This window comes from Patulibacter medicamentivorans, assembly GCF_000240225.1.
Taxonomy (GTDB): Bacteria; Actinomycetota; Thermoleophilia; order Solirubrobacterales; family Solirubrobacteraceae; genus Patulibacter; species Patulibacter medicamentivorans.
This window is the reverse complement of the sequence record NZ_AGUD01000297.1, coordinates 1-44241: the sequence shown is the minus strand read 5'-3', so window position 1 is coordinate 44241 and position 44241 is coordinate 1. Positions and strand designations below refer to the sequence as shown.

At 74.0% G+C, this 44241-nt stretch carries 37 protein-coding genes and 1 tRNA gene; 9 read left to right on the top strand and 29 right to left on the bottom strand.

Annotated elements, in window-relative coordinates:
* The 4 genes from PAI11_RS20930 to PAI11_RS20915 form a co-directional block, all read right to left on the bottom strand.
* A partial coding sequence (locus tag PAI11_RS20930; protein WP_040601231.1) for an AAA family ATPase occupies window positions 1-884 on the bottom strand: 884 nt, incomplete at its 3' end.
* A gap of 172 nt (window positions 885-1056) precedes the next feature.
* Complete coding sequence (locus PAI11_RS20925; RefSeq protein WP_007578455.1) at window positions 1057-1578, bottom strand: hypothetical protein; 522 nt, start codon at window positions 1576-1578, stop codon at window positions 1057-1059.
* A 67-nt stretch (window positions 1579-1645) separates the two neighbouring features.
* Window positions 1646-4012, bottom strand: a complete 2367-nt coding sequence (locus PAI11_RS20920; protein WP_138974461.1) for a penicillin acylase family protein — start codon at window positions 4010-4012, stop codon at window positions 1646-1648.
* 89 nt (window positions 4013-4101) lie between these two features.
* Window positions 4102-4821 (bottom strand): hypothetical protein, encoded by a 720-nt coding sequence (locus PAI11_RS20915; protein ID WP_007578451.1) that lies wholly within the window; start codon window positions 4819-4821, stop codon window positions 4102-4104.
* Between the two features lie 166 nt (window positions 4822-4987).
* Between PAI11_RS20915 and PAI11_RS20910 the strand changes: the two genes are divergently transcribed.
* Window positions 4988-8137: an ATP-binding protein gene (locus PAI11_RS20910; RefSeq protein WP_007578450.1), complete on the top strand. Its 3150-nt coding sequence runs from the start codon at window positions 4988-4990 to the stop codon at window positions 8135-8137.
* A gap of 23 nt (window positions 8138-8160) precedes the next feature.
* Here the strand turns inward: PAI11_RS20910 and PAI11_RS20905 are convergent, their stop codons facing one another.
* The 3 genes from PAI11_RS20905 to PAI11_RS24920 form a co-directional block, all read right to left on the bottom strand.
* On the bottom strand, window positions 8161-9018 hold the full coding sequence (locus PAI11_RS20905) for an ABC transporter permease (protein WP_007578448.1): 858 nt from the start codon (window positions 9016-9018) through the stop codon (window positions 8161-8163).
* Window positions 9015-10019: a daunorubicin resistance protein DrrA family ABC transporter ATP-binding protein gene (locus PAI11_RS20900; RefSeq protein ID WP_007578446.1), complete on the bottom strand. Its 1005-nt coding sequence runs from the start codon at window positions 10017-10019 to the stop codon at window positions 9015-9017. Before PAI11_RS20900 ends, PAI11_RS20905 begins: the two co-directional genes overlap by 4 nt.
* A gap of 138 nt (window positions 10020-10157) precedes the next feature.
* The gene (locus tag PAI11_RS24920) at window positions 10158-10994 is read right to left on the bottom strand and encodes a cupin domain-containing protein (RefSeq protein WP_007578444.1); all 837 of its coding nucleotides are present in this window, start codon (window positions 10992-10994) and stop codon (window positions 10158-10160) included.
* Between the two features lie 193 nt (window positions 10995-11187).
* Between PAI11_RS24920 and PAI11_RS20885 the strand changes: the two genes are divergently transcribed.
* Window positions 11188-11466, top strand: coding sequence for a type II toxin-antitoxin system TacA family antitoxin (locus tag PAI11_RS20885; RefSeq protein WP_007578442.1), 279 nt, complete (start codon window positions 11188-11190; stop codon window positions 11464-11466).
* Window positions 11459-12154, top strand: coding sequence for a GNAT family N-acetyltransferase (locus PAI11_RS25640; RefSeq protein WP_086000380.1), 696 nt, complete (start codon window positions 11459-11461; stop codon window positions 12152-12154). Before PAI11_RS20885 ends, PAI11_RS25640 begins: the two co-directional genes overlap by 8 nt.
* Here PAI11_RS25640 and PAI11_RS20875 read toward each other — a convergent pair.
* The 6 genes from PAI11_RS20875 to PAI11_RS24910 form a co-directional block, all read right to left on the bottom strand.
* Window positions 12058-13398, bottom strand: coding sequence for a hypothetical protein (locus PAI11_RS20875; RefSeq protein ID WP_040601228.1), 1341 nt, complete (start codon window positions 13396-13398; stop codon window positions 12058-12060). The two genes, PAI11_RS25640 and PAI11_RS20875, sit on opposite strands and share 97 nt — an antisense overlap.
* Before the next feature lie 263 nt (window positions 13399-13661).
* The gene (locus PAI11_RS20870; RefSeq protein ID WP_007578438.1) at window positions 13662-16712 is read right to left on the bottom strand and encodes a hypothetical protein; all 3051 of its coding nucleotides are present in this window, start codon (window positions 16710-16712) and stop codon (window positions 13662-13664) included.
* Entirely contained in the window at window positions 16709-17323 is a 615-nt protein-coding gene (locus PAI11_RS20865) for a hypothetical protein (RefSeq protein WP_040601227.1), read from the bottom strand. The genes PAI11_RS20870 and PAI11_RS20865 overlap by 4 nt, the downstream gene beginning before the upstream one ends.
* Window positions 17324-20245 (bottom strand): Ig-like domain-containing protein, encoded by a 2922-nt coding sequence (locus PAI11_RS24915; protein WP_050897342.1) that lies wholly within the window; start codon window positions 20243-20245, stop codon window positions 17324-17326.
* Window positions 20246-20389: 144 nt separating this feature from the next.
* Window positions 20390-20463, bottom strand: a tRNA-Met gene (locus PAI11_RS20855).
* Window positions 20464-20583: 120 nt separating this feature from the next.
* Window positions 20584-21324 (bottom strand): TetR/AcrR family transcriptional regulator, encoded by a 741-nt coding sequence (locus PAI11_RS24910; RefSeq protein WP_007578430.1) that lies wholly within the window; start codon window positions 21322-21324, stop codon window positions 20584-20586.
* Between the two features lie 281 nt (window positions 21325-21605).
* On the opposite strand from PAI11_RS24910, the gene PAI11_RS20845 reads away from it, so the two are divergent.
* Entirely contained in the window at window positions 21606-22532 is a 927-nt protein-coding gene (locus tag PAI11_RS20845) for a Ppx/GppA phosphatase family protein (protein WP_007578428.1), read from the top strand.
* A gap of 51 nt (window positions 22533-22583) precedes the next feature.
* On the opposite strand, the gene PAI11_RS20840 is transcribed toward PAI11_RS20845, so the two are convergent.
* From PAI11_RS20840 to PAI11_RS20830, 3 genes are read right to left on the bottom strand one after another with little or no spacing between them, the layout of a single operon-like run.
* Window positions 22584-24281, bottom strand: a complete 1698-nt coding sequence (locus tag PAI11_RS20840) for an acetolactate synthase (protein WP_007578426.1) — start codon at window positions 24279-24281, stop codon at window positions 22584-22586.
* A 58-nt stretch (window positions 24282-24339) separates the two neighbouring features.
* Complete coding sequence (locus tag PAI11_RS20835) at window positions 24340-25941, bottom strand: adenylate/guanylate cyclase domain-containing protein (RefSeq protein ID WP_007578423.1); 1602 nt, start codon at window positions 25939-25941, stop codon at window positions 24340-24342.
* Window positions 25942-25993: 52 nt separating this feature from the next.
* Window positions 25994-26272 (bottom strand): DUF167 domain-containing protein, encoded by a 279-nt coding sequence (locus PAI11_RS20830; protein WP_007578421.1) that lies wholly within the window; start codon window positions 26270-26272, stop codon window positions 25994-25996.
* Between the two features lie 166 nt (window positions 26273-26438).
* Between PAI11_RS20830 and PAI11_RS24905 the strand changes: the two genes are divergently transcribed.
* Window positions 26439-28046 carry an RNA polymerase sigma factor gene (locus PAI11_RS24905; RefSeq protein WP_007578418.1) on the top strand — a complete coding sequence of 536 codons (1608 nt, stop codon included), beginning with the start codon at window positions 26439-26441 and terminating at the stop codon, window positions 28044-28046.
* A 31-nt stretch (window positions 28047-28077) separates the two neighbouring features.
* Here the strand turns inward: PAI11_RS24905 and PAI11_RS20820 are convergent, their stop codons facing one another.
* The 6 genes from PAI11_RS20820 to PAI11_RS20795 form a co-directional block, all read right to left on the bottom strand.
* Window positions 28078-28800, bottom strand: coding sequence for a hypothetical protein (locus PAI11_RS20820; RefSeq protein ID WP_007578416.1), 723 nt, complete (start codon window positions 28798-28800; stop codon window positions 28078-28080).
* A 68-nt stretch (window positions 28801-28868) separates the two neighbouring features.
* Entirely contained in the window at window positions 28869-29150 is a 282-nt protein-coding gene (locus tag PAI11_RS20815) for an Lrp/AsnC family transcriptional regulator (protein WP_007578414.1), read from the bottom strand.
* Window positions 29151-29184: 34 nt separating this feature from the next.
* A complete protein-coding gene (locus tag PAI11_RS20810; protein WP_007578412.1) occupies window positions 29185-29862 on the bottom strand; it encodes a metal-dependent hydrolase in 678 nt (225 codons plus the stop codon).
* Window positions 29859-30224 carry a hypothetical protein gene (locus PAI11_RS20805; RefSeq protein WP_138974459.1) on the bottom strand — a complete coding sequence of 122 codons (366 nt, stop codon included), beginning with the start codon at window positions 30222-30224 and terminating at the stop codon, window positions 29859-29861. Before PAI11_RS20805 ends, PAI11_RS20810 begins: the two co-directional genes overlap by 4 nt.
* 183 nt (window positions 30225-30407) lie before the next feature.
* On the bottom strand, window positions 30408-31277 hold the full coding sequence (locus tag PAI11_RS20800; RefSeq protein WP_040601226.1) for a rhomboid family intramembrane serine protease: 870 nt from the start codon (window positions 31275-31277) through the stop codon (window positions 30408-30410).
* Between the two features lie 111 nt (window positions 31278-31388).
* The gene (locus PAI11_RS20795; protein WP_007578407.1) at window positions 31389-32471 is read right to left on the bottom strand and encodes a class I fructose-bisphosphate aldolase; all 1083 of its coding nucleotides are present in this window, start codon (window positions 32469-32471) and stop codon (window positions 31389-31391) included.
* 289 nt (window positions 32472-32760) lie between these two features.
* On the opposite strand from PAI11_RS20795, the gene PAI11_RS24900 reads away from it, so the two are divergent.
* From PAI11_RS24900 to PAI11_RS20780, 3 genes are all read left to right on the top strand, one after another.
* Complete coding sequence (locus PAI11_RS24900) at window positions 32761-33357, top strand: thermonuclease family protein (RefSeq protein ID WP_007578405.1); 597 nt, start codon at window positions 32761-32763, stop codon at window positions 33355-33357.
* A gap of 31 nt (window positions 33358-33388) precedes the next feature.
* Window positions 33389-33643 carry a hypothetical protein gene (locus PAI11_RS20785; protein ID WP_007578404.1) on the top strand — a complete coding sequence of 85 codons (255 nt, stop codon included), beginning with the start codon at window positions 33389-33391 and terminating at the stop codon, window positions 33641-33643.
* A 208-nt stretch (window positions 33644-33851) separates the two neighbouring features.
* Window positions 33852-34472 (top strand): hypothetical protein, encoded by a 621-nt coding sequence (locus PAI11_RS20780; protein WP_007578402.1) that lies wholly within the window; start codon window positions 33852-33854, stop codon window positions 34470-34472.
* A gap of 70 nt (window positions 34473-34542) precedes the next feature.
* On the opposite strand, the gene PAI11_RS20775 is transcribed toward PAI11_RS20780, so the two are convergent.
* From PAI11_RS20775 to eno, 4 genes are all read right to left on the bottom strand, one after another.
* Window positions 34543-34869, bottom strand: a complete 327-nt coding sequence (locus tag PAI11_RS20775; protein WP_007578400.1) for a hypothetical protein — start codon at window positions 34867-34869, stop codon at window positions 34543-34545.
* 180 nt (window positions 34870-35049) lie between these two features.
* Window positions 35050-35292: an FtsB family cell division protein gene (locus tag PAI11_RS27585; RefSeq protein WP_007578397.1), complete on the bottom strand. Its 243-nt coding sequence runs from the start codon at window positions 35290-35292 to the stop codon at window positions 35050-35052.
* A 323-nt stretch (window positions 35293-35615) separates the two neighbouring features.
* Entirely contained in the window at window positions 35616-36332 is a 717-nt protein-coding gene (locus PAI11_RS20765) for a DUF1707 SHOCT-like domain-containing protein (RefSeq protein ID WP_007578396.1), read from the bottom strand.
* A 77-nt stretch (window positions 36333-36409) separates the two neighbouring features.
* Window positions 36410-37696 carry a phosphopyruvate hydratase gene (eno, locus tag PAI11_RS20760; protein WP_007578395.1) on the bottom strand — a complete coding sequence of 429 codons (1287 nt, stop codon included), beginning with the start codon at window positions 37694-37696 and terminating at the stop codon, window positions 36410-36412.
* Between the two features lie 215 nt (window positions 37697-37911).
* On the opposite strand from eno, the gene PAI11_RS20755 reads away from it, so the two are divergent.
* Window positions 37912-38277, top strand: coding sequence for a peptidoglycan-binding domain-containing protein (locus PAI11_RS20755; protein ID WP_040601224.1), 366 nt, complete (start codon window positions 37912-37914; stop codon window positions 38275-38277).
* 2 nt (window positions 38278-38279) lie between these two features.
* Here PAI11_RS20755 and mazG read toward each other — a convergent pair whose 3' ends face one another.
* The 3 genes from mazG to mfd form a co-directional block, all read right to left on the bottom strand.
* The gene (mazG, locus tag PAI11_RS20750; RefSeq protein WP_007578393.1) at window positions 38280-39089 is read right to left on the bottom strand and encodes a nucleoside triphosphate pyrophosphohydrolase; all 810 of its coding nucleotides are present in this window, start codon (window positions 39087-39089) and stop codon (window positions 38280-38282) included.
* 58 nt (window positions 39090-39147) lie between these two features.
* Window positions 39148-40338 carry a peptidyl-prolyl cis-trans isomerase gene (locus PAI11_RS20745; RefSeq protein ID WP_007578392.1) on the bottom strand — a complete coding sequence of 397 codons (1191 nt, stop codon included), beginning with the start codon at window positions 40336-40338 and terminating at the stop codon, window positions 39148-39150.
* Window positions 40339-40448: 110 nt separating this feature from the next.
* A complete protein-coding gene (gene mfd, locus PAI11_RS20740) occupies window positions 40449-43940 on the bottom strand; it encodes a transcription-repair coupling factor (protein WP_007578391.1) in 3492 nt (1163 codons plus the stop codon).
* Between the last annotated feature and the right edge of the window lie 301 nt (window positions 43941-44241).

The following is a 44241-nucleotide window of genomic DNA, read 5'->3' as shown; positions in this document are numbered from 1 at the left end:
GTCGCCAGCGCAGCGGCCAGCGCCCGCGGGTGCTCGCCGCCGCCGGCCGCGACCAGCAGCAGCGCCCGGCGAGCGGACTCGGGCAGGGCCGCGATCCGCCGCTGGTAGCCCCGGGTCAGCCGCTCGCCGGTCGGCAGCGCCGCCGGCAGGCTCGTCCGCCCCCGCCGCTGGTCGTCGGTCAGCTGCACCGGCGCCTCGGTGAGCGCCAGCGGGTTGCCGCCGAGCACGTCGACCAGGGCCTCCGCCACGGGCGCGCTGACCCCCTGGCGGCGTGCCAGCAGCAGCGCGTCGCCGCGGCCCAGCTCGTCGAGCGTCAGGGTCGGGACGTCGGGCCACGGCTCGGCCGGCTCGCCGCGCAGCGAGCGGACGACGAGCACCGCCGCCCCGATCCGATCCGCCCGCCGGGCGACAAACGCGACCGCGCCGCGCGACGACGGGTCGAGCCACTGGACGTCGTCGACCGCGACGACCAGCGGCTCGCGTTCGGCGGCGAGCCGCAGCAGCGCGACGGTGGCGTGCAGGACCTGCACCCGGTCGTGGCCACCGGGGTCGGCGGCGGCGAGCGCTCCGCGGATCGCGTCCCGTTGCGGCGCGGGCAGCTCCTCGGCCAGCTCCAGCACCGGCTCCAGCAGGTCGGCGAGCGCGGCGAACGGCAGGTCGACCTCGCGCTCGACTCCGATCGCCAGCAGCGCTCGGACGCCGTCGTCGGAGGCGTCGCGCAGCAGCGCGGTCTTGCCGACCCCTGGTGGGCCCTCGATCAGCAGGCTGCCGCCCCGTCCCTGCCGGACGCCCTCGATCAGCTCGGCCAGCCGCCGCTGCTCCCGTCGGCGACCGATCAGCCCGTCGGCGGGCGCAGGGACCCCCTCGGCGACGGGACGCGGCATGGCGGCGAGGGTACCGATGACGGCGTCCTCGGCTGTGTGAGCCTCCACGGATGGTCGGCGGCGCCGGCGGGCCGACGGCGGACGAACGGCCGACTCGCTGCGGCCGACGGTCGCGCGCGGTCATGGGTGGCGTTGCGGTCGCTGAGCGACCGCAACCTCGCACCGCCCGTCATCAGGGCGTCGAGGTCGTGCCGCCGGACGCCTGGCTCTCCAGCTGGTCGACCCGCGTCGTCAGGTCGTCCAGCTTGCTGCTCAGGTCGTCGAGCTGGGTCGTCTGGTCGCTGGTCGTCGTGCCGCTGCCGCCGCCGTCGCCCGAGGAGGACGCCGCCGCCTCGTCGACCTTGGTCTTGAGCGTCTCGACCTGGGCGCGCAGCTTCTTCAGGTCGCCGTCGGTGGCGCGGGCGTCGACCCGCTGCTCCAGGTCCTGGACCCGCTGGAGCAGCGTCCCGCTGGCGTCGCCGGAGGACGGCGCCGGCGTGCTGTCGCCGCCGTCCAGCAGCGCCCAGAAGGCGATCCCCAGCGCCGCGACCGCGACCACCGCCAGGATCGCGAGCGAGGTGCCGAGGGTCCGCACCCGCTCGCCGAGGATCGCGACCTGCTGCTCCTCGTCGGGGCCCGACCCCCGCGGCGGGATCGGCGACCGCGGCCGCGGGTCCTGGGGCAGGCGGCGCGTCGGCGGGTCGTCGAAGCTCATGCCGGGACGCTATCCGCTGGCCCGGCCGCGGCGGCCATTTTCGAACCCGGCCGTCCCGAGCCGGCCCCTACGGCTCCAGCTCGATCAGCTGCTCCCACGTGCCGCGGTCGAAGAACGGCTGGCGCGGGGCCTGCGCCGCGCCCTGGGCCGGCACCGCGATGTCGCGCCGCGGCTCGCGCCAGCGGGCCGGATCGTCGCTGCCGAAGCGGGCCTTCAGCGCGTCGAAGGCCGCGGCGGCCGCACGCCGGTAGCCGTCCGCGTCGAGCGTCCGCAGCGCGTAGGCCTGGCGGTCGGTGGCGTCGAACTGGTGGGTGCTCGACGGCTTCGCGGCGAAGCCCTCGACGGGCCCGAGCGGCGCGGTCGCGATCCGGTCGGCCTGCTGCTTGAACGCGTCCCAGGTCGCGACGCCCGGGTCGACGGTGCCGGCGGCGTCGGTGCGGGTGTAGTCGCCGTTCCAGGCGCGCAGGACCGCGAGCACCCGAGCCGCCTTGCCGCTCGCGCCCGCGGCGGCCAGCCGCAGCCGGCGGCCGGCGAGCGGACGCTGCTGGGCGACGCTGCCCTCCTGGCGGATCGTCCGCTCGGCGCCCTCCCAGGTCGGGGCCTTGGCCAGCGAGCGGACCAGCCACATCAGCCAGCCGACGCGGTGGAACTGGCCGCCGAGCCGCTCGTCGGCGGTGCTGTCGCCGGTCGTCCAGCCCTGCGAGGGAACGTTGTTCCAGTTCGCCAGCCAGCCCTGCGCGGGGTTGATCACGCGCGGCAGGCTGGCGCGGTCGATCAGCCCCGGCCATTCCGCCTCGCCGGTGCCCGGCAGCGGCAGCCGCTGGTCGTAGTCGGCCGGGCGCTGCTGGAACAGGCCGGGGTGCCAGTAGCCGATGTTGCCCTTCGAGTCGGCCGCCATCAGGTTCTCGTTCCAGGTCAGCTGGCGGCTGGCGCGGTCGACGTCCTGGATGTCCTTGGCGCGGTTGACCTGCTCCATCGCCGGCAGCGTCTCGGTCTCGCGCTTCCAGATCGCGTAGCGGCGGGCGTAGGCGACGTTGCCCTCGCGCTCCTGGACCGGACCGTGGACCGTGCGGCAGATCCGCTGCGTCGTGCTGCCGAGCTCGGGGACCCGACCGTCGAGCAGCGCGCTGACGCCCTCCTTGTACCGGAAGGTCTCGTCGCGGCAGTCCATCTGCCGGATCTGGCCCTTGTACCAGTACTTCTCGGGCTGGCCGGGGACCAGCTTCTCGGCGTACAGGTCGTCCTCGTCGCTGAGGCCGCTGGTGATCCCCCAGGCGACGTTCTCGTTGTGGCCGGTGCCGATGATCGGCAGCCCCGGGGCCGTGACCCCGCGGACGTCGATCCCGGGCGCGTGGACCTCGAGCTCGACGAACAGCTCGGGCGCGGAGAAGCCCAGCTGAGGACCGTTGAAGAGCAGCGCCCCGCCGCCGGGCTTGCGAACGGTGAACATCGACGAGCCGCCGACGCGACCGATCCGCCCGGCCGCCAGGTCGTTCTTCGCCGCGGCCCCGGCGACGGCGGCGCGCGACGCGGCCGGCAGCTTCGACGCCAGCTCCAGCGAGCGGTCGAGGGCGGCCCGCTCCTGGGCGGGCGTCAACTCGGGGCCCTGCGGGAAGCGCCCCTCGCTCTTGGGGATCGTCGACAGCTGGCCGCGCAACCGCAGCGGCACCAGCGCCTCGAGCGCGGCGCGCCCGCTCTTCTGGGCGACGCGCAGGTTGCGCAGCTCGGAGCCGTCGCCGCTGGGGATCGTGCGGCCGAGGAAGATCCCGATCGCGACGCTGTCGTCCAGCGTCCACGGCTCGACCGGGGTCAGGGTCGCGACGTACTCCGCCGGCAGGTCGAGCACCCCGACCGGGTCCAGCAGGTCCAGGTTGACGTGCCGGATCCAGCGGTTGACGCCGTCGCGGTAGGCCTCCAGCCGCGCGCGCGACTCGGCCGGCATCCGCGCCAGCATCTGGGCCCGCTCGTCGGCGGTGTAGTAGTCGCGACGCGAGATCAGGTCGTCCTCGAGCGCGTCCTTGCCCGTCAGCTCGGCCAGCCGGCCCTTGGTCGCGTGACGGAACGCCTCGAGCTGGAAGAGCCGGTCCTGCGCGACCGCGTAGCCGGCGCCCCACCAGGCGTTCAGGTCGCTGTCGCCGGTGATCGACGGCACCCCGTAGGCGTCGCGGACGATCGTCACGCCCTGCTTCGGCTGCTCGGTCGTGCCGCCGGGCTGGTCGAGCATGAACGGCTTGCGCTGGAAGTTCACGAACAGCGGCTGCTGGTCGTACAGGTGCGGCGACCCGCTTCCCGACAGCAGCCCGGTCAACGACACGTAGCCGCTCTGGCCTGGCGGCAGCACCCCCTCGGCCCGACTCACCCGCGCGTCGGCGCCGGGCACGAGCAGCCCGAACGTCGCCACGGTCGCGGCCAACCCCACGATCCCCCTCAGCACGGTCGCAGCCTAGTCGGGATCGGGTGGGTGGCGGGAACGATTTGGACGGCACCGGCGCCGACGCGAACGCCGGTCGCCGCCCCGATCGCTCAGGTCCGCTGCGAGCCCGACACCGTGAGGGTCCCGATCATCCGCGGGCTGGCGGACGGCGAGTAGCGCTTGCTGTGGTCCAGCTGCACCCGCCACTCGCCGGTCGGGATCTTCGCCTTGCGCTTCTTGCCCTTGACCCTGATCGACTTGAACTTCAGCGGGATCGCCGCGGCCCGGGCAACGAGCTCGCCGCAGACGCCGCGGGCGACGCCGAACGCGTAGGTCCCGCGCAGCTTGCCGCGGTGCACGAAGTGGCCGTAGACGGTACGGCCGTCCTGGAAGCCCGACATCGTCCAGGTGCGCTTGGCGGTCGTCGGCCGGTCGCGCCCGGAGACCGTGAACGTGCCGGTCGAGGTCCGGAACGCCCCCGCAGCCGTGATCCCGGCGTCGACCGCGTCGGTCGCCTGGAACGGCAGCTCGCGCGAACCGGGAGCGTCGAGCTGGGGCACCGGGGACGGGAACGAGACGGTGCCGTTACCGCTGGCGTCCGTCGACACGATCTCGTAGATCGTCCCGCCGTAGGAGTTGGTGCTCGCCAGCACCACCGAGGCATTGGGCGAGAACCCGGTCAGCGTGGCGGTGACCATCTGCGTCTGCAACTGGCAGGCGCGGTCGAAGGTCAGCGACGCGGCATCGGCGGCGGCCGGGGCGACGGCGGCCAGCGCCGCGGCGGATGCGAGCACGCCGACGGTGCGGCGCGCGGAGGTCGTGTACGACATGGGAAGGCTCCTGTGGATCAAGCCGTGGATCCCACCGCAGGGCACCCCGGCCCACAATCGGGAACCGACCCTGGACCGAGCGGCGGAGGAGCCGAAGCGGTTCGTCCGCGACCCTGACCGCGCCAGGCCGCGAGACCGCCGGCGCCCCGCACCTACACTGACCCACGTGCCCGCCAGCCTGACCCTCCTCGACGGCGTGCGCTTCGACGGCGCCGAGGTCGTCGGCGACCGGTCGCGGGCCCTGCTGGCCGCGCTGGCCGCGGGTCGCGGGCGGGCGGTCCGGGCCGAGCGGCTGGTCGACCTGATCTGGGGCGAGGAGCCGCTGGCCAACGCCAGCAAGGGCCTGCAGGTCGTCGTCTCGCGCACGCGCACCGCCTGCGGTCCCGAGGCGATCGTGCGCGAGGGCGACGGCTACCGGCTGGGCGTGGACCCGGCCCGGGTCGACAGCTCGCGGCTCGCGGCCCTGGTCGCCGACGCCGGCCGGGCGATCGCGGACGACCCGGTCGCGGCCGCCGAGCTGGCCCGCCAGGCGCTGGCGCTGGCCAACGGCCTGGCGACCATCGGCGACGACGAGCGGGGACCGCTGGCGGACCTGCGGCGGGACGCCGTCGGCGACGTCGATCGCGCGCGGCTGCTGCTGGCCCAGGCATCGAGCCGGACCGGCGCCCACGGCGACGCGCTGCCGGCGCTCGAGGCCGCCCACGCCGCGCACCCCGACGACGAGTCGCTGCTGGCCGACCTGCTGCGCAGCGAGGCGGTCGTGCGCGGGCCGGGCGCGGCGCTGGAGCGGTTCGAGCGCTACCGCCGCGACGTCCGCGACCGGCTCGGCGCGAGCCCCGGCGAGGCGCTGCAGCGCGTCCACCGCGACCTGCTGGCGCTCGATCGCCCGGTCCGCAGCGGCGTCCGCTACGACGCGACCGCGCTGCTCGGCCGCGACCAGGACGTCGAGCGGCTGCGGGCGCTGCTGTCGAGCGCGCGGGTGGTCTCGATCCTCGGGCCCGGCGGGCTCGGCAAGACGCGGCTGGCGCACGTCCTGGCCCGCGACGCGACCGAGCCGGCGGTCCACGTCGTCGAGCTGGTCGGCGTGACCGCGCCCGAGGACCTGGTCGGCGAGGTCGGCTCGGTGCTCGGCGTCCGCGACTCGGTCAGCAGCCGCAGGACGCTGACGCCCGAGCAGCGGGCCGACGTCCGCGCCCGCGTCGCCCAGCGCCTGGGGCAGGCGCCGAGCCTGCTGATCCTCGACAACTGCGAGCACCTGGTGGCCGCGGTCGCCGAGCTGGTCGCGTTCCTCGTCTCGACCACCGCCGACCTGCGCGTCCTGACCACCACCCGCGCCCCGCTGGCGATCGGCGCCGAGCGGGTCTATCAGCTGGGCGAGCTGCAGCCGACCGACGCCGTCGAGCTGTTCCGCCAGCGCGCGGTCGCCGCCCGGCCCGCGGTCAAGCTCGACGACCAGGTCGTGCGGCGGATCGTCGTCCGGCTCGACGGCCTGCCGCTGGCGATCGAGCTGGCGGCGGCCAAGGTCCGGGTGATGGCCGTCGAGGAGATCGACCGCCGGCTCGAGGATCGCTTCGCGCTCCTGCGCGGGGGCGACCGCAGCGCTCCCGACCGCCACCGGACCCTGCTGGCGGTGATCGACTGGTCGTGGAACCTGCTGGGCGAGTCCGAGCGGCGCGCGCTGCGACGGCTGGCGCTGTTCCACGACGGCTTCACCCTCGACGCCGCCGGCGAGGTGCTCGGCGACGGGGCATTCGACGCGGTCCAGAACCTGGTCGACCAGTCGCTGCTGAGCGTCCACGAGTCCGCCGCCGGGGTCCGCTACCGGATGCTCGAGACGGTCCGCGAGTTCGGGCGGATGCAGCTGCGCGCGGTCGGCGAGCAGGACGAGGCACGCGCGGCGCAGCGCCGCTGGGCGACCGGCTACGCCTGGCGCAACGGCGATCGGCTGGCCGGCGCCGACCAGTTCGCCGCGATCGACGCGCTCGCGGCCGAGGAGAGCAACCTGGCCGACGAGCTGCGGGACGCCGTGGCCGATCGCGACGTCGAAGCGGCCATCCAGCTGCTGGCGGTGCTCGGCTTCTTCTGGTCGATCCGCGGCAACCACGGGCGGCTGATCGCGCTCACCGAGGCGATCGCCGACGTCGTCCGCGACTGGTCGCCTCCGGAGCACCTGCTGGACCAGACCCGGGCCGCGATGGCGGTGACGTTGAGCAACTCGATGATCGCGTCGACCGACCACACCGGCCCGCTGCGCGCGCTGCTCCAGCGGATCGGGGCGGAGGACGGCAACCGGCGGCTGGCGGCGACGGCGCGGGTGATGCTGGCCTACGACCCGGCCGACGCCCGCGAGTTCCCGGCGCGGCTCGAGGCGCTCGCGCGCGATCCCGATCGCCACGTCGCGCAGTTCGCGCTCCAGTGGCTGAGCCACACGCGCGAGAACGCCGGCGACCCGACCGCGGCGGTCGACGCCGCGGCGCAGGCGCTGGCCCTGGCCCGCGACGAGGACGGCCCGTGGGTGGCGGCGATCCTGCGCACCCAGCTGGCGCAGCTGACGATGCCGCTGGGCGACCGCGAGGCCGCGACCGGCTACGCGCGCGCGGCACTGCCGGTGCTGCAGCGGCTCGGAGCCCGCGACGACGAGATCCAGCTGCGGTCGCTGCTGGCGCTGACGGCGATCGCCGAGGGCCGCCCGGCCGACGCCGAGGCCGAGATCGACCTGATCGACGGGATCGAGGATCTCGAGACGACCTTCGGCGGCGGCATCGTGACCCTGATCGGCAGGGCGGAGCTGCTGCTGGCGCAGGGCGACCGCGCGGCCGGCCTGCGGGCCTACCAGGACGCGGCCGCCCGGATGCGGCAGATGCCGTTCCCGGGGGTGGCGACGACCGGCCTCGAGCCGTGGACGCTGTTCGGCGAGGCGACGGCGCTGGCCGCGATCGCACAGCACGGCGGGCCGGAGGACGACGAGGCCGGGCGGACGCTGTTCCGCAGCTGCCGCGGCGGGACGGTGCTGGCGCTGAACCCGGACGACCCGCACCTGGACTATCCGGTGGCGGGGATGCTGCTGTTCGCGCTCGGCAGCTGGGGGCTGCTGCGCGACGCGATCGCGGTCGACGACGCGGTCACGCTGCTGGTGCTGGCCGAGCGGTTCGCCTACAACCGCATGATCCCGACGATGGCCTGGGAGCGGATCGCCCCGCGGGCCGAGGAGCGCGCGCCGGGCCGGATCGACGCGGCGCGAGCGGCGCTCGGGGAGCGGCGCGCCCCCGAGCTGCTCGTCGAGGCGCGGGGCCTGGTCGAGCGGCTCGGGGGCTGATGGGCCGGCGGCCCGACCCGGCGCTACAGGTGCCGCTTGTAGCTGCGGACCGACAGCGGCGCGAAGATCGCGATCACGACCAGGCCGGCGAGCAGGGTCCAGCCGACCTCGCCGCTGATCGTCGCGTGGTTGGCCAGGTCTCGGGTGGCGGAGACCAGGTGCGAGACCGGGTTGACGTTGACGAAGCTCTCCAGCCAGCCCGGCAGCGTGTCGACGGGGACGAAGGCGTTGGACAGGAACGTCAGCGGGAAGAGGATCAGCATCGACATCCCCTGGACGCTCTGGGCGCTGCGGGCGAGGGTGCCGATGAAGGTGAAGATCCAGGCCATCGACCAGCCGACGAAGATCGCCAGCAGGATCGCCGCGAGCACGCCGAGCACGCCGCCGTCGGGGCTGTAGCCCATCAGCATGCCGGTGCCGAAGGTCAGCGACGCGGCGATCAGGTAGCGGACCATGTCAGCGACCATCGGGCCGGCGAGCGGCGCGATCCGCGCGATCGGCAGCGACTTGAAGCGGTCGAAGACCCCCTTGTCCATGTCCTCGCGCAGCTGCACGCCGGTCGCCATGCAGGTCGTCAGGACGGTCTGGGCGACGATCCCGGGGATCATCATCGGCAGGTAGCTGGCCACGTCGCCGGAGATCGCGCCGCCGAAGACGTAGGCGAACATCGCGGTGAACAGCAGCGGCTGGATCGTGACGTCGAAGAACTGCTCGGGGTTGCGGCGCATCTTCTTGAGCGCGCGCCAGGCCATCGACAGCGTCTGGCTGATCGTCTCGGCCAGGCTGTTTCGGGCGCGTGCGCGAGCGACTGCCGCGGCGGGGTCGACCGCCGGCAGCGGCGTCGCGGACGGCGGGTTGAGGGTGTTGAGGATCGTGCTCATCGGGCCACCTCCAGGGCGGGCTCGTCGGTGGGGCTGGTGGTGGGGTCCTGGTCCTGGTTGGTGTCGTGGCCGGTGATGGCCAGGAAGACCTCGTCCAGGGTCGGCTTGGCGACGCTGACCGAGGTGATCCCGACACCGGCCTGGCGCAGGCCGATCAGCACGTCGGCCGCGCGGTCGGCGATGTCCAGGGCGACGTTCATCCGGCCGGACTCGGGGGTCAGGACGGGGTCCTCGCCGAGGACGCGGCGGACGACGTCGCGGGCCAGGTCCTGGTCGGCGCCGGCCGCCAGCTGGAGCTGCAGGGTCGAGTCGCCGACCGAGGACTTCAGCTCGTCGGGCGTGCCCTCGGCGACCTTGCGTCCGCGATCGATGACCGCGACCCGGTCGGCCAGCTGATCGGCCTCGTCCAGGTACTGGGTGGTCAGCAGGACGGTGCAGCCGTCGGCGACGAGCTCGCGGATCGTGTCCCACATCTGCCCGCGGGTGCGGGGGTCGAGGCCGGTGGTCGGCTCGTCGAGGAAGATCAGCGGCGGCCGGGTGATCAGGGACGCGGCCAGGTCGAGCCGGCGACGCATGCCGCCGGAGAACTGCGAGATCGGCTTGTCGGCGGCCTCCTCGAGGGCGAACTGCCCGAGCAGGCGCCTGGCCGTCGCCTTGGCGTCGGCCGAGCGGAGCCCCTGCAGGCGCCCGAACAGCCACAGGTTCTCGGTCGCGGTGAGGTTCTCGTCGACCGAGGCGTACTGCCCGGTGACGCCGAGCAGCTGCCGGATCCGGTGCGGCTCGCGGTGGACGTCGACCCCGAAGATCTCGGCCTTGCCGGCATCGATGCTCAGCAGCGTGGCGAGCATCTTGAGCATCGTGGTCTTGCCGGCTCCGTTGGGACCGAGGACCCCGAAGATCTCGCCCTGCTCCACGTGCAGGTCGATCCGGTCGACGGCGTGGAAGTCGCCGAAGGTCTTGACGAGGCCGGTTGCTTGGACGGCGGCGGGCGTCGCGGTCATGTTGGTGCTCCTTCGCGGCGGGGACGGGTACCGGGAAGAAGCTAGGTGCCGCTGGTTTCAGGGCGGTATCGGGTGGGTTTCGCAGGGCCCGCGGCCGTGGCGGCGGGGCCCGGCGCCGCGGCGCCGGGCCCCGGCCGGCTAGGGCTGCTCGACGACGTTGAAGAACGACTTCTGGACCCGCGGCTGGCGCACCTGCCAGAGGATCGACGAGGCCCGCCGGATCAGGTACGAGTCCCCGACGCCGAGCCGCCGCCGCGCCCCGGTCTGGTCGCTGAGCGTGACCGACCGGCTGAGGACGGTCGCATGCTCGGTGAAGGGGAACGCGATCTGGATGTCGCCCCGCGTGGCCTGGAAGACGCCGGCGGTGAACGGCCCGCTCACGTCGTCGACCCGGGCGGCGATCCGCGGGTCGCCCGAGAGCACGGTGCCGCCCAGGTCGGCGGGGTCCCCGAGGTCGGTCAGCTGCGACTGCGGCAGCTCGTCGTGGGCGTCGTAGACCCGCATCGGGCCGGGCCGGTCAGCCGCCTCGACGCGGTTGAAGAAGCTCTTCTGGACCCGCGCGCCGCGGACGTCCCAGAGGATCGTGCTGCCCTGGCGGATCAGGTAGCTGTCGCCCGGCCGCAGGGTGCGCCGCTGGCCGCTCTCGTCGGTCAGGGTGACCGAGCCGACGGTGATCGTCGCGTGCTCGGTGAACGGGAAGTGGATCCGGATCCTGCCCCGGGTCGCCTGGAAGACGCCGGCCGTGACCCCGTCGCGCTGGTGGTCGACGCGCGCCGCGATCCGCGGGTCGCCCGAGAGCACCGTGCCGCCCAGGTCCTCCGGGTCGCCCAGATCGACCAGCTGCGACTGCGGGACCGACCGCCCCGCCTCGTAGACCACCATCCGGCCCGGTTCCAGCTCCACCGCCGACGCGATCGTCGGCGTCGCGAGCACGGCCACCCCGACCGCCACCAGCGTGATCCGTCGTCCACCCATTGCCTGTCCCCCATAGGTCGATTCCAAGGCGACGCGCAATGTCCCACCGGGACGGCCGCGGAACAGTGCCGGATGAGTGCCGGTCTGGTGCCAGGCGGATCGTCCGACGACTGCCGCCCGGGCCCGTGGGCGGTTCGGGTGAGGCCCGGCCTCGCCCTTGACCCCAACGACCACGTACTGCCATAGTGAGTACATGGCGACGATCAAGGACGATCGGCTGCAGATTCGCGTCGATCCACAGCGCAAGCGGCTGCTGGAGCGCGCGGCCGACGCGGCGCACCTGAACCTCTCCGCCTTCGTGCTCCAGGCCGCATCCCAGCACGCCGAGCAGGTCCTCGCCCAGCGTCCGATCATCGACCTGGCGCCGGAGGCCGCGCGGGCGTTCGACGACGCACTCGCTCACCCGGCGCAGGTGAACGAGCGGCTGGCCTCAGCACTCGGGCGTCCTCGCCGGTTCCGTTGGGTTGACTGACCTCCGCCGCCCCGAGCCGTTGGATCCGTCGCGACACGATCGCGGCGGCTTCGACTCCGGCGAGCTGGCCCTCGACGACTGGCTGCGTCGCTACGCCGGGCAGAACCGTCGCGGCGACACCGCCGCGACCTGGGTCATCGCCACTCCGGAGGACCGCGTCGTCGCGTACGCCAGCCTCGCGATGACTGCCATCGACCGCAGCGCCGCGCCGGACCTGGTGGCGAAGCGCGCCCCGGACCCGGTCCCCGCCCTCCTGCTCGGTCGCCTCGCGGTCGATCGCCGCTCCAGCGGGCTCGGCGTTGGCACCGCCCTCGTCGCGCACGTCCTGGCCACTGCGGTCGAGCTCAACGCCAAGGCCGCCTGCCGCGCGATCGTCGTGGATGCCCTCCACGAGCGTGCACGCGCTTGGTGGGAGCGCCTCGGCTTCCACCCCTTCGACCCCGACGAGCCGACCGGCACAGAGCTGTACCTCCTCACCTCCGAGATCGAGGCGACGCTCGAGGCGCTGGGGCACGAGGTTCCGAGGGGAGCGGCGCGGCCGACGCCACGCGACGACCGACCTTTCGCGCGCGACCCCGCGTCACCGCCACCTCAGCGCAGCGTGCGCTTGACCGTGACGGTGCGGCCCCCGGCCTTGACGGCGATCGCCAGGACCTTGCGCCGCAGCGACGACAGCCGCTTGCGATAGGCCTTGGTCGCCTTCAGCTTGACCTCCACCGTGCCCGCGCGCTTGGCCGTCGCCTTGCCGGTGGCGACGGTCTTCTTGCCCACCTTCGCGGTCGCCGTGACCTTGCCGGCCTTCGCGACGGTCACCTTCAGCGAGACGCCCGCCTTGAGCGCCGCGGCCCTGAGCGTCTTGGAGAGCGAGACCTTCGGCGCCGCCGCGGCGCCGCCCGAGGAGCCGCCGCCCGGCGTCCCGCCGCCCGATCCCGGCCCCGGTCCCGCCGCTGGCGTCGCGGCGGTCGACGGGCCGAGCGACGGCATCGTCCCGCTGGCCGAGATGACGACCGGCGGCGAGGAGAGGTTGCAGGTGGAGGCGGCCGCGGACGGGAACCAGACCGGGGTCCCGGCGACGACGACGCCGCGATCGTCGTGCCAGGCCATCCGCGTGCCGTCCTGGGAGATCGACACGTACGACGGCTCGCCCTGCGCCGGCAGGTAGCAGTCCGAGCCGTCGCTCGGCGGCGGCGCGCCGAGGCTGGCGAACGGCACCATCGCGACCTTGCGGCCGTTCGTGCCCGAGCCGTTCGGCCAGGTCTCGACCGCCGCCAGCTTGCCGTTGGCGGCGACGTCGACGCGCGAGACGCTCTCCCCCGCCCCGGCGCCCGTGAACCAGGGATGGAAGTCGTTGCTGTGCGGCACCGACGAGCCGTCGTCCTGGAGCAGGACCGTCGTGCTGTCGTTCGCGACCACGCGCCGGCCGACGAGCGTGCCGGCCCGCGCGTCCGTGATGTCGAACGGCGCCACGTACCAGCCGGACGACCCCTCGGCGTAGGTGCCGAACTCGTACTGGGTGCTGAGGCCGAAGCCGGTCCAATTCGCGTAGCCGTAGACGACCGTCTTGCCGTCGGGCGTCAGGTCGAGCGTGACCGGAAAGGCGTAGCTGGTGCGGCCGCTGGGCGCGGTCAGCGCGCCCTCGCCGCGAAGCGTCCCATCCGGTCCCCACAGCCGCGTCGCGTTGATCGTCCCCATCTTGCCGCTCTCCCGCCGGACGCCGAGGACCGACCCGTCGTCGCCCTGCGTGACCTCGCGCCACTGCTTCTCGTCCGGCGACGGGCCGGACAGCGACCGCTTCTGGGTACCGTCGAGCGTCGACACCCACACCTGGTCGCCGTCGACGTAGGCGACCTGGGTGGCCCCTGCTGGGCGAGCCACCGCACCAGCCAAGGCAGCGGCGGCGAGCGCGATCGGGAGGAACCGGGCGGAGGGCATCGGATCATTATCCGCGACGGCCGCCGGGCCGCATCGGCGAAACCACGGGCGCTCGCGATGAGCTCCGTTCCCCGCCGGGAGCCAGAGCCGTACGACGAGACCTCCCGCTCGCCGGCGATCCCCCCCCAGGGCGAGGTAGCCGCCGTCGCGGTAGACCTCGTGGCGAAACGGGTCCGGCGCAGCCGGCGATCTCCCGTACCGGCGGCCGGCGGTGCGCGCGGCGGTCGACGCATCCGACCGCGGCCCCGATCGTCGACGACGCCTCAGCGCGGCTTCGGAAACCGCAGCCGCCGACTCAGCGTCGTCCGAGCGCCGTCGTCGAGCCGCACGGCGACCGTGACCAGACGTCGCCCGCCGGCGGCTCGGCGGAGCGTGGTGCGGGCGCCCGTCAGACGGAGGCGCTGCGTCCGGCCGGCGCGCAGGCGGAGCTTGGTGACGGCGAAGACGTGGCTCCCGCGACCGACGCGGACCGCGACGGTCAGCCGGCCGCGGCAGGCGGGGCCGCCCGGCGCGCAGCGGACGTCGGCCAGCAGCCGTCGGCGGCGGTCGAAGCGCAACCGCTTGGCGATCGTCGCCTTCGCCTTCGCGGTCGGCGTCGGGCCCGGGCCGCCGGCGGTCCCCGGCCCGGCGGGCGGCGGCGACGGCACGAACGGGCCGGGGTCCACCGGCCAGCCCGGCCGACCAGCGACCGCGGCGATCGACAGCCCGTCGAGCAGCGTGGCGACCTCCGCGCCGGTGCTGATCGTCAGGTCCCGGAGGCCCAGCGCCGCGTCCGGGTCCACCCGCACCCGGGCCGTGGCGTGCGTGGCGTCGTGAACGGTGGTCGAGAGAACCTGCACGCCGCCGCCGAGCACCTCGGCGACCGACGCGTCCGCCGCGAAGCTCGTCCGCACCCCCGTCAGCGCGACGTCGACGACGTCGCCGCGCGCCGCCGGGGTCGTCGCGCCCCGCAGCATCGGGATCGACGGCGGTTGCGGGACGACGAGGAACGGGCCGGTGACCTGCTCGTCCGCGGTCTCGCCGCCGGTCGTGACCGACACGTCGTGGAAGCCCAGCTTCGCGCCGGGGCCGATGGTCACGTTCACCACGGCCGAGGTCGGCGACGTCACGCGCGTGCGGTTCACGGTCACCCCCGACCCGAAGCTCGCGCCGCTCTGGCCGTCCACGAACCCCGACCCGGTCGCCGAGACCGTCACGTCCAGGGTCTCGCCGACGCGGCCCTGCGCCGGCGCCGCCCCGACGACCGTCGGGCCGACCGGCGGCTCCGCGATCCGCAGCGCCCCCCGCCCCCGCGCCAGCTCCGGAGCGCCGCCGACGTCGGTCTGCACCATCACGTCCCGGGAGCCCACCTCCGCGTCCGGAGCGACCGCCAGCGTCACGAGCATCCGCGTCGGCGAGCGCACCTCTCGCGACACCACCTGCACGCCGGTTCCCGTGACCGACACCGTGCTGGAGGGGCCGAAGTTCGTCAGCGCCCCCGCCAACTCCACCGTCACCCGCGAATCCTGCGGCAGCGTCGACGGCGCCGCCGTCGTCACCGCCGGCATCACCCCGCTGACCAGTGCGTTCGACACCGCGTCCGCGAACGCCCGAGACGCGTCCGGCTCCGGCCCGGAGCCCGGACGCGGGAACGCCGACACGAACGACCCGCCCGTCGCGGCGGCGAGCGAGCTGAACAGCGGCACCGCGTCGACGGCGCCGAGCTCGTCGACCGGCTCGACGCTGGCCGACGCCGGCCCGGCGATGTCCGAGCGTCGTCCCCCGGCTCGCTCCGCACCGCTCCGCTGCTGGTCCCCTAGGCGGCGGTCCTCGCCGAGGCCGGCGACCGCGCAGGTGCCCGCGAGAACGGCCGAGATCCGCATGCCCTTGCTCGTGAACAGCTGCGCGACCGTCTCCGCCGACGGCCCGTCCGGCAAGCTGTCCGCGTCGGTCGCCAGGATCGCGCGTCCGTTCTTGGCCATCATCCGGCCGGCTGCCAGCAGGGCGGCGTTCGAGGCCTCCGGACAGGGCCCGCCGCCGTCGGCGGTCAACCCGCCGAGCGCGGTCTTGAGCGCTTCCCTGTCGCGGCTGATCAGCTCGACCTTGGGCGTGTCCTTGAACGAGACGATCGCCGTCCGCGGGAACGGCTTGCCCTTGGCCTCCGCGTCCGCCGCGATGTCGTCGAGCGCGAAGTGCAGCCCGATCACTGTCGCCAGCAGCTCGTCCTCCATGCTCTTCGTCGTGTCGACCACCAGCGCCAGCTCGACCGGATCGACCTCGACGGGCGCCGTGACCGAGCCCCCCGCCTGGACGTCGACCGGCTCCTTGGCGGATGGGTCCGCATCGAGACCGCAGTCGCTCTCGACGGCTCCGGTGTGGAACTCCTGCGCGAAGTCGGAGTCGACGCGCGTATGCAGGCTGAGCGACCTCCGGATCGGCAGGTCGGCCGTCAGCGGCTCCACCAGCACCTCATAGCGACCGGGCGGCACGCCGTGGATCACGTAGGAGCCGTCGTCCCGCCCGTCGAACCCCGTGACCCGCGCCAGCTGGACGGAGCGGTCGTTGACGTTCACGGCCCGGACGTTCGCGCCGAGCACCGGCTCACCACTGTCGCACCGCGTCACCTTCCCGCGGATCGTGCCCAACTCGCTGGCCGCCGCGTCGTCGGGATAGGCGTCCGAGATCGCCGCAGCGTCGTCGGCCGACAGCGCGTTCCCCCGGCGGGAGGAATCGGTGAAGAAGTTCATCGTCGGCAGGTCGTCGTCCGTGATCGACGCGAGATTGGCCCGGGCGCCGAGGTAGGCGCCCATCGACGAGTGGGCGATGTTGATCGCGTGACCAAGCTCGTGGAGCAGCGTCGAGCGCCGATCCCCGCGCAGGGTCACGATCGCCCAGGTGTCGTCGGTGACCGCGACGCCGTCGACGACGGTGGTGTGGTTCAGCGTGACGCCGTTGACGGTCTCCGGGGCGAACCCGACTGCCGCGACCGCCGAGAAGTCCTCGTCGACGACGATCTCGTGCCGCCCGTCGCCGGTCAGCTTGCCCCATGCCGTGCCGTAGTTCGCGCCCGTGAAGTCCTCCGTCGCCGTCGTCGCGAGCCCGAACACGTCACGCGCCGTCCGGACGTTGTTCCAGGTCTCCATCGCCGCGATGGTCTCGCTCGTGAGGTCGGTCGGCCCGTGGTCGGTGATGACGTCGATCGGCAGGGTCGTCCAGCGCGCCGGCAGCTGCGCGGCGCCCCGTTTGACGGAGTTCAGTTCGTAGGCGGCCGCCGGGGAGCCGGCGACCAGGATCAACAGCAGGCCCACGAGGAGCGCGGTGCGGCGAACGATCATGAAGCCCTCTGCGAGTGGTGGTGGACGTACCGGCGGATCGCGCGCAGGACGTCGTCCAGACGCTGTCCGGCGGCGACGCGCGCCGGCCGCGCGGAGTCGGCGGCCAGTGGCGGGATGCCCGTCAGCGCCGGAGTGACGAGCCCCGCGTCGGAGACCGCGTACCGTGCCTGCGCGACGATCGTCGGCCCCGCCGGGCCGTCCGGCCCGAAGAACAGGATGTACCGCTGCCCGGGAACGAACGGCGCGATGATCGGATCGACCTGCTGGTTGCCAAGCCGGCCGCCGATGACGCGCACGACGAACCGCCGCGGGAGCCGCCCCTTGAGCACCACCTGGGCGGTGAACGCGGTCCGCGTGAACGGCGTCCCCGGGGCGCCCTCGACGACGGTCGAGCGTCCGGCACGGACCAGCGCGACGCGCCTGGCGATCCGGACCGCCTGGGCGGCGGTCAACGGCGGGAACGCCCGCGGATCCTCGGTCAGCGGCGATCGTGGCGCCGGCGGCCTGGCCGCCGGCGGTCCCGACCGGTCGGCCGCGCGGTCGTGGTCCGCGCACCCGCCGAGCACGATCGCCGCACCGGCGAGGACCACCATCGACGCTTCGCGGCGCATCTAGCGCAGGCGCGCCGTCACGCGGGCGCGCCTCGTGACGGTCGTCGCTCCCCGGCCGGGAGCGAGGGTGACGGCGAGCGCGACGGGCAGCCGCTTGGTCTTCCGGAGCGTCCGCAGCAGACTCGTGCCCGGTGCGATGGTGACGGTGACGGTGCCGCCGGATCGGAGCGTCCGCCTGGCCGACCCGTAGCGCACGGTGACGGTCTTCACCGGCTTGCCACCGCGCTTCGGGGTGGCGCGGCGGCGGATCGTGGCGACCGCCTGGAGCGCCCCGGCGCCGGTCGTGGCGATGCGGAGCCGGATCTTGCCGCCGGCCTTGGCGGTCGCGGTGATCTTCCCGATCGTCGCGCTGCGGCCGGGTGGCGCGGGTGGGGGTCCGTCACCCGCGGCGCCCGGTCCGGACGGCGGATCGACCTGGGGCGCGCCGGCCGCCGCGACATCGATGCGCGCGGTGGCGGTCGAGGCCGCCGGGGAGTTCTCGAGCACGTACTCGAAGCTGTCGGTGCCGGTGAAGCCGGCCGCGGCGGCGTAGTCGACCGAGCCGTCGGCCTTGATCGTCGCCCGGCCGCCGTTGGCGGTGGTGACGGTCTGCCGGGTGAGCAGCGCGCCACCGAGGGTGTCGTTGGCCAGGATTCCCGGTCGTGGTGCGATCAGCCGCCCGCCCGGCGCCGCGAAGCGGTCGTCACGGGCCTGGGGCTGGCAGCGGTCGCCGACGCCGTCGCCGTCGCGATCCTCCTGGCCGGGGTCGGCCCGGCCCCGGCAGAGGTCGTCGATGTCGCGGACGCCGTCGTCGTCATCATCGGGCGAGATCGCGGCGAGCGCGTCGTACGTGAGCTCCTCGGACTGCTCGTCGACCGTCGTTCCGGCCCCGTCGGCGAAGTCCGGGGAGTCATGGAAGCGGAGGTCGAGGTTCGCCCAGTCGTCGTAGCCGGTCAGCATGGTGCCCGCGCCGACGCAGCTGGGGTTCCCGAGGTCGTTGATGTCCGCGGAGACCGGGACGTCCGGACCCTCGGGCTGCCCGTCGTCCCAGTCGATCGGGCCGGCGACCGGCGACACGCGGATGCGCCCGGGGCCGTGGGCCACGACCTCGTCGCTCGGTCCGGCGACGCCGATGCCGTTCGCCTCGACGAGCGCCGCCTCGTCGAGGGTCGGGAGCGCGGCGCGGGAGTAGTCCAGGCGCCGGTGGGGCGTCATTCCGCCCTCGAACTGACGGGCGTAGTTCATGACCGAGAGGTAGTTCGGCTTGCACTGCACGTTGTCCCCGCCACCGTGCCGCAGCCCGAAGTTGTGCCCGAGCTCGTGCATGAACGTGCCCGCTTGGTCGTCGGCGGTTCCACCCCGGCGGCCGAAGAGAAGGCCCCATCGGCCGAGCGAGACGACGAGGTCGTTGCCGCCGACCTCGGATCGGCCGGACGTCGTTCCGTAGCCCGCCAGACCGTGGATCCACTGGGCGTAGTGGAACGCCAGCCGCTTGCTTTCGAGAACCTTGTCGCTGTGGGTCCCGGCGCGCTCGCCGGCGGTTCCGAAGAACTCCGCCTTGCGGTCGTTGAAGTCGACCGCGCCGGCCGGGCAGTCGGCGGGGCAGCCGGTGAAGATCGTGTTCTCGGCGAACGGGATCATGTCGTCGACGACGTAGTGCAGCCGGATCGGCCGGGGCGCGGCCGCGAAGGCGCGGACCACCGCGTCCAGCGCCGTCGGCGAGGGCCGCAACAGCGGCATGTAGTCGACCTCGACGAAGACGTCGGGCACATCCGGGTCGCCGCGCTCGGACGCGGAGATCGTGCCGTCGCGGTTGCCGTCGTAGAGCTTCAGGTCGACCTCGCCGTCGTCGTCGACGTCGATGCCCGTGGTCTCCCAGCTGTCGCAGAGCCCGTCCTGGTCGTCGTCGCTGGACCCGTCGTCGTCGGTGTCCACGCACCCCGACGCCTCGTCCGTCAGCTCGATCACGAAGTCCGCCGACGACGCGACGACCACGTCGCCGGCCGCGTTCTTCCGCTCGATCACGATCTGGGTCGAGTAGAACGACCGCCCGGCGGACCGTCGCTGCGCACCGGTCGTGTTCCAGCTGAAGACACCTGTCTCGGGATCGACGGTCGCCGCGTGGGTCGCCTGCGGCGGTCCCGGATGCGCGAACTCGCGCGACCCGGACTGCCCCAGCTCGGCCGGCGTGGCGAGGCGGAAGCGCAACCCGTCGACCGGGCCCTTCACCCGCGGCCCGAACTGGCAGACCGTGCGCAGCCGGCACTTGACCACCGGTGGCAGCAGGCTCTCCGGGCTCTCGGGGACGGAGAGGTCGACCACGGTCCTCACGGTGGCGGGCATCGGGGGGCCGTCGGGATCGACGCCGTTGTTGATGTGTCCCCGGTCGAAGCGTGTTCGTCCGGCGCCGTCCGCCGGCGGCGCCGGGAGGCCCCAGGAGGCCGGGAAGCGGGTCTCGTCCCCGCCGTAGGTGTGCGTGACCTCGGCCTCGGCGGTGAAGTCGCCCCGCTGGTGGTCGACGGCCGTGATCGTCATCTCGGGGGAGCTCGACGGCAGGCCGGTGCCGGTGAGGAACAGGCCCCCGCCGGTGAACTTGGTGCCGACCGCGACGGGGAAGCTGATGCCGGGACCGATCTCGAGGACCGCCACGAGCTTGAACCGGACCTGGCGCGGGACGCCGGTCTGCTTCCAGGTCACCTTCATGCTCCGGCTCCCGGGCCCCAGCTCGACCGGCAGCTCCGGATCGGGATCGGGCAGCGGGTCCGGGGGGATGATCGGGCACCCGGGGGCCCCCGCGGGCTTGTGGATTCCCGGGCCCGTGTGCGGCGGCGGTCCGCAGTGCGCCGCTGCCGACGGCGTCCCGATCACCCCCGCGGCGAGGAACGCGAGCAACGTCCCGACGAGAACGGTCGCGAGCAGGACGGAGGTCGAGCGGACGGCCACGGCCGGGGAGCCTCGCCCCGCCGCCGAGCACCGTCAATCGGAACGCGACCCCGAACCTCGTTCGCGAGGACCCCGAGGCCGGGGGCGCCGGCGGTGCTGGCCCCGGAACGACGAAAGGCCCGGAGATCCGGGCCTTTCGGTGAGTAGCGGGGGCAGGATTCGAACCTGCGACCTTCGGGTTATGAGCCCGACGAGCTACCTGACTGCTCCACCCCGCGACGGTGTGTTGCGGCGAGGGACTATAGCACCGCGTTCACGCGGGCGTCACCCGCCTCAAGACCCCGAAGGCCGCTCGAATCGGGCCGCGGACGGCCCGCTCGGCGGCCCGCCGACGGCGCTCAGGCGGGGACGCCGATGCCGCCGCGCCCGCGCATCACCAGGTGCGCCATCTGGTCGCCCAGCTGCCGTGGCGTCCAGACGTCGGGCTCGGCCAGGAGGGCGCGCGCGGCGCTCTCTCCCAGGCCCACGACCACGTACCCGAGCAACCGGCCCTGGGCCTCGGCGTCGCCCACGCCCTGGCTCGCCAGCCACGCCTGGGCGAGGGCGCCGATCGTCTCGATCTGCTTCTCGCGCCCGCGCTGCACGCGGCGGTTGATCGCGGCGTCGGTCCCGCCCGCTCCCAGGAAGATGACCTGGAACGCCGCCGGCGAGTCGACGACGGCCTGGAGGAACGCCGTCAGCGCATCCGCGATCAGGGGCTCGATCTCCCCCGTCTCCAGCCGCTCGGGCAGCGCGCCCGCGATCGCCTCGAGGATCCGCTCCTCCTCGCGCCGCAGCAGCTCGCCGAACAGCGCCTCCTTGCCCGGGAAGCTGCTGTAGACCACCGGCTTCGACACGCCCGCGCGACGGGCGATCGCCTCCATCGACGCGCCCTCGTAGCCGCGCTCCAGGAAGACCTCGAACGCGGCGTCGAGGATCATCGGGCGGCGCCGCTCGGGCCCCAGGTGGGCGGCCCGCGGTCGCGACCCGCGCGAGGCGCTGGCGGCCGCGCGGCTCGCGGCCTTGCCCGCCTTCGCCACCGCCTTGCCGGCGGTCTTGGCGGTCTTCGGGAGCGAGGCGGAGCGAGTCGGTTTGGGCATGGCCATGCGTCGGTGACGCGGGCGCTCGGCGCGTCGCGCCGGGCCCGCATCGGGGGAGAACGTCTGCACACCCTACCGCCAGTACCGGCCGCCTCCGTGGCGCCGGGACACGAAACACCCCGAGTCGGTGGGGGCCGGCGCACCGCCGACGAACGCCTGCACCTGACCGGATTCCGCGACGCCCGTCGTCGGTACGCCGTCCACCTGCGTCGCCGGGTCGGCCGCCGCCCATCCGCCGCGCCCGGCCCGACCGGCCGGCCCGCTGCGGATAGCCTGGGCCCATGCGCTTGGCCGCCGTCGACCTGGGGTCGAACTCCACCCGCCTGCTGATCGCCGACCTGGACGACGAGGGGCGGCTGACCGAGCTGGAGCGGCGCGCCACCGTCACCCGCCTGGGCCAGGGCGTCGACCGCACCGGCAGCCTGGACCCGGTCGCGATCACCCGGGTCACCGACGAGCTGATGGTCGTCCGCCGGCTGCTCGACGACCACCACGTCGAGCGCGCCGTCGGCGTCCTGACCAGCGCCGTCCGCGACGCCGACAACGGGCCCGAGTTCACCGCCCGCGTCCGCGACGAGTTCGGGATCGACGCCCGCACGATCCCCGGCGAGCAGGAGGCCGCCCTGACCTTCCTCGGCGCCACCAGCGGCCGCGAGCCGAGCGACGAGCGGATCGCCGTCGTCGACGTCGGCGGCGGCAGCACCGAGTTCGTGGTCGGCCGCGGCCGCGAGGTCGACTTCAGCGTCTCGGTCCAGGCCGGCGTCGTCCGCCAGAGCGAGCGCCACGTCGAGCACGACCCGCCCCACAACGACGAGCTGATCGAGATGGCCGACGACGTCCGCACGATCTTCGCCGAGGCCGTCCCCGACGAGGTCCGTGCCGGCGTCGACAGCGTGATCGCCGTCGCCGGCACCGCCACCTCGTGCGCGGCGATGGCCCAGGAGCTGGACCCCTACGACCCCGACCGCGTCCACGGCTACCGCCTGACGCTGGCCGAGATCGAGCAGCTGCTCGCCCGCCTGGCCCAGATGGAGGAGTCCGAGCGCCGCCGCGTCGCCGGCCTGCAGCCCGACCGCGCCCCCACGATCGTCGCCGGCTGCGTGCTGCTGTCCAACGCCCTGCGGCTGTTCGACGCGCGCGCCTGCGAGGTCTCCGAGCACGACATCCTGCGCGGCGCGGTGATCGCCGCCGCGACCGGCGACCTCTGAGCCCGGCTTCGACGGCGACGGCGCGCGGCGCCGGCCCGTGGCGCGCCGTCCTCAGGCCAGGTTCGACTTGCGCGGGTAGGCGACCGCCGGATCGGTCAGCACGTTGACCAGCGACGGCAGGCCGGACGCGAACGCGCGCTCCAGCGCCGGCCGCAGCTGCTCGGGCCGCTCGACCAGCTCGCCGTGGCCGCCGAGCGCCTGCACCACCTGGTCGTAGCGCGTGCCCGGCCGCAGGTCGGCGACGACCGAGTACCCGTAGAGGAACTCCATCGGGTGCTTCTCCAGCGCCCAGATCCCGTTGTTGCCCATCACCGAGACGACGTTGACGCCGTGCCGCGCGAGCGTGTCGTACTCCATCCCGCTGAAGCCGAACGCGCCGTCGCCCTGCAGCAGCACGACCTGCCGGTCGGGGTGCGCCAGCTTCGCCGCCAGCGCGTAGCCCGGCCCCGACCCCAGGCAGCCGAACGGCCCGGGATCGAGCCACGCGCCAGGCACGAAGCTGTCGATCACGCGCCCGGCGTAGCTGCCGAAGTCGCCGCCGTCGATCACCACGATCGCGTCCCGGTCGAGCATCTGGGCCAGCTCGCCGTACAGCCGCATCGGGTGCAGCGGCGCCCGCTCGTCCGCCAGCTCGGCGCGCTCGCCGGCGCGCTTCTCCGTCTCGTCGGCCCGCAGCCCGTCGATCCAGGCCGCGCGCGCCGCCACGCGCCCGCCGACCGTCGGATCCCCCGCCCCGGCCAGCGCGTCGAGGATCGCCGGCAGCCCGCCGTACAGCTCGGCCGCCACCGGCCGCGGGTGGTCGCGCTCGGGCTCGATCCGGTCGACGACGATCAGCTCGGTCTCGGGCCCGAACGCCGCCCCGAACCCGAGCCGGAAGTCCATCGGCACCCCGACCACCACCGCCACGTCGGCGCCGCCGAGGGCCTTCCCGCGCGTGCGCGCGAACGCCAGCTCGTGGTCGGCCGGGACCACGCCGCGGGCCATCCCGTTCATGAAGACCGGGATCCGCAGCGTCTCGGCCAGCCGCAGCAGCGCGACCTCGCCGTGGCCCCACCAGACGTTGGTGCCGGCCATGATCACCGGCCGCTCGGCGTCGCGCAGCAGCGCCACCGCGCGGTCCAGCGCCGCCCCGTCGGGCGCCGGGCCGGTCGCCTCGGCCCCCGCGCCGCCGTAGGGCGTTCCCGCCAGCGCGCCCGGCGTCCCCGGATCCTCGGCCTCGCTGAAGACGTGGTCCATCGGGAAATCGACGAAGGTTGCCCCCGACGGCGCCCCGCAGGCGGCCTGCAGCGCGTCGTCGACCAGCCCCGGGATCTCGCCCGGTGCCTCGGCGGTGGCGGCGAAGCGGGTCAGCGGGCGCACGAACGGGACGTGGTCCATCTCCTGCAGCGAGCCCATCCCCCACCGCAGCGCCGGCGCGCGGCCGCCGAGCACCACCAGCGGCGACTGGTTCTCCTGGGCCGAGCCCATCGCGCTCATCCCGTTGGTGATCCCGGGACCGGCGGTCAGCGCCGCAACGCCGGGCGTGCGGGTGACCTTGGACCAGCCCTCGGCGGCGAACGCGGCGGTCTGCTCGTGGCGGGTGTCGACCAGCCGGATGCCCTCGCTGCGGCAGCCGTCGTAGATCGAGAACAGGTGCCCGCCCGAGAGCGTGAAGAGCGTGTCGATCCCGCTCGCCTTCAACCGGCGCGCGATCAGCCGGCCGCCGTGGAAGCGCTCCGGCTCGCCGCCGGAGGTCGCGTCGTTCGTCATGGGGCGACCCTATCCGCGGGGGTGCGGTGGGAGCCAGGGGCGACCGGCCGGGGCCGTCCTACGCGCCGACGCCGGGCCCGGCGTCGCGCTCGTGCGCGAGCTCCCCCAGCCGCTGCTCCAGCTCGCCGATGCCCTCCTCGACCCGGCCCGCCAGCATCGGGGCGTGCAGCCGGACCGCGGTGCGCTTGCCCCTGACCGGCGCCGGCGGCCGGCCCGAGATCGTGCCGTGGTCGCGCCGCAGGCGACGACGGGTCTCCTCGGTGAACAGGACCACGTCGCCGGTCTGACGGGTGATCGCCTCGACCCGGTGGGCGGTGTTGACCGCGTCGCCGATGACGGTGAACGTGACCCGGTTGCCGCCGCCGATCGTGCCGGCGACGACCGTCCCGCTGTTGACGCCGATCCCGACCTGGAGCCGCTGCCCGAACCGCTGGCGGACCGCGCGGGCGACCTCGATCGCGGCGGTGACGGCCGCGTCGGCATGGTCGGTCAGCGCCACCGGCGCTCCGAAGACGGCCAGCAGCCCGTCCCCCTGGAAGGCGTTGGCGCTGCCGCCGTAGCGCTCCAGCACCGGCACGACGACCCCGTAGAACTCGTTCAGGAGCGAGAAGACCTCGTGCGCGGTCGCCTGCTCGGCGAAGGCCGTGAAGCCGCGGATGTCGATGAAGGCGACGGTCACCTCGCGCAGCTCGCCCTCGAGCCGCGGGCCCTCGTCCAGCAGCCGCTCGGCGACGACCGGGTCGACGTAGGCGTCGAGCGCCTCGTGCAGCCGATCGCGCTCGCGCAGGCCCTCCAGCGCGACGTTGAACGAGCGCGCCAGCCGCCCGATCTCGTCGCCGCCGAGGACCGGGGCGCGGGTCCGCAGGTCACCCGCCGCGACCCGCTCGGTCGTCTCCTGCAGGGCCCGGATCGGCGCGATGAAGCTGCGGGCCAGCAGCGACGAGAGCCCGAGCGCGATCGTCGCGCTCGCCGCCAGCGCCACCGCCACCCCGAGCCCGAAGGCCGAAAGCCCGGCGTCGCCGCTGCTGAACCCGGCGACGATCCCGCCCGTCACGACGGTGATCAGCGGGACGCCGACCAGCAGCCGCCAGCGCAGCGAGAGCGTCGCGTCCAGGTACGCGGTGTCGGGCAGGTCGGGCGTGATCGCCTCGACCACCGGGCGCAGGACCAGCTCCAGCTCGAGGAAGCGCACGAGGATGCCGGCGCTGATCACGACCGTCGCCGCCAGGCCGAGCGCGAAGCCGCCGGGGAACGCCGGCAGGCCCGCGACCCAGCAGATCACGACGATCGTCAGCGTCGCCCAGATCAGCGTCCGGATCGCGGCGCCGGCCGCCACCATCCGCAGCGGCATCCCGGTCAGCGCGCGCCAGGCCGCGATCGCGTCCTGCTCGGCGTGCTCGTCGGCCGCGTGCCAGCGTGCCGTGACGTCCAGCGTCGACCGCGACGCGCGCAGCACGGCCACGTTCTCGACCAGCGTGAAGCCCTGGGCGACGGCGAAGATGATCAGCCAGTCCGCGAGCGACAGGCTCACGTAGCGCGCCAGCACCAGCAGGCCGCAGAGCACGACCACGTGCGCCTGGGCCACCACGAGCAGCACCGCGACGAACGGATAGCGGGCGCCGAGACGACGGTAGAGCTCGTGCAGCGGGCGCCGGGGCACGGACCGATTGTCCCAGGATCGCCGGCGCGCGATCGAACTCCCGTTCGATCGTCTACGCCTCGCGCGGGGGCAGCGCCGCGGCGACCGCCGCCGGATCGAGCCCCTCGATCGCGACCAGCTTGTCGCGCGACTGGTGGCCCTGGAGCAGCTCGACGCGGCCGCGGGCGACGCCGAGCTGCCGCGCCAGCAGCTTGCAGAGGGCGACGTTCGCGCGCCCGTCGACCGGCGGCGCCGAGACCCGCACCAGCAGCCGGTCCTCGCGCCAGCCGAGGATCGCGTCGCGGCCGCCGCGCGGTTGCAGCCGCACGGCGACCTTCGTGGGCTCGCTCACGAGTCGCTACCGTAGTGCAACGACGGGTCGTGGCCAGTTCGGCGCCGCGAGCGGCCGGCAGTGGTGGACGATCGCCTGCGGCGTCCGCGCCGACCGCAACCTTCGCCGAGGTGGCGTGTTACGACCCCGCGGACCCCCGGGAACCCCGGCGATCCCCCGATTGATCGTGGAAGTCTCCGCCCTCGATACCGCCCCAGCCCTGCGCGGCCCCTCGACGCTGCTGCGCCTGCAGGGCGACGAGCGGCTCGTCGCGCTGACGCGTCGCGGCAACCAGTCGGCGTACGAGGTCCTGGTCCAGCGCTACCAGTCGCGTCTGCTGGCGTTCTGCCGCCACATGCTCGGCAGCCGCGAGGACGCCGAGGACGTCCTGCAGGAGGTCTTCGCCAACGCCTTCAACGCGATCATCGGCGACGACCGGGCGATCAACGTCCGCCCCTGGCTCTACCGGATCGCCCGCAACCGGTGCCTCAACCACCTGCGGAAGATCCAGCCGATCGGCGTCGACACGATGGACGACCGGATCGCCGACAACGGCATCTCGGCCGCCGACACCGCCCACCGCCGCGAGGAGTTCCGCGAGCTGCTCGGCGACGTCCGGGCGCTGCCCGAGACGCAGCGGACCGCGCTGCTGCTGCGCGAGATCGACGCCCTCGCCTACGACCAGATCGCCGAGGCGATGGACACCACGGTGCCCAGCGTCAAGTCGCTGCTGGTCCGCGCCCGCGTCGCGCTGGCCGAGGCGTCCGAGGCCCGCAACCTGACCTGCGAGGAGGTCCGCGACGAGCTCGGCGAGGTCGCCGAGTCGCTGCGCCGGATCAGCCCGCCGGTCCGCCGGCACCTCAAGGAGTGCGACCGCTGCTCCGCCTTCCAGACCCACCTGAAGGCGAACAACCGCGCGCTGCAGGCGATCTTCCCGATCGGCCCGCTGGTCCTCGCCAAGAAGCTGCTGGCCCACCTCACCGCCGGCGCCGGCGCGTCCGGCGGGGCCGCGGTCGGCGGGGCGGCCGCGGGCTCGGTCACCGGCGGCCTGATCACCACCGGCGTCTCGGCGCTCGCGACCAAGACCGCCGCCGGCCTGGCCGCGGCCGCGCTCGTGACCGCCGGCGCGGTCGAGGTCGACCACGCCCGCAACCTCAGCCAGACCTCGGCCGCGATCCAGGTCGAGGCCCCGGTCCGGGCCCAGGCTCCGGCCGCGTTGCCCGCCGTCCACGTGCCGACGACCCCGGCGACGACGACCCACCGGCGGTCGCCCGCGGCGACGCCCTCGGACGCGGTGCTGGCGGCCGCCGCCACCGTCACCGGCGACGCCGCCGCGGCCCGCGGCACGACGACGACGACGACCGCCACGACGACCACCGCGACGACGACGACCGCCGCCACGACGACCGCGATCACGACCCCGCCGACCACCATCGGCACCACCACCGCGCCGACCACCACCACGGCGCCGCCGCCGGTCGACAGCGGCGAGCAGACCGTGACCCTGCCGACGGTGACGACCAAGCCGGCGACGCCGAAGCCGCCGAAGAAGAAGCCCGGCACGACCACGACCGCGCCGCCGGCCGAGGCGACGACCGGCACCGGCGCCAGCACGACCGGCACCGGCGCCACGCCCGCCCCGACGCCGACCCCGGGGGCCAGCGGTCAGCTGGCCGCGCCGGAGCTGCAGGCGCGACCGCGCCGCGCCGCGCGCTCCCGCCCCCGCGCGACGCTGCGGCTCAGCCGCCGCGCCGCCAGCTTCCGGATCGCCGTCGCGCCCCGCACCGGCCGCTGAGCGGGTCAGCCGACCGCGAGCGCCAGCGCCCCTACGGCGCCTCGGTGCCGAACGCGATCCCGTAGAAGGGCGTCCGCATCGGCCCGTTCGAGCCGGCCAGGCGGATGTTCGGCACCACCGGCGAGCTCTCGGTCCGCAGCGACATGTCGAGCACCCGCTCGCGCGTGCCGATCACGTCGGGCAGCAGCAGCAGCCGCACGCCGTAGTAGATCCGCTTCTGGTTGGCGGGACCGCTGCGGTACTGGTAGCGCACCAGCCAGCCGGCGTTGTCCTTGCCGATCTTGACGCGACCCTCGCCGCGCAGCTGGAAGTCGGATCCGGGGATCGCCGCGAGCTCGGCACGGACCTTGCGCATGATGCCGACCATCCGCAGGCTCAGCTGAGCGATCGGCGCGCCGGCCGGCTCGGAGCGGGTCGGCGGCGGGCCGCCGTCGCGGAAGACCAGGGTCTCCTCGCCGCGCTTGAGGGCCCCGCCGGCGCCCTGGACGGCCGAGACGTGCAGCCGCAGCAGCTCGCCGGGCTCGGCCGGCAGCCGCTGCGTGCGGTCGTCGAAGCGGGTGTTGAAGGTCAGCGGCCCGCGGATGATCACCTGCGTCTCGGGCCGGGAGCGGGCGATCAGGACCGCGGCGATCGCCGCCAGCAGCAGCGCGACCAGGGTGCCGGCCACGATCCACGACCGCCGCGAGACCCGCCGCGCCCGCGGCGCGACGACGTCGACCAGGGACGGTCCGAACTCGGGACGGGCGATCGGCACGCAGGCGAGGGTACCGACCGCCCGGCCGGGCCGGCGCCGGGGCGCGGCCTGGCGCGGTGCCGCCGCGGTCAGCCGCCGACGTCGAAGAGCGCGTCGAGATCGTGGCGGCTGAATGCCTCGAACGCGACCAGCGTCTGGGTCCGCTCGACGCCCTCGAGCTTCGAGATCCGTCCGGTGACGACCTCGGCCAGCTGCTCGTGCTGGGGCACGCGGACGATCGCCACGAAGTCCCAGTCGCCGGTCACCGAGTAGGCCTCGCCGACCCCGTCGACCTCGGCCAGCCGCTCGCCGAGGTCGCCGAGCGCGACCCGGTTGGCCTGGACCAGCACGATCGCCGTTGCGACTGCCATCTCGTCGTCTCCGTGCTCGTTCGGGCGGTCGGGCCTAGATCTCGATCGAGGTGCCCGGGGCCAGGACCTCGACGCGGGCGATGCCCGCCGCCTCGACGTCCTGCTTGTAGGCCTGGGCGTCGGTCTCGATCGGCGGGAAGGTGTCGTAGTGGACCGGGACGACGATCGGCGCGCCGACCAGGCGGGCCGCTTCGACGGCGTCGTGGCGATCCATCGTGTAGTGGCCGCCGATCGGGATCAGCGCCGCGTCGAGGCTGTCGCGGCGCCCCGGCAGCGCCAGGTCGCTGAAGAGCGCGGTGTCGCCCAGGTGGTAGATCGTGCGGTCGCCGACGTTCAGCACCAGCCCGGCCGCCACGGCGACGGTGCCGCTCGGCGTCGTGTTCGTGTGCCAGGCCGGGACCAGCCGCACCCAGCCGCCGTCGAAGGCGACGGTGCCGCCCAGGTTCGGATCGGCGACGTCCAGGCCCTGCTCGGCCAGCTCGTTGGCGATCTCGACGATCGCGATCACCTTGGCGCCCGTCCGCTTGGCGATCGGCACCGCGTCGCCGTAGTGGTCGCCGTGGCCGTGGCTCAGGACGATCACGTCCGGCGACAGCTCGTCGGCCGGGGTGACGGCCTTCGGGTTGCCGGTCAGGAACGGATCGACCAGGACCGACGTGCCGCCGGCCTCCAGCAGGACGGCGGACTGGCCGAGGAAGGTGAGCTTGGTCATGGGCGCGGTTCCTCGTCGGAGGGGTCGTTGGCGGATGGGGCGGTGCGCTGACGGGCCAGCTCGCTGGCGAGCTCGAAGCCGACGGTCACCCCGACCAGCATCGCCAACCGCGACTCGTCGGCCAGCAGCTGGTGCAGGCGGGCGGTCCGCTGCTCCGGATCGGGCTCGGCGGCGGCGGACTCGACCTGTTGCTCGTGGCCCTGGCTGAACCAGCCGCCGTCCTGCAGCGCGCCGTCGATGATCCGCTGCAGGCCGGGGACCGCATGGGTGACGATCTGCTCGGCTCGCCGCAGTCGCTGCGGGTCGCTGATCGCGCGCACGGCGGCGTCGACCTCGTCCGCGGTGTAGGGAGCGTCGGGCACCAGGTTGAGCATACGGGTGTGCCGTCCACCTGCGGGTGGATACGAGGCGCACCGCCCGCAGGATCGTCGTCTCGCGGAGCACCCGCGACGAGACGTCGAGGTGACGGCCCGGCGACGCCCGATCGCCACCTCACCCCGAACCGCCCACCGAGAAGGCGATTCGCCGGCCCGCCGCGGGTGCCGCTACTTGCGCGCCGCGGCGAGCGCCAGGCCGACCGGCACGCCGAGGACGACGCCGATCACGGCCGCCAGCGGCGCCCCGGCGATCGCGACGCCGCAGGCGGCGAGCGTCACGACCAGCATCGTGGCCGCGCCCAGCAGGTCGCCGTCGAGCGCGTCCTTGCGCTGACGGGCGCGCAGCTCGGCGACGATCCAGGCGGTCGCCAGCGCCGTCGCCGCGCCGCCGGCACCGGCGTAGATCTCGGCCCCGTCGGCCTGGGCGGCGAGCGCCAGCCCGCCGACGCCAGCGACCAGGAAGCTCAGCAGCACGACGACGCTGCCGACCAGCCCGGCGCGGCGCTCCCACAGCCAGCCGAAGATCCCGAAGGTCCCGATCACCGCCAGCGCGTGCCAGGTGTCGACGTAGGCGAACGGGGCCGTGGCGTAGCGCCAGGGCTCCAGGTCGCCGAGGCCGGGGAACAGCAGCAGGTCCTCGCGGCCGACGATCCTCAGCGTCGGGACGCCGATCAGCGAGATCGCGACCAGGACGATCGTGACCCACGGACGCCGGTCGACGATCGCGTCGTGGGCGCGGGTCCGGCGCTGCGGCCGGCGGCCCCGCTTCGGCACCCGTGAGCGGCCCGAGGGGCCCGCCTTCGGCCGCCGGCGGAGCTTGCGCAGCGGCACCACGACGTCGTCGTCGGGATCGGCCGGCATCTCCGGCTCGTCGATCGCCGGCTCGCGCAGCAGCGCCTCGAGATCGCCGTCCTTGCGCTCCAGTCGCGGGGCACGACGGCGCAGCCGGGTCCCGCAGTACGGGCATTCGGTCACGAAGGTCGAGACCTGCTGCCCGCAGCTGCGGCACACCGTGAAGAGCTCTGCCGCGCCCGCCATCACACCGATTGTAGGACGGCTGGCGCGGAGTGCGTGGCCGGTTGGCGACGAACCGTCGCCCGCGCCCTCGGCAGCGCCGCCGCCGAGGGCCTCCGGCCGGTCGATTCGACCTCAGGCGATCGTGATCTGCGGGTCCAGGTAGACGTCCTGGATCGCGTTGAGGAGCGCGACGCCCTCCTCGACCGGACGCTGGAACGCCTTGCGGCCGGAGATCAGGCCGGTGCCGCCCGCGCGCTTGTTGATGACCGCGGTCTTGACCGCCTCGGCCAGGTCGCTGGCGCCCGACGAGGCACCGCCAGAGTTGATCAGGCCGGCGCGGCCGGAGTAGCAGTTGAGGACCTGGTAGCGGGTCAGGTCGATCGGGTGATCGGTGGTCAGCTGCTCGTAGACCAGCTTGTGGGTCTTGCCGTAGCCGCCGCCGATCGCGGTGTAGCCGCCGTTGTTCTCGGGCAGCTTCTGCTTGATGATGTCCGCCTCGATCGTGACGCCGAGGTGGTTGGCCTGCGCGGTCAGGTCGGCGGCGACGTGGTAGTCGACCCCGTCCTTCTTGAAGCCCGAGTTGCGCAGGTAGCACCACAGCACCGTGTACATGCCGAGGCGGTGGGCCTCCTCGAACGCGCGCGCGATCTCGACCAGCTGGCGGGTCGACTGCTCGCTGCCGAAGTAGATCGTGGCGCCGACGCCGGTGGCGCCCAGCTCCCAGGCGCGCTTGACCGAGGAGAACTCGACCTGGTCGAACTGGTTCGGCAGGCGCAGCAGCTCGTTGTGGTTGATCTTGACGATGAAGGGGATCTTGTGGGCCCACTTGCGGCTCACGGCACCGAGGACGCCGAGCGTCGATGCGACGGCGTTGCAGCCGCCCTCGTGCGCCAGCTCGACGATGTTCTCGGGATCGAAGTAGCGCGGGTTGGGCGCGAAGCTGGCGCCGGCGGAGTGCTCGATGCCCTGGTCGACCGGCAGGATCGAGACGTAGCCCGTGCCGCCCAGGCGACCGTGGTCGAAGAGGCCCTGGAGGTTGCGCAGGACCTGGTTGTTGCGGTCGGTCTGCGCGTAGATCCGGTCGACGAAGTCGGGGCCGGGAAGGTGCAGCGTCGAGGCGTCGACGGTGGTGGACCGGTGGCCCAGGAGGGACTCGGCCTCGTCGCCGAGCAGCTCGGTCACGCGGTCGATCGACGATGCGGTCTGGACAGCCATGTCGTTCCTTCGGAGTTGGTGTTCGATCCCGGTCGCCCGGTGATGTGCGATCTCGTCTCGTGCCACGCGACGGCACGCGATCCCACCCGCCCGGCGGGACCAGCCCGTCCGGCCCCGGATCGCTCCGGGGGGCGGCGGCACGACGGGCGGCAAGCCGTGCCGGAGGCGCCGCATGGTACTAGGACCCGGCGTGACGGGACTCATCCGTTGTGGTACGGCCTCGCGACCATTCCGTGCCGATCGCGTGCCGCCCGGCCGAGGACGGGCCGTTGCGCGCTAGACCGGGACGATGCCCCACCCTCCCGCCCCGGTCGCGAGCCGCGTCGCGCAGGCGGTCGGCGCGCTGCCGCTGCCGCTGCTGCTGGTCGCCGCCGCGGCCGGCGGCTGGGCGTCGATCCGACTCGCCCCCGCGCCGGGCCCCGTGGTCGCCGCCGGGCCGGGGCGCGCGGTCGCGGCGCTCTCGCGCGCCGGGGCGAGGGCGCGCGTGACCGAGGTCCTCGACGGCGACACCGTGCGGGTCGCGTTCGGCGATCGGCGGGGTCGCGCCCAGGTCACGATCCGCTACCTCGGGGTCGACGCGCCCGAGTCGGTCCACCCCCGCAAGCCGGTCCAGTGCTTCGGTCCCGCCGCCTCGCGGGCCAACCACCGCTGGGTCGCGGGACGGCGGGTGCGGCTGCGGTTCGACCGTCAGTCGATCGACCCCTACGGCCGGCTGCTGGCGGCCGTCGTGCCGGACGGCTGGCAGCGCAGCGTCAGCGAGCGGTTGGTCGCCGAGGGCTACGCGCGGGTCCTCACGATCGCCCCCAACGGGAGCACCGCGGCGACGCTGGAACGGCTGCAGCGACGGGCCCGTCGACGCGGAAGCGGGCTCTGGTCGGCGTGCTGAGGGGGTGTCGAGATGCTCTACGCTGCCCTCGGTGACCTCGCCCCGCCCACGTTCCCGTGGCTCGCTCGACGAGCTGGAGCGCCGCCTCGCGCGGGAGACGGAGCTCGCCCAGCGTCAGCGCGACAAGACGCTGCGCGCGGCCCAGCGACGCGAGGCAGAGCGCCGCTTCGACCAGGTCAAGCGCCGCCGCACGCTGCGCTACCTGGCCCTGGTCTCGGTCCTGATCCTGACCGCGGTGCTGGTCACCCTGGTCATGTTCCGGGTCCTGAGCCTCGTCTTCGCCTGATCCGCAGCGCGGCGCGACATCCCGCTGCCGGGGGCGCGTCCCGGGCCGACGACGGACGCCGGCGTCCACGCCGCGGCGTGGCTTCTCGCGCGCGAGTACGTCGCCGCAGCGACGCCCGGCTCGCTCGCCGCGCGGACCCTCGCGTCCGGGCCGCGAGCGGACCGCCACGCGCGGGAGGGTGGATCGACGCTAGATTTGCCTGCGTACCATGGCTCGCCGATCGCTTCGACCCCACCTGAACCAGATCCGTACGTGGGTGCGCCAGGGTCGCACCGACGCCTGGATCGCGCACCAGCTGGAGGTCACCGGACAGCAGATCGCCGCGTTCAAGGCGGAGAACGAGCTGGCCGCCGCCGCTCCCGACGATCCGCTGGCGGTCGTCGCTCCCGAGGACGTCGACCTGCGGGCCGAGGACGACGCGCAGATCGCCGCCGAGCTCGAGGCCGCCGAGGCCGAGCGCAAGGCCGAGGAGGAGCGCAAGGCCGCCGAGGAGGCCGAGAAGGCCGCCGCCCGCGCCGCCGAGAAGGCCGCCCGCGCCGCTGCCGGCGAGGACGAGGACGACGAGGACGAGGACGAGGACGGCAAGCCCAAGCGCCGCCGTCGCGGTGGTCGCCGCCGCCGTCGCGGTGGCTCGTCGACGAACGCCTTCGAGGGCACGTTCGACCACGGCGAGGAGGGCTACGGGCTGTGGCTCGACCCGGCCGTCGCCGACTCCGGCATCTACGCCGAGCACTGGGCCGGCCATCGCCCGATCGAGGTCACGATCGAGGCCGACCAGATCATCATCCGTCGCGCCGGCGAGTCCGCCGACGCCGGCGACGACGAGTAGCCCGGGCGGCGCCGACGGTCGTCGGCGCCCCTGAGCGACGCCGCCGGCCTGTGGCCGGCGGAGCGCGGCCTCACTCGTCGCCGCGCACCTTCAGCCGTCCCCCACCCCAGTCCTGGGCCTGCCCCAGGTAGCGGTGGAACGCCGCGTCGACGATCCGCGGGTCCCAGGCGTCGGGGTCCTCGGGCACCAGCCGCGCCGCCAGGTCCAGGCCCCAGCTGGTGCCGGACTCGTAGAGCGCCACCAGCTCGTCGACGGTGAACGCCCCGCCGAGCCGTCGCCGCAGCTCGTCGTAGGTCTCCTCGGCCACCAGCAGCGCGCGCTGCGCCACGAGGCCCTCCAGTCCGGCGAGGTACCGATCCCCGGCCCGCCACTGATCGATCGCCAGCATCACCCGCATCGCTCGGGTGAGGCTAGCGGGCCGCCTCCCGCGGCCCGCCAGCCCCAGCCGGTTCCGGCCGCACGGCGTCGTGGTCGATCCTCCCGACCGACCCCACGCCCGCGCGCCGGCGTCGACGCAGCGCTCGCCGCCCGCCCGCGACCGGTCTCCCGGTCGCCTGACGGTCGGCGGTCGTCCGCGTCAGTCCTTCGGCAGCCCGCTCACGACGTAGACCCGCTCGCCCTCGCGCACCATGCCGAGGTTCCGCGCCGAGACGGCCAGGCCGCGCTCGGTGGTCAACCGCGCCTTCTCGGCCTTCAGGCGGTTCTCGGTGCGGGTCAGCTGCTGCAGCTGGTGCGACTGCTGCGCGGCGTCGTCACGTGCGCCGAACCAGTCCAGGACCGGTCGTACGTAGCTGGACGCCAGCAGGATCAGCACCAGCACGAGGGCGGCTCGTCGGATGCGGGGCCACGCCAGCTCGACCCCGGCGGAGCGGGACGGGCTCGGCCGACGGCCGCTCGCGGAGCGCGAGGGGCCGCGACCGGCGGACCGGCTGCGGGGGGCGGTGGTCGTGGCGCTGCTCACGCCCCGGGTGTTCGCCCCGGCGCGACCGGCTCCTCGCGACGCACGGCGGCTTGCAGCGAGGGCGCCGGACGGGGTGCAAGATCCCTTGCACGGGACGCGAACACCCGTTCCCCACTGGCGTTTCAGGCCGTGTCAGCGGCGAGCAGGCGTTCGCGATCGCCGCGCCCGAGGTCGCCGCGGGCTCACGATCCGAGCCGTCGCTCGTCGTCCCCGCGCTCGATCTCGCGACCCCGCCGGCGGCGCTTCCTGCGACCGCGGCGGACGCTGTTGCCACTCATGATCGAGATCAGCCGCAGGCGCACCGTCGGGGCCTCGGGCGAGGCGGGCGCGGCCGCCTGGTGGACGTCGTTGCCGCCCATGATCGAGGTCTCCGAGACCTCCACGTTGACGCCCTCGGGGATCCGGATGTTGCTGCCGCCCATGATCGAGACCACCGTGATCTCGACCACGTGACCGGCAAGCTCGGCCTCGCTCAGGTCCAGGTCGCTGCCGCCCATCACGTTGACCACGCTCACCCGCCGCGGGACCCGCCAGCGTCCCGAGCGGTCGCTGCCGCCCATCACCGCCCAGATCCGGATGTGCTCGTCCTGCGCCCCCGGTCGGACCGGCAGCGGGCTGCGAGTGCTGGGCGCCACGTCGAGCGGGTGCGGGCCGTCCGCCGGGACCAGGACGTCGGCCAGCAGCCGCTCCAGCTCGACGCGCGTGCGCGCGCCGAAGGCCGACGTCAGGCGCTCGTCGAGCTCGTCGACGGTCAGGCGTCCCTCGCCCATCGCGTGCCGCAGCAGCTCCGCGGCCCGCTCCCGCTCGCGGTCGGAGGCGCGCAGCGCGAGCGACCCGGCCGCCGGCACCGCGGGCGGCGGCGCCGGCTCGTCGTCGGGCACACGCGCCTCGTCGGCCATGCCCGGCAGGCTATCCCCCCCGGGTGGATGCGAGGTACGTGTCGCCCGACCCGCGATCCGCAGCGTCTACGCGCGCGTCAAGCCGCCCGGAACACCGAGCGCCCCGGGTAGATCGCGGCGGCGCCGAGCGCCTCCTCGATCCGCAGCAGCTGGTTGTACTTGGCGACGCGATCGGAGCGCGACGGGGCGCCGGTCTTGATCTGGCCGCAGCCGGTGGCGACGGCCAGGTCGGCGATCGTCGTGTCCTCGGTCTCGCCCGAGCGGTGCGACATGACGGCGGTGTAGCCGGCGGCACGGGCCATCCGGATCGCCTCGAGGGTCTCGGTCAGCGTGCCGATCTGGTTGACCTTGATCAGGATCGAGTTCGCCGTGCCGCTGTCGATGCCGCGCTTCAGCCGCTCCGGGTTGGTGACGAAGAGGTCGTCGCCGACCAGCTGGACCGTGTCGCCGAGGGTCTCGGTCAGCGTCTTCCAGCCGGCCCAGTCCTCCTCGTCCATGCCGTCCTCGATCGAGAGGATCGGGTACTTGCCGGCCTTGTCGGCCCAGTACGCGGCGAGCTCCTGGGCGCTCAGCGAGCGGTTCTCGTGCTGCAGCACGTAGCTCCCGCCCTCGAAGATCTCCGAGGTGGCGGGGTCGAGCGCGATCCCGACCTGCTCGCCGGGGCGGTAGCCGGCCTTCTCGATCCCGTCGACGAGGACCTGGAGCGCCTCCTCGTTGGACGACAGGTCCGGCGCGAAGCCGCCCTCGTCGCCGACCGACGTCGCCAGGCCGCGGCCGTGCAGCAGCGCCTTGAGGTGGTGGAAGATCTCGGCGCCGACGCGCAGGCCCTCGGAGAACGTCTCGAACCCGAACGGGACGATCATGAACTCCTGGAAGTCGACCGAGTTGTCGGCGTGCGACCCGCCGTTGAGCACGTTCATCATCGGAACGGGCAGCGTCACGCCGGCGCCGTCGGCGTCGACCTTCAGGTGCTTCCAGAGCGGGACCCCGGCGTCGACGGCGGCCGCGCGCGCGACGGCGAGCGAGACGCCGAGGATCGCGTTCGCCCCCAGCCGCGACTTGTTCGGCGTGCCGTCGAGGTCGATCAGCGCCTGGTCGAGCCCGGCCTGGTCGTCGGCGTCGCGGCCCTTGACGGCCGCGGCGATCTCGCCGTTTGCGTTGGCGACGGCCTGGGTCACGCCCTTGCCGAGGTAGGCGTCGCCGCCGTCGCGCAGCTCGGTCGCCTCGAACTCGCCGGTGGACGCGCCCGAGGGCACCGCGGCGCGGCCGCGGGCCCCGGAGGCCAGCGTCACCTCGACCTCGACCGTCGGGTTGCCCCGGCTGTCGAGGATCTGACGACCGTGGACGCTCTCGATCTGGCTCATAGAGCCCGGAAGTCTGCCGCAGAGCGGCAGCCGGCGCGGTGTCCCTCGGCGAGCGCTCAGCGTGCTCCCCGCGTCCTCCGACCGACGGAGCTCATCGTCGAGGCGATCCTCCTGACGAACCGGGGCAAACCCCGGGGTCGATCGGGGGGAATCCCCCATGGTCGTCCGCGCCGGCGGACGACAGGATGCTCGCACCACACCGACCCACCGAGACGATGACCACCCTGACCGCCCGCCGCCACCTGCAGCTCCTCCCTCAGCCCGATCGCGATCTCCCTCGTCGCGACCGCGGGCTCGCTGCCGGTCTGCGGCGGGCCGCCGCCGTGCTCTGGGCGGCCGATGAAGCGGGTGACGTCGTCCCGGTGGGTCAGGCGGTGGACGTCCAGCGGATGCTGGTCGCCGTCGGCCTGCTCGACCTGACCGCGGTCAGCGGCCGCTGGGACCGTGCGACGGCCGACGCCGTCGCCGACTTCCAGCGGATCAACGAGCTGCCGGCCGATGGCGTCGCCGGTTCGCGGACGGTCGACCTGCTGCTGACCCGCACCGCGCCGCGACCGGCGGCGCTGCGGCTCGCCGCCTGAGCTCAGTCGGCGGCCACGTCGCCGCCGCCCTGCTGCTCGGCCAGCACGGCCCGCGCGTAGTAGGCCAGCCGGTCGTCCTCGGGCAGCTCGGTCCAGCGGAGGCCCTCCTCGGCGGCCAGCCGCTCGGCTACCAGCACCCGCTCGCGGAACCGGGCGCTGGAGGAGCGGAGCGCGATCTCGGGATCGGCCTTCGCCTTGCGGGCGACGTTGACGACCGCGAAGAGGGCGTCGCCGAGCGCCGCGAAGGTCTCGTGGCGGGCGCCCTGCCGCAGCGCCGCGGCGAGCGCGTCGAGCTGCGCGCGGGCGGCGTCCAGCGCCGTCTCGACGTCGGTCGGATCGAAGCCGCTCGAGGCCGCCCGCCGCTGGACCTTGCGGGCGAACAGCAGCGACGGCAGGTTGTCCGGCACCTCGCCGAAGATCCCGCGCTCGCGCCCGGGCTCGTCCTGCTTGAGCCGGTCCCAGTTGCGCAGGACCTCGCCGGCGTCCGCGACCTCGACGTCGCCGAAGACGTGCGGGTGGCGGCTGATCAGCTTCTGGCGGCAGTGCTCGGCGACCTGGCCGAGGTCGCCGGCGCCGCGCTCCTCGAGCAGCAGCGAGAGGAAGTGGACCTGGAAGAGCACGTCCCCCAGCTCGTCGAGCAGCTTGCCGTCGTCGCCCTGGTTGGCGGCGTCGGCCAGCTCGTAGGCCTCCTCGAGCGTGTGCGGGACGATCGTCCGCTCGTCCTGCTCGCGGTCCCAGGGGCACTCGACGCGCAGCCGGCGGGTGAGGTCGTCGAGCGCGCCGAGGGCGTGGGTGATCTCGTCGCGGGGCACGCCCCGGACGGTAGCGACCCGTGCGGCCGGGGTCAGCCGGCCGCGCGGGTCGCGCGGGTCAGCCGGCGGGGGTCGCCGGGGCCTGCTGGCCACCGCCCGCGGCGCCGGCCGCGGTCGTCGGCTGCTTGGGCTCCTTGTAGCCCTTGCAGAACTGGGCCACGTAGCCCTTGCGGCACTCCGTCTTGCCCTGCCAGTCCTTGATGATCTGCTTCTGCCAGTCGGTGAAGGCCGTCTGCTGCTTCTGGGCGGTGACCTGCTGCTTGAGCAGGTCCTTGACCTTGTCGAACGGCGTGACCTTGGCCGGCGTGATGTTGTCGACGCGGACGATGTACCAGCCCGACTCGGTCTTCACGGGGCCGACCAGCTCGTCCTTCTTGGCGCCGAAGGCGGCGGTCTCGAGGCCGCGCTCCTGCTGGCCCTTGGCGACGCCGGAGAGCTTGCCGCCGGCGTTGCGGGTGACCTGGTCGACCGAGTACTTCTTGGCGACGGTCGCGAACTTCGCGCCCTTGTCGAGCTCCGCCTTGGCGGCCTTCGCCTTGGCCTCGGTCTTCGTCAGGACGACGTGCAGGCCGCGGGTCTCCGGCTGCGTGAACTGGGCCTTGTTCTTGTTGTAGTAGGCCTGGACGTCCTTGTCCGTGACCTTGCCCTTCTCCTTGGTGATCTTCGCCTGGAGCTTCTGGAGGATCAGCTGGTTGCGCTGATCCTGCTTCAGGACGTCGACCCCGAGGCCGGTGAGCTTGGTGAACTTGGCGAGGTTCTGCTTGCCGCCGATCGCGGTCGGCTGCGCCAGGTAGTTGGCCCAGCCCTTGTCCAGCTCGGCCTGCGAGATCTTGATGTCGTTGTCCTCGGCCTCCTTGCGGAGCACCTCGGTCAGCAGCGGATCGAAGATCGCCATCTGCTTGATCTGGTCGTAGCCGTTCTTGCAGTTCGCCTTGAACTGCGCGTCACTCGGCGCCGGCTGCCCCTTCGGCGGCTTCGGCGTCTGGGCCTTCAGCTGCGCGATGCAGTTCTTGAAGGTCGGCGAGTCCGGGACGATCATCTTCGGGTTCTTGCCCGCGAGGACCTGAGCCGTGTTCGCCTTGTAGGTGGCGTACTTGAAGCTCTTCTCGTACTGGGCTTTCGTGATGTCCTTGCCGTCGATCTTGGCGACGGAATCGGCCGACAGCCCGCCGCCGCACCCGGCGAGCACGACGGCGACCGGGATTCCGACGGCGCAGACGGCCAACGAGGTTCGATTGTGGCGCAGCATCCGCGGGAGCCTAGCGGGCGTGGATAAGGCGCGTCTTTACGCTCGGTAGCGGATCAGAAACAATCGTCCCCGCCGAGCAGCACTGGGGATTCGCCCGATGCGCCGCGACGCTACGCGGGCGCCACGCTGAGGGCCGCCGCGCGCACCGCCTCGGCGGCTGCGACGACCGCCTCGAGCCGCTGGAACCCGTCCTTCGGGACGGCGACCGAGATCTGCGAGCGACCGCCCTCGTAGCGCATGCCGCCGCCGCGACCGCCCCACTCCTCGCGCAGCCGCTCGAGCCCGCTCTCGTCCAGCTCGACCGGGCTCGCGGTCAGCTTGGTGCCGCGCAGCGAGACCACCCGGCAGCCGGCCTCGCCGAAGCGGATCCGCGCGCGCTGCAGCTCGACCAGGTTCTGGAGCGGCTCGGGCGGGGCGCCGAAGCGATCCTCCAGCTCGGTCCGCAGCTCCTCCAGCTCGGCGACGTCGCGGGCGCCGGCGATCCGCCGGTGGACCTCGACCTTGGCCTGCTCGTAGGGCACGTAGTCGGCCGGGACGTAGGCCGTGACCTGGGCGTCGAGCCGGACCGGCTCGCGTTCGTCCGCGTCGGCGTCGTCGCCGCCGCCGTCGGCCGCCTCGCGCTCGGCGACGGCCTCCTCCAGCATCGACAGGTAGAGCTCGAAGCCGAGCGCCGCGACGTGGCCGGACTGCTCGTCGCCGAGCAGGTTGCCGGCGCCGCGCAGCTCCAGGTCGCGCATCGCGATCTGGAACCCGGAGCCGAGCTCGGTGTGGTCGGCGAGCGCGGTCAGGCGGTGCATCGCGTCCTCGGTCAGCGCCGCCGCCGAGGGGTACAGGAGGTAGGCGTAGCCGCGCTCCTTGCCGCGGCCGACGCGGCCGCGGATCTGGTACAGCTGGCTGAGCCCGAAGAGGTCGGAGCGGTCGACGATCAGGGTGTTGGCCTGCGGGATGTCGATCCCGGACTCGATGATCGACGTCGACACCAGCACGTCGGCCTCGCCGCGGAGGAACCGCATCATGTGGTCCTCCAGCTGCTGGTCGGTCATCTGGCCGTGGGCGACCTCGAAGTCCAGGTCGGGGCAGAGCCCGCGCAGCCGGGCCGCGGTCTCGTCGATCGTCTCGACGCGGTTGTGGAGGAAGAACGACTGGCCGCCGCGGGCCTTCTCGCGCAGCAGCGACTGGCGGACCAGCTGGTCGTCGTACTCGCCGACGTAGGTCTTGACCGGGCGACGGCCCTCGGGCGGCGTCTCGATCGTGGAGATGTCGCGCAGGCCGGCCAGCGACATCTGCAGCGTGCGCGGGATCGGCGTCGCCGACATCGCGATCACGTCGACCTTCAGCTTCAGCTGGCGCAGCAGCTCCTTCTGCTTGACGCCGAAGCGCTGCTCCTCGTCGACGACGATCAGGCCCAGGTCCTTACCGCGGACGTCGCGCCCGAGGATCCGGTGGGTGCCGATCAGGACGTCGACCTGGCCGGCGTTGAACGCCTGGACGACCTCGCGCTGCTCGGCGGCGGTGCGGAAGCGCGAGACGTGGTCGACGGTGATCGGCAGGTCGCGCAGGCGCTCGGCGAAGGTCCCGTAGTGCTGCTGGGCAAGGATCGTCGTCGGGGCCAGGATCAGCACCTGCTTGCCGTCGGCGGCCGACTTGACCGCGGCCCGCAGCGCGACCTCGGTCTTGCCGAAGCCGACGTCGCCGCAGATCAGCCGGTCCATCGGCCGCTCGGACTCCATGTCGGCCTTGACGGCGTCGATCGCGTCCAGCTGATCGGCCGTCTCCTTGTAGGGGAACCGGGCCTCGAAGTCCTCGATCAGCTCGCCGTCGGCCGGGAACGCGTGGCCACGGCGACGACGGCGCTCGGCGTAGAGGTTCAGCAGCTCGCCGGCCATCTCGTGGGCGGCCTTGCGGGCACGGGTCTTGATCGCCTCCCAGCCCTTGCCGCCGAGCTTCGAGAGCGTCGGCCCGGCCCCGCCGCCGGAGACGTAGCGGGTGATCTTGGCCAGCTGGTCGACGGGGACGAAGACCTTGTCCTCGCCGGCGTACTGGAGCTTCAGGTAGTCGCGGGTGACGCCGGCGACGGTCTTGGTGTCGAAGCCGTCGAAGCGGGCGATCCCGTGGTCCTCGTGGACGACGTGGTCGCCGGTCCGGAGGTCGGCGAAGCTGCGCAGCGCGCCGCGGCGGCTCGAGCGGCGGCGCTGCTCGTCGTCGCGCTCGGTCTTGCGCCGCCGCAGCAGCCGGTGGTCGGGCAGGACGGCCAGCTGCAGGCCGGGCGCGATGAAGCCGTAGCGCAGGTCGGCGACGACGAACCCCGCGCGCGAGGGGTCGAATCCCGCCGGGTCGCCCCCGCGGCGGGCACCGCCCTGCTCGGTCCCCGCCTCGCCGATCCACTGGGCGCGGACGCGGCTGAGGTTGTAGGCGGCGCGGTCGCCGTCGCCGTGCCGGCGCCAGGTGACGACGGTCCGGTAGCCGGAGCGCAGGAGCTTCTCCAGCTCCGTCTCGGCGGCGGTCAGCGTCCGGGCCGAGAGGTCGCCCGACTGGGCGTGCAGCTGCAGGTCCTGGTCCTGGAGCAGGCTGTTGATCCGCAGCTCGGCCCGGCGCTCGAGCTCGCCCAGGACCGTCTCCGGCTTGACGTAGAGGTGGCCGGCGTCCTCGTCGTGGAACGCCGCGCAGACGTCGTCCCACTGGTCGCGCAGCGCCGGCTCGATCTCCTCGTCGGCGGCCAGCACCACGACCGCGTCGGCGGGGACCAGGTCGAGGAAGCTACCGAAGCGGTCGACGGGCAGCAGCTCGGCGACGTCGACGCGCTGGTCGGCGTCCTCGCCGCCGGGCCCCGAGCGCGACTTCCGGTCGGCGAGCATCGCGGCGATCTCGGCCGACTCGCGGTACTCGGCGGCCAGCTCCGCGGCGGGCGCGACGAAGACCTCCTGCAGCTCGTCGAGCGAGCGCTGGGTGAAGACCGAGAACGCCCGGATCGACTCGACTTCGACGTCGAAGAGGTCGACGCGGACGGGGTTGTCCTCGGTGCCGGGGAAGACGTCGAGGATGCCGCCGCGGATCGCGAACTGGCCGCGGTCGGCGACCTGGTCGACCCGCTCGTAGCCGGCGCTGACCAGGTCGCGAGCGCACTCGTCCAGGTCGAGCAGCTCGCCGACCTCGATCGCGAAGCCGTGCGGTCGCAGGGCCGGGTCGGGGACGGTCTCCGAGAGCGCGACGGCCGAGGCGACGACGACCGGCGGCTCGTCGGTCGCGCTGCCGTCCTCGTGGGCCAGGAGCGCGTCGAGGGCGGCGACCCGCTGGCCGACCAGGTGCGGCGGCGGGGCCAGGTGCGACTCGTAGGCGACGCCGCGCGAGGGATAGAAGCGGACCGGTCGCGGGTGCAGCCAGGCGCGCAGGTCACGGGCCAGCTCGCGAGCCTGCTTGTCGTCGCCGGCCACCACCAGCCCGGGCCGCCCGAGCCCGATCGCCCCGTCGACCCCATCCAGCGCGGCCGCGATCACGTAGGGCCGCAGCGAGGTCGACACGAAGGCCCGCCCGCCGTCCCGGGCGATCCGCGCCCCGGTCGGCTCGTCGGCGAGGTGGCGAAGCAGCGGGCGCAGGGAGGACATGCAGGCAGGCGGGGCGGCGGTGGTTCAGCGAGCGCGGGGCCGGTCGAGACGGCACGACGCGAGGGCGCTGGCGAGCGGTGAGCGGCTCGCCGGGCAGGGCCATCGAGTCTACGAGGTCGGGCCGGGCGCTTCGTTTCGGGGGTGGCCCAGGACGAGCGTTGGTTCGCGGGGTGGCGGATGTGGTCTGCGGGGTGCGGTGCGCCCTCGATCGATCGCGGGGTCGGCGGGAGTGGCGGACTCAGCTGGGGTGGCGGCTGTGGTCCGCGGGGGTGCGGTACGCCCTCGATCGCTCGCGGCCAAG

What these genes read in the sequence shown, in the direction of transcription:
- PAI11_RS20925 (WP_007578455.1), bottom strand. Translation starts at nt 1,578, where the DNA reads ATGAGCTTCGACGACCCGCCGACGCGCCGCCTGCCCCAGGACCCGCGG.
- PAI11_RS20915 (WP_007578451.1), bottom strand. Translation starts at nt 4,821, where the DNA reads ATGTCGTACACGACCTCCGCGCGCCGCACCGTCGGCGTGCTCGCATCC.
- PAI11_RS20905 (WP_007578448.1), bottom strand. Translation starts at nt 9,018, where the DNA reads ATGAGCACGATCCTCAACACCCTCAACCCGCCGTCCGCGACGCCGCTG.
- PAI11_RS20900 (WP_007578446.1), bottom strand. Translation starts at nt 10,019, where the DNA reads ATGACCGCGACGCCCGCCGCCGTCCAAGCAACCGGCCTCGTCAAGACC.
- PAI11_RS24920 (WP_007578444.1), bottom strand. Translation starts at nt 10,994, where the DNA reads ATGGGTGGACGACGGATCACGCTGGTGGCGGTCGGGGTGGCCGTGCTC.
- PAI11_RS20885 (WP_007578442.1), top strand. Translation starts at nt 11,188, where the DNA reads ATGGCGACGATCAAGGACGATCGGCTGCAGATTCGCGTCGATCCACAG.
- PAI11_RS20875 (WP_040601228.1), bottom strand. Translation starts at nt 13,398, where the DNA reads ATGCCCTCCGCCCGGTTCCTCCCGATCGCGCTCGCCGCCGCTGCCTTG.
- PAI11_RS20870 (WP_007578438.1), bottom strand. Translation starts at nt 16,712, where the DNA reads ATGATCGTTCGCCGCACCGCGCTCCTCGTGGGCCTGCTGTTGATCCTG.
- PAI11_RS20865 (WP_040601227.1), bottom strand. Translation starts at nt 17,323, where the DNA reads ATGCGCCGCGAAGCGTCGATGGTGGTCCTCGCCGGTGCGGCGATCGTG.
- PAI11_RS24910 (WP_007578430.1), bottom strand. Translation starts at nt 21,324, where the DNA reads ATGCCCAAACCGACTCGCTCCGCCTCGCTCCCGAAGACCGCCAAGACC.
- PAI11_RS20845 (WP_007578428.1), top strand. Translation starts at nt 21,606, where the DNA reads ATGCGCTTGGCCGCCGTCGACCTGGGGTCGAACTCCACCCGCCTGCTG.
- PAI11_RS20840 (WP_007578426.1), bottom strand. Translation starts at nt 24,281, where the DNA reads ATGACGAACGACGCGACCTCCGGCGGCGAGCCGGAGCGCTTCCACGGC.
- PAI11_RS20815 (WP_007578414.1), bottom strand. Translation starts at nt 29,150, where the DNA reads ATGGCAGTCGCAACGGCGATCGTGCTGGTCCAGGCCAACCGGGTCGCG.
- PAI11_RS20810 (WP_007578412.1), bottom strand. Translation starts at nt 29,862, where the DNA reads ATGACCAAGCTCACCTTCCTCGGCCAGTCCGCCGTCCTGCTGGAGGCC.
- PAI11_RS20800 (WP_040601226.1), bottom strand. Translation starts at nt 31,277, where the DNA reads ATGGCGGGCGCGGCAGAGCTCTTCACGGTGTGCCGCAGCTGCGGGCAG.
- PAI11_RS20795 (WP_007578407.1), bottom strand. Translation starts at nt 32,471, where the DNA reads ATGGCTGTCCAGACCGCATCGTCGATCGACCGCGTGACCGAGCTGCTC.
- PAI11_RS24900 (WP_007578405.1), top strand. Translation starts at nt 32,761, where the DNA reads ATGCCCCACCCTCCCGCCCCGGTCGCGAGCCGCGTCGCGCAGGCGGTC.
- PAI11_RS20780 (WP_007578402.1), top strand. Translation starts at nt 33,852, where the DNA reads ATGGCTCGCCGATCGCTTCGACCCCACCTGAACCAGATCCGTACGTGG.
- PAI11_RS20775 (WP_007578400.1), bottom strand. Translation starts at nt 34,869, where the DNA reads ATGCGGGTGATGCTGGCGATCGATCAGTGGCGGGCCGGGGATCGGTAC.
- PAI11_RS20765 (WP_007578396.1), bottom strand. Translation starts at nt 36,332, where the DNA reads ATGGCCGACGAGGCGCGTGTGCCCGACGACGAGCCGGCGCCGCCGCCC.
- eno (WP_007578395.1), bottom strand. Translation starts at nt 37,696, where the DNA reads ATGAGCCAGATCGAGAGCGTCCACGGTCGTCAGATCCTCGACAGCCGG.
- PAI11_RS20755 (WP_040601224.1), top strand. Translation starts at nt 37,912, where the DNA reads ATGACCACCCTGACCGCCCGCCGCCACCTGCAGCTCCTCCCTCAGCCC.
- PAI11_RS20745 (WP_007578392.1), bottom strand. Translation starts at nt 40,338, where the DNA reads ATGCTGCGCCACAATCGAACCTCGTTGGCCGTCTGCGCCGTCGGAATC.
- mfd (WP_007578391.1), bottom strand. Translation starts at nt 43,940, where the DNA reads ATGTCCTCCCTGCGCCCGCTGCTTCGCCACCTCGCCGACGAGCCGACC.